Genomic DNA, 56868 nt, shown 5'->3' with positions numbered 1-56868 from the left:
TGAAGCGGCAGAAGAGGCTGTGACCCATCCGCTCAAGATGACCGCATGGACAGCGGATGGCAGTTCGGTTGAGGCGTTGGCCATCAACGAGGTGTCCTTGCTGCGCGAGGGGGCGCAAGCCGCCAAACTGCGTATATCGGTGGATGGGCGCGTGCGTATGGATGAGTTGGTGTGTGACGGCTGTCTTGTTGCCACGCCAGCAGGGTCCACCGCCTACAATTACTCTGCCCACGGGCCAATCCTGCCAATCGGGTCCGACGTTTTGGCCGTGACGGCGATGGCGGCATTTCGGCCCCGGCGTTGGCGCGGGGCGTTGTTGCCGTCACGCGCGGTGGTGCGGTTCGACGTGCTGCAACACGAAAAGCGGCCTGTGCGGGCGGACACCGACTCCCGCTCCGTCAGCGGTGTCGTGCGGGTGAATATCTACTCCGAGACCGCAATCGCGCATCGGTTGCTGTTTGATCCCGGTCACGGGCTAGAAGAACGGCTGCTGCGGGAGCAGTTTACCTAAGCCGTTTGTTGTGCGGCGGGGTGCCGCGTGCAGCGCTACAATTTCCAGTGGTGACCCGGTTTCGTTTCCGATAGGAAATAAATAGTTTAATGGTGAACCATTTCTGAAGGGGAGGGAATATGGCCGAGGAATTCAAAGAAAGTCTTCGCACAGCCGCGCTGCGGTATCACGCTGAAGGCAAGCCGGGCAAGCTAGAGATCCGGGCCACCAAGCCCTTGGCGAACGGACGTGATCTTGCGCGGGCCTACAGCCCCGGGGTCGCCGACGCCTGTACCGAAATTGTGGCCGACAAGGCCAATGCCAACCTCTATACCGCGCGCGGGAACCTGGTGGCCGTGGTCACCAATGGCTCGGCTGTTCTGGGGCTTGGCAATATCGGTGCACTGGCCTCCAAGCCGGTGATGGAGGGCAAGGCCGTTCTCTTCAAGAAGTTCGCCGACATTGATTGCTTTGACATTGAGCTGAACGAATCTGACCCAGAGCGGTTGGCCGACATTGTCTGCGCGCTTGAGCCGACGTTCGGCGCCATCAACCTGGAAGACATCAAAGCCCCCGATTGCTTTATCGTTGAGAAGATCTGCCGCGAGCGGATGAACATCCCCGTATTCCACGATGACCAGCACGGCACGGCGATTGTTGTGGGGGCTGCCGCGCTTAACGCGCTGAAGGTGGTCGGCAAAGATTGGGCCGACATCAAGGTCGTCTCGACGGGTGGCGGTGCGGCTGGCATCGCGTGCCTGAACATGCTGCTTAGCCTTGGTGTCAAGCGTGAGAACGTCTATCTGTGCGATATCGCGGGCCTCGTTTACGAGGGCCGGGTCGAGGAAATGACACCTCAAAAGGCGGCCTATGCGCAGGGCACCACACCCGCGAGCCTTGGTGACGTGATCGAAGGGGCCGATCTCTTCTTGGGCCTGTCCGGTCCCGGCGTTTTAAAGCCTGAGATGGTCGCCAAAATGGCCAAGCGCCCGATTGTCTTCGCGCTCGCGAACCCCACGCCAGAAATCCTGCCCGAAGAGGTGCGCAGTGTTGCCCCCGATGCGCTGATCGCCACGGGTCGCAGCGATATTCCCAACCAAGTCAACAACGTGCTGTGTTTCCCGTTTATCTTCCGCGGGGCGCTGGACGTCGGTGCGACCGAGATCAACGAGGCGATGAAAATCGGCTGTGTCGAGGGCATCGCTGCCCTTGCGCGCGCCACTACTAGCGCGGAGGCCGCCGCCGCCTACGCTGGTGAGCAGCTGACATTTGGGCCTGACTACCTGATCCCCAAGGCCTTTGATCCGCGCTTGATGGGTGTCGTGGCAAGTGCTGTGGCGAAGGCCGCGATGGAAAGCGGCGTCGCCACCAAGCATGTCGATATCGAGGCCTACAAAGAGCAGCTTGATGGATCGGTATTCAAATCCGCACTCATCATGCGGCCCGTGTTTGCGGCGGCGGCCAACGCCGAACGTCGGATCGTTTTTGCCGAGGGTGAGGATGTCCGCGTATTGCACGCCGCCCAAGCCGTGGTTGAGGAAACCACCGATGTGCCAATCCTGATCGGGCGGCCCGAGGTGATCGAGGCGCGCGCGGAAAAAGCGGGCCTGACCGTAAGGCCCGGCCGCGATTTTGAGATCGTGAACCCGCAAAGCGATGCCCGTTACCGCGAATACTGGGAGACATATCACGGTCTGATGGCACGGCGCGGTGTGGCCCCCGATTTGGCGCGCGCGATCATGCGCACGAACACCACCGCGATTGGCGCGGTTATGGTGCAGCGCGGTGAAGCGGATTCGGTTATTTGCGGTACCTTTGGCCAATTCCTGTGGCACCTGAACTATATTGAGCAAATCCTTGGTCGCGACGGTCTCAGCCCGGTTGGCGCGCTCAGCCTCATGATCCTAGAGGATGGCCCATTGTTCATCGCGGACACACACGTCCACGCGGAACCCACGCCTGAGCAGATTGTGAATTCTGTCATCGGGGCTGCGCGCCACGTGCGGCGGTTTGGGGTACAGCCCAAGGTTGCGCTGTGTTCGGGCTCTCAGTTCGGGAACCTTGATAGCCGATCGGGCCGCGTCATGCGTGAGGCATTGCGCCAGTTGGATGCGCAACAGCTTGATTTCGCTTACGAAGGCGAGATGCATGTCGACAGCGCGCTCGATCCTGAACTCCGGGATCGCTACTTGCCGTGCTCACGGCTGGACGGGGCTGCAAACGTCCTCGTCTTTGCCTCTACGGACGGGGCAGGGGCTGCGCGCAACATCCTCAAAATGCGTGGCGGTGGCCTAGAGGTTGGACCGATCTTGATGGGCATGGGCAACAAGGCGCAGATCGTAACACCATCGATTACGGCGCGTGGGTTGCTGAATATTTCGGCTTTGGCGGGGACACCGGTGAAATCCTACGGGTAGGGCACTGGCATCCGGGCGTGTGGGCGTCTATCACGGGCGCAAACCAAATATGAGGCCTCCATGTCCGCCCACGGCACCCCCATTCCGATGACCTCCCGCCCTTGTGGCCCGCTCAACGGCGAGGCCCACGTGCCCGGCGATAAGTCGATCTCTCACCGCTCGCTCATTTTGGGGGCGATGTCGGTGGGAGAGACCATCGTCACCGGGTTGCTTGAGGGGCAGGATGTTTTGGATACCGCCAAGGCGATGCAGGCCTTTGGTGCTGACATCACGCGGGATGAGGATGGCACATGGCATGTGTACGGCGTCGGTGTTGGTGGTTTTGCCGAGCCTGATCAAGTAATTGACTGCGGCAACTCCGGCACGGGCGTGCGGTTGATCATGGGCTGCATGGCGACCTCTGATATGGCAGTGACGTTCACGGGCGACGCGAGCTTAAACAAACGCCCTATGGCGCGCGTGACCGATCCGCTCGCATTGTTCGGTGCGCAATCTGTGGGCCGCTCTGGCGGGCGCTTGCCTATGACAGTTGTCGGGGCCGCGGACCCTGTGCCTGTGCGCTATGTCGTGCCCGTGCCCTCGGCTCAGGTGAAATCAGCCGTTCTGCTGGCGGGGTTGAATGCGCCGGGTCAAACGGTTGTGATCGAAAAGGAAGCGACCCGCGACCACACAGAGCGGATGCTTGCCGGCTTTGGTGCAGAAATCTCGGTGGTCGACACGCCGGAGGGGCGCGAAATCACCCTAACCGGCCAGCCAGAACTGAGTGCTCAAACAATTGTCGTGCCTCGCGATCCTTCCAGCGCGGCATTCCCGGTCTGTGCGGCACTGATCGTGCCGGGCTCGGATGTGCTGGTGCCCAACATTGGCCTGAACCCAACACGCGCGGGCCTGTTTGAAACGCTGCGCGATATGGGTGCTGATCTGACGTACGAAAACCTCCGTGAGGAGGGGGGCGAACCTGTTGCCGACCTGCGCGCGCGGTATTCCACCAATATGCGTGGCATTGAGGTGCCGCCCGCTCGTGCTGCCAGCATGATTGATGAATATCCAGTGCTGTCGGTTGTCGCGGCACACGCCACGGGGCGGACCGTGATGCGCGGCGTCAAGGAGCTGCGCGTCAAGGAATGTGACCGCATCGACGCTATGGCCAAAGGTCTGCGCGCCTGCGGTGTCACCGTGGACGAAGGCCCCGACTGGTGGGAGGTTGAGGGCATGGGCCCCGGCGCAATGCCCGGCGGCGCCACCGTCGAGGTTTTCCTTGATCACCGCATTGCGATGTCTTTTCTTGTGGCTGGTATGGCTGCAAAAACCGCTATCACCGTCGAAGACGGCGGGCCAATCGCCACATCTTTCCCGATCTTTGAGGGGTTGATGGCGGATTTGGGTGCGGATTTGGTGAAAGCCTGAAAACATTTAGGGGCGGGTTCCCGTGTGGGGCCTCGCGGTTCAGGAAAGGAACGCGCAGTGCAACGGGGCGGATGTTTGTGTGGGGCGATCACATACGAGGTAACGGGCGCATTGGGGCCAGTGACCGCGTGCCATTGCACCCAATGCCGCAAACAAACCGGCCACTACGCCGCTGCTGTGCCCGCACCTTGGGGCGATGTGACCCTGTCCGGCACGCCGAAATGGTACAACAGTACACCCGGTGCTCGGCGCGGATTTTGCGGAACCTGCGGCAGTTATTTGTTTTGGGAAGAATACGATGGATTGGTCTATCTGATGGCGGGCGCGTTTGATGCACCAACGGGGCTGCGCATGGATGGCCACATCTACTATGCCGATAAGGGCGACTACTATACCGCAGGCGAGGATTTGCCCTGTTTCGCGGCGGGCCGATCAGGACCGGAGGTCCCTTCATGAGATTTACGGTCGCGATTGATGGCCCGGCTGCGGCGGGCAAGGGCACTATTTCCAAGGCGGTGGCCGCGTATTTTGACCTCGGGCATTTGGACACGGGTCTGCTGTACCGCGCGGTCGGGCGTAAGGTGCTGGATGCGGGCATGGACCCGGTTCAGGCCGCGAAGACACTGATGGCCGAGGACCTGAATGCAGAGGGCCTGCGCACCGCTGCCGTGGCACAGGCCGCAAGCAAGGTCGCAGTGATCGCCGATGTACGCGCTGCCCTCGTGGATTTTCAGCGGGCTTTTGCCACGCGCTCAGGGGGCGCGGTGCTGGACGGGCGCGACATCGGCACCGTGATTTGCCCACGTGCGGAGGCCAAGCTTTATGTCACTGCGCGCGCCGAAGTTCGGGCGCATCGTCGTTGGCTGGAACTTTCAGAAAAGGACCCGAGCCTTACGCTGGAACAGGTCCTTGCCGATGTAGAGGCCCGCGATGCCCGCGACCGCGACCGGATTGAGGCGCCCTTGGTTGCAGCGGATGATGCGCTCGTGATTGATACCTCTGATCTCGCAATTTCAGAGGCTGTGGCTAAGGCGGTTGCGCATGTTCAGTCATGTAAAGAATTTATTATCAATAATTTATGATCTTAACTTCATGTAATCGATCATGCCACGCACGAAGTTGTGGTTTGTCTGATGGCTTGGGTGCGTTCTAGGCTTCTCCTGACCTACAGGAGATTTCATATGCGCTTTCCGCCCAGCCTGATTATCGCGGTTACCCTTGGGGCCTTTGTGTTCGCCGCGCCCGCTTATGCGCAAGAACGTGCCATGACGCTGGAGCGGATGGGCGCGATTGTCCAAACCATCGACCCAGAGGCGCAGGTATTTGCCACCGGTTTTCAACTGACGATTGAGGATATCCCGGTCATCATTGTCTCGGACCCCGCGGCTGATCGTATGCGGGCGATGGTCCCGATCCGCAGTGCCGAAGGTTTGGAGCCGGGCGAATTGATGCGGCTCATGCAGGCCAATTTCGACACAGCGCTTGATGCCCGATACGCCGTTGCCAACGGGCGGTTGTGGGGCACATTTATTCATCCGCTCAGCCCGCTGGAGCGGGAGCAATTCATTTCCGCGTTGATCCAAACCGTCAATCTGGCCCGCACATATGGCACACTTTATTCCGGTGGGGCGCAGACCTTTGGCGGTGGCGACAGCAACGGCCTTTACCAAGAGCTTTTCAGCGAATTGCTGCGCAAAGGAGAGGACATTTAAGTGGCCACAGGCCTGTCTTTGGGGTAGGTTAAAAGGATAAGCCCAAAATGGGCATGAGCAGAACATATTAGACCAAAGCAGGCATCCCATGACGGAAATGGCCCATGGCACGGTGATCGTGCAACCGGGCGAGGCGATCCTCTCGCGCTGGTGGCGCACAGTGGACCGTGTCACCCTGACATGTATTTTCATCCTTTTTGCGATTGGCCTTTTGCTGGGCTTTGCGGCGTCGCCGCCTTTGGCTGAACGCAATGGCCTGATGCCCTTTCACTACGTGCTGCGGCAGGGTGTGTTTGGCATGATGGCGCTGTCGGTGATGTTGGTCGTGTCGATGCTGTCGCCGACCCAATTGCGCAGGCTTGGTGTGTTGGGCTTTTTCGCGGCGTTTCTGGCGGTTGCGATGTTGCCGGTTTTTGGGACCGACTTTGGCAAAGGTGCCACGCGGTGGTTCTCATTGGGGTTCGTGTCGGTGCAGCCCTCGGAATTTCTCAAACCTGTCTTCGTCATTTTGTGCGCGTGGTTGATGGCCGCGAGCCAAGAGTTGAACGGGCCTCCGGGCAAGACGTTCTCCTTCATTGTCGCCGTTTGCACCGTTGGTTTTTTGGCGACACAGCCGGACTTTGGTCAATCCGCACTGATCATCGCGGCGTGGTCGACGCTGTATTTCGTGGCCGGAGCGCCAATGATTTTGCTGACCGGCTGTATCGGGTTGGTCGTGGCAGGGGGCGTTGTCGCCTATTCCTCGTCTGAACACTTTGCGCGCCGCATCGACGGTTTTCTCAACCCAGAGGTCGATCCGACCACCCAGATGGGGTTCGCCACGAATGCCATCCGCGAGGGCGGATTTTTCGGCGCAGGCGTGAATGAGGGACAGGTCAAATGGTCCTTGCCGGATGCTCACACCGACTTCATCATCGCCGTTGCAGCCGAAGAATACGGCTTGATCCTCGTGTGGATCATTATCGGATTGTTTGCGCTGATCACGGTGCGCTCGCTCTTTCGGCTGATGCGAGAACGGGATCCGTTTATCCGCCTCGCTGGGACCGGGTTGATCACATTGTTTGGGCTTCAGGCGTTCATCAATTTGGGCGTCGCGGTGCGGGTTTTACCCGCCAAAGGCATGACCCTGCCGTTCGTCAGCTACGGGGGCTCGTCGCTGATTGCGATGGGGATTCTCGTGGGGATGCTGCTGTGCTTTACCCGCACGCGGCCCCAAGGCGAAATTGGTGACATGCTGAGGCGCCGTTGATGGGCCCGTTGTTGGTCATCGCTGCGGGCGGCACGGGCGGGCATATGTTTCCTGCGCAGGCCTTGGCTGAGGATATGTTGGCGCGCGGCTGGCGGGTGGTCTTGTCCACTGATGCCCGTGGCGCGCGCTATGCGGGCGGTTTTCCGGATGCTGTCGAAAGACGCGTGGTATCCTCGGCAACCTTTGCGCGCGGTGGGGTGCTGGCCAAGGCGCTGGTGCCATTTCGTATCTTGCGCGGGGTATTGGCCGCGCGCGCCGATTTCAAACGTGACCGGCCTGCGGTGGTTGTGGGCTTTGGCGGTTATCCTTCGATCCCGGCACTTGGTGCGGCGGTTCTTATGAAACTGCCCACGATTATTCACGAACAAAACGGGGTGCTGGGCCGCGTGAACACGCTGCTGGCAGCGCGCGTGTCTGTTGTCGCTGCAGGAACGTGGCCCGTGGCTGTGCCCGAGGGCGTCGAGCCCGTGCACGTCGGCAATCCGGTTCGTGCAGCCATCGCAGAACGTGCGGGTGCGGGCTACATCCCACCGGGGGATTATCCGCTGCGCATCGTCGTCGTTGGCGGTTCGCAGGGGGCGCGCATCCTGTCGGATGTGGTGCCGGCAGCCATTGGCCAATTGCCCGCCGCGCTGCGGGGCCAGATCAAGGTCGAACAACAGGCCCGCGCTGAGGATATCGCCCGCGTCACCCAAGCCTATGCGGACATTGATGTCCGGGCCGAGGTCGCGCCGTTCTTTGACGATATCCCCAAACGCTTCACTGAGGCGCAATTGGTCATCTCCCGCTCGGGCGCCTCGACCGTTGCGGATATCAGCGCGATTGGGCGGCCCTCAATTCTTGTGCCATTCGCCGCGGCCACAGGGGATCACCAAACCGCCAACGCGCGCGGCCTTGTGGATGCGAACGCCGCGATCATGATGCCCGAAAGCAGATTTACCCCCGCAGCCTTGGCCGAGCAGATCGCCACGGTCTTGAGCAGCCCCGAGGGGGCACAGAAAATGGCCATTGCGGCGCGGGGGCAGGGGCGTATGGATGCCGCCCAAGCGCTTGGCGCCTTGGTCCAAGAGCTTGCACACACAGGAGCGCGCCAATGAACACTGCAACCAAACTGCCCCAGGCGCTGGGGCCCATTCACTTTGTGGGCATCGGTGGCATCGGCATGTCGGGCATTGCAGAGGTGTTGGTTGAGCACGGCTATACCGTTCAAGGCTCTGACCTAAAGGCGAGCAAGATCACCAAGCGCCTTGAGGCCTTGGGGGCCACGGTTTTCGTTGGTCAACGCGCCAAAAACCTTGAGGGCGCGGAGGTTGTCGTGATCTCAAGCGCGATCAAACCGGGCAACCCCGAGCTGGACGCCGCGCGCCTGAACGGGCTGCCCGTCGTGCGCCGTGCCGAAATGTTGGCCGAACTGATGCGGTTGAAGTCCAACATTGCGGTCGCCGGGACCCACGGCAAAACGACGACAACGACGATGGTCGCAGCTCTCTTGGACGAGGGCGGGATCGACCCAACCGTGATCAACGGCGGGATCATTCACGCCTATGACAGCAATGCGCGCATGGGGTCGGGTGAATGGATGGTGGTCGAAGCAGATGAGAGCGACGGGACGTTCAACCGCTTGCCCGCAACAATCGCGATCGTCACCAATATCGACCCCGAACACATGGAACATTGGGGCACCATCGAAAACCTGCGGGCGGGTTTTGACGATTTTGTCTCTAACATTCCGTTCTATGGGCTGGCCGTGTGCTGCACCGACCACCCCGAGGTGCAGGCGCTGGTTGGTCGGATTACGGACCGTCGCGTCATGACGTTTGGTTTCAACGCGCAGGCGGATGTGCGGGCGATGAACCTAACGTTTGAGGCGGGTGTGGCGCATTTTGACATCCATCTTCAGGCCGAGGAAGAGGTGATCAAGGATTGCACATTGCCGATGCCGGGCGATCACAACGTGTCAAACGCGCTCGCCGGGGTTGCGGTGGGGCGGCACCTTGGCATGACACTGGAGCAGATTAAACAAGGTCTTGCGGCCTTCAAGGGTGTTAACCGCCGCTTTACCAAAGTCGGTGAGTGGAAGGGCATTCCGATCATTGACGACTACGGTCATCACCCTGTTGAGATCGCAGCGGTGCTGCGTGCCGCTCGTCAAAGCGTGGGCGACGGGGGCAGGGTGATTGCGGTTCACCAGCCGCACCGGTTCTCGCGGCTCCATACGCTGTTTGATGATTTTTGCAGCTGCTTCAATGATGCGGATGTTGTCGGCATCGGTGAGGTTTTTGCCGCTGGTGAGGACCCGATCGAGGGCGCGGGCCGCGATGATCTTGTGGCAGGGTTGATCCGCCATGGCCATCGTCACGCGCGGGCCGTCACCTCCGAGGATGATCTGGAGCGTTTGGTGCGGGAACAGGCGCGCGAGGGCGATATTATCATCTGCCTCGGGGCGGGTACGATTTCGGCTTGGGCCAACGGTCTGCCAGCGCGCCTCGCGGCCAGCTAACTGCTGCTATTGCGCCGCGTCGAGCAAGGCTTGTGCGGCGGCGCGTGCGGCTTCCGTGATGGTGTCACCCGCCAACATTCGGGCGATTTCATCAAGGCGTGCGTCATCACCAAGGGGCGTGACGCTGGATAATGTAGCCTCATCCACGACGCGCTTGGCGACCTGCCAGTGGTGCGCGCCTAGGGCGGCAACTTGCGGTGAGTGGGTCACAACCAACACTTGCCCACCATCCGCTAGCGCCTTGAGCCTGCGGCCCACGGCATCCGCCGTCGCGCCGCCGACACCGCGGTCGATTTCATCAAAGATCATCGTGGTCGACAGATCATCGCCAGCCAAACACACCTTTAGCGCCAGCAAAAACCGCGACAATTCCCCGCCCGAGGCGATCTTGTTCAAGGGTCCTGCGGGGGCGCCGGGGTTGGTGGCGACCTCAAAGGCAATGGCATCTATGCCCTCGGGGCCTTTGGGGGCCTCTGTCAGGCGGGTGACGAACACGGCGCGCTCCATTTTGAGCGGGGCGAGTTCGGCAGCCATGGCAGCGTCCAGCCGTTTGGCGGCTTTGGCGCGCAGGTCCGATAGGGTCATGGCGGCGGCGTCATAATCCGCACCGGTATCCGTCACGGCGCGACGTAGGGTGGCGATATCGCCCTCAGACGCGTCCAGCGCATCCAGTTTGGCGCGTAAATTCGCCGCCAATGCGGGCAATTCCTCGGGGGATACATCGTGTTTGCGTGCAAGCGCCCGAAGGGCAAAGAGCCGCTCCTCAACCGTTTCCAACTCAAACGGATCAAAGGACAATTGATCGAGGCAGGCCTCAACCCCGGCCTGTGCCTCACCCAATTCGACCTGCGCGCGGCCTAAGGCATCCAATGCGGCGTCTAGCGCACCCTCCGCTTTATCACGCGCCCCATCCAGCCAGCGCACAGCGTCGCTCATCCGGCCCTCAGCCCCGTTGACGCCAATAGCCTCAAGGCCTTTGGTGACATCCTCCCGGATACGTTCTGCGCCCTGCATCATCCGGCGGCGGGTATCGAGTGTGTCGTCTTCACCCGGTTGTGGGTCTAGCGCCTCTAGCTCGGCGGCTGCGTGGCGCAGGTATTCCTCTTCGGCGCTGGTTTCGGCCAACAGCGCCTCGGCCTTGTTCAACGCCGTTTCAGCCGCCGCGTGAGCCCGCCAAGCGGTTCGGACATCCGCCAGCAGTGCAGCAGAGCCCGCGAAACTGTCCAACAATGTACGGTGGCCGCGAGTATTCAAAAGGCCGCGATCGTCGTGTTGCCCGTGCAATTCCACCAGTGTTTCCGACAAAGCGCGCAGCACCTCACCCGAACACCGACGATCATTGACCCAAGCCGTCTTGCGCCCGTCACGCGTGTTGACGCGGCGTAGGATCAGCGTGTCGTCTTCATCCGGCAGGCCGGCTTCTTGCAAAATCGCATGAGCCGCATGATTGGGACCAAGCGCAAATTCGGCAACGACCTCACCCTGATCGGCGCCCGCGCGCACCAATTCCGCCCGCCCGCGCCAGCCAAGTACAAACCCCAACGAGTCGAGCAAAATGGATTTGCCCGCACCGGTTTCACCGGTCAGCACATTCAGACCCGGCTGAAACGCCAGTTCCAAGTGGTCGATAATGAGCATATTTCGGATATCGAGCGCGCGCAGCATCTAATCGAGCCTCGTGTTAGGTGGGGTCAGGCCCACCCCCCGGTTACAACCACGCGCCACGGATTGTGCGGCGATAAATGTCGACCAACCAGCCGGTGCCGCGCGGGGCTGCATCCAGCCCCTGACCGGTCAACTGCTTGAAGGCATCGTCATAGAAAGGCGAGCTTTGGAAGTTATAGCCGAGGATCGCACCGGCGGTCTGTGCCTCATCCCGCAGGCCAAGGCTGAGGTAGGCTTCAACCAAGCGCATCAATGCTTCGGGTGTGTGGCTTGTGGTCTCAAAGTCTTGGACAACGGCGCGGAAGCGGTTGATGGCGGCGGGGTAGTGCCCGCGCTTGAGATAATAGCGCCCGATTTCCATCTCTTTGGCCGCAAGGTGGTCAAACGCGAGGTCGAATTTTAGGATCGAAGAGCGCGCGTATTCCGAGCCGGGGTAGCGCTCAATCACAGTGCGCAAAGCTTGGAGCGCTTGGAACGTGAGACCTTGGTCGCGGCCCACTTGGTCGATCTGATCATAGTAGGACAGCGCCAGCAGGTACTGCGCATAGGCTGCGTCTTCGTCCGCGGGGTAGAAGTCGATGAACCGCTGGGCGGCGGCGCGAGAATTCTCGTAGTCGCCATCGGTGTGATAAGAAAACGCCGCCATGATCAGGGCGCGTTTGGCCCAATCGGAATAGGGATAGAGCCGCTCAACCTCATTGAACAGGCGCGCGGCTTCTTCTGGATCATCGCTGGCCAATTGCACTTCGGCGCGCTGAAAGATTTCTTGAGGACCAAGGCTTTGCAGCACTTCGGCATCTGTTGGGCCTTGCGAACACGCCGACAAAAGCGCCACGAGGGCCGCACTCAGCAGTATGGATTTCCCGCCTATCATTCGATCTTGGCCTCTTGCCCTGTCAGGTGCCGTTCCCTTGGTCGAGAACTTGTACAAGGTCTAGCATAGGACGTGTAGGGACAAAAGTGGGATTGGACGTCTGGTCCGTGATCAAACGGCAGCCAAATCCGACATGTGCAGGCCTGCGCCGGGCAGATTGTCGAGCTGTGTTTGCGTGCACGTCACAATGCGGTAGGCCAGTGGATCGGCGAACAGCGCGTGCAGCAGTTTGTTTGTCAGAGTGTGGCCCGCACGAACGCCAGTGTAACGCCCCAAAAGCGGGGCCCCAGCCAGTGCCAGATCGCCAAGTGCGTCGAGCATTTTATGACGTACGGCTTCGTCCGCGTGGCGCAAACCGCCGGGTGACAGCACTTGGTCGCCATCGACGACGACGGCGTTGTCATAGGTCCCACCAAGGGCAAGGCCATTTTCGCGCATCATCTCCACATCGGCTTGGCGGCAGAATGTCCGGCTGTTTGCGAGCTCGCGCACGAACGTCCCGTTCGCCAGTACCAACCGCTTTTCTTGGTGGCCGATAGCGGCGTCCGTGAAGTCGATGGAAAAATCCATCTCAGTCGTTTTGGCAGGAGAGAGGGTCGCGGTGCTATCACCTTGTGTCACACTGACTTGGCGCAGAACTTCAATCGCGTGTACGGGTGCATCCAACACCTGAAGGCCGCGTTTCATGATCGCTTCAACGAAAAGAGCAGCGGAGCCATCCAAGATCGGGACCTCTGGACCATCAATTTCGAGCAGGGCGTTGTGCACGCCGCAGCCAGCAAGTGCAGCCATCACATGCTCGACCGTCGAAACCTCGATGCCATCAGCATTTACCAAGCGGGTACACAGCGGGGATTGTACCGCCGAATTGTAGCGCGCAGGGATCATCGCATCCCTGTCCGCAACGTCCGTCCGGCGGAACCATATCCCGTAGGACGCCGAGGCCGGATGTATCGTCATGCGTACCGGAGCGCCCGAGTGAAGGCCAACGCCAGTAAAGCGGATCAGAGATTTGAGAGTTGTTTGCACGCGGTGCCCCAATAAACGCGAGGTTTGCCCCGCTGACATTTGACCAGTGTGCTATCTGCTGCTGGATTATGCCGCAATTAACGGTTTGTGACGCCCTGCAACATTGCTAAAACCCATCGGCGGAAAATTGCCGCTCTGCGGCGTAACCATATTTAAGTCGCTGATATGAAAAGAAAGAAGCGGCTGTTATCCACAGCCGCTTCTTCAGAAGTCGTGACGGGTTAACCCGGCGTTAATTCGCCTGACGGCGGAGGAATGCGGGGATTTCGATCCGGTCATCCTCGGCATTATCGGTGGATGTTTCACCACGATGAGCCGTTCCGCCAGCCTGTTGGCTGGGGCGGTGTGCGGTCATGGGGGGCTCTTCGGTGTGACCTGTCATGCGACCGATCAGACCACCGATCCCACCAAACCGTGCCTTTTCAGGCTCAGATGTGGGTGCAGGTGCGCCTCTGCGCTCACCGCGGACGACCGCTGCGCGCAGCTGCGCCATTTGCTCGGGCGATGGGCCGGGTGCTGCGGCACGAGGCTCTGCCACATAGGCTTCGGACTCGGGCTCTGCGAATGCGGCCGAACGAGCCGGTTCTGGCGCGGGCTGGTAGGCCGGGGGCGGCAGGTCGTCCGAGCTGAGAATGTTCTCAGGGTTGTCCTGGTGATCATTCATTTCCATCGAGTCGAAAAAGCTTGGCTCTTGTGGAGCTGCTTGCGGTGCGGGCGCTGCCTCAACCGGTGCGGCTTGTGCGGCCACAGGCTCGGTCACAGCTTCGACTGCGGCCTCAGCGCTCGCGGCTGAGATTGGCTCCGCCATGCGGCGACGGGGCAGGGGCATTTCCGAGCGGTTTTCAAGCGCATCAATGCCAGTAGCCACAACGCTTACGCGCATCACGTTTTCCATCGACGGGTCCATTGTGGAACCCACGATGATGTTCGCGTCTGGGTCGACCTCTTCGCGGATGCGGTTGGCGGCTTCGTCCAGTTCGAACAGGGTCAGGTCATAGCCGCCTGTGATGTTGATCAGGACGCCCTTGGCGCCACGCAGCGAAATTTCGTCCAGCAGTGGGTTGGCGATGGCCTTCTCAGCGGCCTGCACGGCGCGATCTTCGCCCGTGGCTTCGCCGGTGCCCATCATGGCTTTGCCCATTTCATCCATGACAGCGCGCACATCGGCGAAGTCGAGGTTGATCAGGCCTGGGCGTACCATCAGGTCAGTCACGCCTTTGACGCCTTGGTAAAGCACGTCATCCGCAAGGCTAAAGGCCTCGGTGAAGGTGGTTTTTTCGTTGGCCAGGCGGAACAGGTTCTGGTTGGGAATGATGATCAGCGTATCAACGACCTTTTGCAGGGCTTCGACACCCTCTTCGGCCTGACGCATCCGCTTGCCGCCCTCAAACTGGAACGGTTTGGTCACAACACCAACAGTCAGCACGCCCAATTCGCGGGCCGCCTGAGCGATGATCGGGGCCGCACCCGTACCGGTGCCGCCACCCATACCGGCGGTGATAAAGCACATGTGCGCGCCTGCCAGCTGGTCAACGATTTCTTCGATCGTTTCTTCAGCGGCGGATGCACCCACGGCGGGGCGTGCGCCAGCACCCAAACCTTCGGTCACTTTCACACCCATCTGGATGCGTGCCGAGGACTTGGAGTTTTGCAGAGCTTGCGCGTCCGTGTTCGCCACGACGAATTCAACGCCCTCCAGTTCCTTTTCGATCATGTTGTTGACCGCGTTGCCACCGGCTCCGCCAACACCAAAAACGGTGATGCGGGGTTTCAGCTCGGCCTCAGCGCCGGGCATGGAGAGGTTTAATGTCATTTGCTCTGTCCACCTGTTAATGCGATCGCCCTCGCTGCCTCGCCGGCGATCAACCTGTATTGCTGGCCTCAAAACTACCGAAACACACCGCCATAGTCACCCAAAAAGTGCAAAATTGCCACAAAATGTAGGTAATTTTGCGGGGGCGTCGGCGGAGTCTTGCGGATCGGTCTATATCTGGGGGCTACCAGTTTTCCTTGAACCACCGCAGTGCCACCCGCAGGGATCGGGTGTGGGCGCGCTCGGCGATCACGTCGAAATCCCACCACTCATCTTGGGGGTGCGCGGCTGTTACGCTTAGGCCCACGCAGGCTGAAAAAGCGGGTCCTGTGGCGGCCTGCGGGAGGCCTTGAATACGTAAAGGACGCCCCAGACGGATTTGATTGCCAAGGTATTTTGCTGCCAGCCCATCCAGCCCGGGGATCTGGCTGCCGCCGCCCGTCAGGACAATGCGCTGACCGGGCAAATGGCGGAACCCTGCGTCGTCCAAGACGGCGCGGACCTCTTCCAAGATCTCTTCGACGCGAGGGCGCATCACGCCGATTAGCTCGGCGCGGGTGATTGTGCGGCGGTCATGTTCCCAATCGCCGGTGTTGCCCTCAAGCTCGATGATGTCGCGATCATCCATTCCCGTGGCGACCAACCCGCCAAATCGTGTTTTGATTCGCTCCGCTGTTTGGCAGGGGATTTGCAGCCCGCGTGAGATGTCGGATGAGATATGCTCACCCCCCATGCGCACGGTGTCACTATATATCATGTGCTTGCGCATGAAGATTGAGACAGAGGTTGAACCCGCGCCCATGTCGATACAGGCCGCACCCAGTTCTTGTTCGTCTTCGACCAACGAAGACGTGCCCGCCATATAGGAGGCCGACGCAAGGCCCGCGACCTCTAGGTCGCAACGGTGGATGCAATGGATCAGGTTGTTCACGGTATGGGCATCAACGGTCAGCATGTGCATATCGACGTGCAGAGTGTTGCCAATTTGACCGCGAGGGTCTGATAGGCCAGAGCGATGATCGAGCGCAAAGTTCACGGGCTGCGCGTGCAGCACCATCCGATCGTCGCCGATAGGGGGTGTTTCGCAGGCCGACAAAACGCGGCTGACATCACGGTCCTCTACGGCGCCGCCTTCAACCGATACTTTGCCAGCCAACCCATAGCTGCGCGGACGGCCACCAGCAAAACAAGCAATCACATGATCAACGCGCACATTGGCCATTTTCTGGGCGGCCTGGACGGCGGTCCGAATGGCGCGCTCGGTCTCGGGCAGGGTGTCGACCTCACCAAAGCGCACGCCGCGCGATTGGGTCGTGGCCGCGCCAATCACGCGGAACCGGGCTTGGCCTGCCAGCGCGTTCGAGGTTTCGTCCGTTGAGGAAAGCGCCTCATCAAACCGCAGCACGAGGCAGGCGGTCTTGAACGTTCCGACATCCAGAATTGCGATGACACCCCGTTGCATCGCGGCTTGGCGCCCTTTGCGCATCGCCCGCTGTGCTTGGTAGAAATCGTTCATCTGTTGCCCCCCTCATTTGCCATTAGTTCAATATCTTTAATGCGACGCCATTCGGTCCGGGCTGCGGGACGCATCCGCAGGGTGGGCCGTTCAGCGTTGCGGTAATCAATTGCGACGATGTCGCGGTTAAAGACGTCCTGCGACGCATGCAGCGCCATCGCGCGGTCAAGCGCGCGTTTTGGTTGTTCTGTTGGCAGCATGATGCGGATGTCGTCCTCTAGAACCACGTCCCACCGTCGCGCGCCGATCCGTTGCAGCCCTACAAGTCGATCCGCCAGGGGGCTTGCTGCGCGCAACAGGCGTAGCGCCTCGGGGATGTGATCCTCTGCTCCAAGTCCCGCGACTTGCGGCAGGTCTGGACGGGCAGATGCGCTTGCCACGGCTTTGACCCGGTGCCCGTCATTGGCCAACAATTCAACCGCCTCGCGGGAGCGCCAAACAACCGCTGGGCTGCGCTCAATCACGTCGATTGTCAGCAGGCCACCGGGCTTGATCCGAACATCTGCGGATTGGATCGGGCCCAATTCCTCAAGCAATTGTTTAAGTTCATTGAGGTCGAGCGCGAACTGGCTGACGGGTAGATCAATTGGCAAAACCTCTTGGATGTCGAGGCTCAGCTCATCAGAGGCACCGTCAATTGACACGAGCGTGATCATGAACTCGGGGCGTTCCTCAACCGCGCGGCGGACTTCGGTCGCCTTATCAATCAGGCCCTCAAGGCGGGCTGTGTCGGCGACGTACCAAAGCACGCTGCCCCCCAAAAAGCAGATAGGAAGTCCGGTGCGCACCATCGCGCGAAACAGTGGGGTGAGCCAAAGACGTTGCACGCGGTAACGCCAGCGCGACGGCGCGGGATCCGGCATAGCAGCCATCGCCGTGCGGCGGAGGAATTTTAGCGCGCGCATGAGGCATCCTCCACGATCCAGCGGCACAGCTCACCAAACGAGATGCCTGCGGTTTGAGCCTGCTCAGGCGTCAGCGATGTAGGGGTCATGCCGGGCTGTGTGTTCGTTTCCAACAGGATCAAACCGTCTAGGCCCTTGGTGTCGTCCCAGCGGAAATCGGTCCGGGTCACGCCGCGACAGCCCAAAGCAGCGTGGGCGCGTAGGGCGTAGGCTTCGCAGGCGGCTGCGATTTCGGGGGGGATGTTGGCGGGTACCACGTGTGACGAGCCACCGGCCTCGTATTTCGCGGCGTAGTCGTACCAACCGTTGGTCACAATCTCGGTTACGCCAAGCGCGCGGTCCCCCATGACGGATGTCGTCAATTCGCGGCCGGGCACATAGGCCTCAACCATGACGAACTCCGGCATGTCGGCGTCCCACTCCGGGGCGGGGCTGTTTGCCTCCATCACGAGGTAAATGCCAACGCTCGACCCGTCGCGGTTGGGTTTGACCACATAGGGCACGTCCATCACGTGACCGGCGCGCACCGCGTCAGACCGGGCAATCATGCTGCGCACAACCGGAAGGCCCGCAGCGCGGTAGACATCTTTGGTGCGGGTTTTGTCCATCGCCAGCGCCGAGGCCAAAACCCCAGAATGGGTGTAGGGCAGGCGGAGCCATTCCAGCACACCCTGCACACAGCCGTCCTCGCCCCACTGACCATGCAGCGCGTTGAACACCACGTCGGGGGCGGCGGCTTTAAGGTCGTCCACAAGGGTCGGGCCCGCATCAATCTGGTGAACAGTGAACCCTTCCGCGCGCAAAGCTTCTGTGCATCCTTGACCTGAGGACAAAGACACCTCCCGTTCGGAGGATTGGCCCCCCTGTAGGAGAGCGATCACTTGGGGTGCCCTGCTCGACATACCCAATCCTGTGTAAGGTGGCTCGACTGTTTTCAGACTGAGCCAATGTACTGCCATTTGGTCCGCTTATTCGAACCTTAGTCTTGTTTTATCTCCGGGGCGGGCGTGCCGATCCGGATCACTTCCCAGTGTAGCTGAATTCCGCTGTTTTCGTAAACAGTTTTCCGGACCAATTCGCCAAGATTTTCAAGGTCGGCGGCGGTTGCGGTGCCTGTGTTGATCAAAAAGTTCGGATGTTTTTCCGACATTTGCGCCCCGCCGAGGCGAGCGCCTCGCAGGCCGGCGTCTTCGATGACCTTCCAGGCCTTTTTCTCGTGGGTGTCATCTGCCTGACCGGTAGAGCTATAGCCCGCCGGATTTCGAAATGTGCTGCCCGCGCTGCGGTCCTTGGTGGGCTGGGTCGCGTCGCGCTTGGCGAGTTGGTCGGTCATGCGAGCCTCTAGGGCTTCGGGGTCACCTGCTGCGGCGCGCAACCGGGCCGAGATGATCACACAATCGGCGGGCAGGTCGCTGGTGCGGTATCCAAGGCCAAGCGCATCTGCGGGAATGACCCGCAACGCGCCGGTGCGTTCTACCACTGTGATGTCGATCAAGTGGTCGGCCATGTAGCTGCCATAACACCCTGCATTCATACGTACGGCGCCGCCGATGGCCCCCGGGATTGTCCGCAAAAATGTGAGGTCCCGACCTGCGGCAGCGGCCTTGCGGGCGACATGGGCGTCAAGGGCTGCGGCACCCGCCGTGACGATATCGCCTTCAATCTCGATGCTGTTAAAGCCGCGCCCCATTCGGATCACAACGGCATCCAATCCACCATCGCGGACGATCAGGTTTGACCCGACCCCCATGGGAAAGATCGGAACCTCGGGAGTGAGGGCAGCCAGAACAGCCTGCAAATCCGCAACGTCCGCAGGTTGAAACACAACGCGGGCCGGTCCCCCGACGCGCAGCCATGTTAGGTCCGCTAGGGGCTTTTGCGGTGTCACCTGTCCGCGTGTGGGGGGGAAATCAATCACGCCGTAGCCTCCGTCTGATCCAGTGGCCTGCGTAGATCACAGGCCAGCGTAGGACAAGGCATCCAACGATGAAACCCACCGCAGCCGCGCCCCAGCCCGCACTCAGCCCCAACCAGATGAGGATGGGGACACCGGCGGCGATTAAGGCGTAGGCAGCAGGCCAGCTTTGCTTGGCGCTTAGGATCACGCTCAAAAGCCACGCGGCAATGACCCAAAGACAGGCTGCGATAAAGGCCGCCACGCGCGCGGCCTCAGTTCTGGCGCACAAGCTTGCCGGGGTTCATCAGTCCGTCAGGGTCCAGCCCGCGCTTGAGCGTGCTCATGACATCCCACGCGGCCCCGTGTTCGCGGGCCATATAATCCAACTTGCCCATGCCGACGCCATGCTCACCTGTCGCGGTGCCGCCCATGTTGAGCGCGCGCTCAACCATACGGCCCGATAGCGCCTTGGCGGCTTGTAGTTCGGCCGCGTTATCCGGCTCGACCAACAGGATTGCATGGAAATTCCCGTCGCCCGCGTGCCCAAGGATCGGACCGGGGATGGAGCTATCGGCGATGTCGGCCACGGTTTCCTCAACCGCCTGCGCAAGCCGAGAGATCGGGACGCACACATCCGTCACCAGCGCAGTCGCACCGGGGCGGGAGGCGAGGATGGCGTAATAGGCGTTATGGCGCATATCCCACAGGCGGCGGCGTTCCTCTGGTTGTGTGGACCACGCGTAGCCTTGCGCCCCGAACTCCTCGGCAATCTCACCAAAGCGGGCGGCATCCTCGGCCACGGCACGCTCCGAGCCATGAAATTCGATCATCAGGTGTGGCATCACCGGCATCTCGGCCCCGTCGCGGGCATTGCATGCGGCGACCGAGGCTGCGTCCAGAAACTCAATCCGGGCCATCGGGATGCCCATCTGGATCGTGGCAATCACGGCATCCACGGCGCCGGAAATCGTGTCAAAGGCGCATACGGCGGCTGACGTCGCCTCGGGTATGCCGTGCACGCGAAGGGTCAATTCAGTGATGAGGCCGAGGGTCCCCTCGGACCCAACAAAAAGCGAAGTCAGGTCGTAGCCTGCGGATGATTTGCGCGCGCGGGTGCCTGTCCGAATAATGCGCCCATCGGCAAGGACGACTTCGAGCCCGCGCACGTTGTCACGCATAGTGCCGTAGCGCACGGCGGTGGTGCCCGATGCGCGCGTGCTGGCCATGCCGCCAAGCGAGGCATTCGCGCCGGGATCAACGGGAAAGAACAACCCTGTTGCACGCAACTCTTCATTTAACTGCTCGCGCGTCACGCCGGGCTGGATGACAACATCCATATCCTCGGAGTGGATATCGAGCACTTTGTTCATGCGGCTAAAATCGACACTAACGCCACCGCGTACCGCACTTGTGTGCCCTTCAAGCCCGGTGCCCGTGCCCCAGCCGATGACGGGCACGCCGTGCGCCGAACAGGTGCGCATGATGGCCGAAACCTCCTCTGCGGTTTCGGGGTATGCGACCGCATCTGGGGGTAAAGTGGGGAAATGTGTCTCAGAGCGGCCATGAAGGGCCAGATCGGACTTGGACAGGCTTAAACGATCGCCTAGGGTTTGGGAAAGTTGCGTGCGGGCCGCTTCTGATAACATCTTCGCCTCCTCGGTTTGGCGGACTATAGGCCAGCCGCTGCAAGGACAAAAGAGTGGGACTGCCGGTTTGGCGAACCCTGAACATACCCCGAAACGGCCTTTGTGGAAGGCGCAGCTAACGCAGGTTGGTACGTCATGTGCGCGCGCATGGGGGGTTGTGCGGACACGTGGCCCAAGCCAAGTGCAGTTTTGGTTCATCGCGCTGATCGTGGGGGTCGCAGCGGGCTACGCGGCCGTGGGCTTCATGCTCGGGATCGAGCGTTTGCAAGCTGCTCTCTATGGTACCGAGGACGTACGCCACCTTCATTCCTTTGCCGAAACCCTGCCTTGGTTTTGGATTTTGCTGCTTCCAGCGGCAGGTGGGTTGATCGTTGGGCTGATCTTGCACTTTTTCACCCCCGATGGCCGGGTCCGGTCGGTTGCGGATGTGATCGAAGGGGCCGCGATGAATGATGGCCGCGTGGAAAAACGCGCGGGTCTTGCGTCAGCGGTGGCCTCGATGATCACGCTGTCGTCGGGCGGATCCTCTGGCCGAGAGGGGCCTGTGGTCCACCTTGCGTCTGTGATTTCAAGCTGGGTATCGAACCGCATTTTGGCCGATGGGATCACGGCACGCGACCTGTTGGGATGTGCGGTTGCAGCAGCCGTTTCGGCCAGTTTCAACGCGCCAATCGCGGGCGCGCTCTTTGCGCTTGAGGTCGTGTTGCGCCACTTTGCGGTGCATGCCTTTGCCCCGATTGTGATCGCTTCGGTTGCGGGCACGGTCATTAGTCGGACCCATTTCGGCAACGTGACCGAATTCACACTGCCCGGAGACGTGAATGCGCTGGGCTTTTACGTGGAATTGCCCGCCTTCATGATCCTTGGCCTGTTGGCGGGATTGGTGGCGGTTGTCCTGATGCGTGCGATCTTTTGGTGCGAAGATTTAGGCACATCGATCCAAACCAACCTGAGAATGCCGCGTTACCTGCGGCCCGCTGTGGCGGGGCTGATGCTGGGGGCCATTGCGATCTTTTATCCTCACATTATTGGTGTCGGGTATGAAACCACGTCAGAGGCACTGACCGGCTCGCTTTTGCTGCATGAAGCGATTGTGTTTTGCATGATCAAGGTCGCGGCCGTCGCCATCACGATTGCTGGGCGCATGGGGGGCGGCGTGTTTTCCCCGTCGCTGATGGTTGGGGCGCTGCTTGGGTTGGCGTTCGGCTATATCGCCACGCCGATTTTCCCCGAGGTGTCTGGATCCGAAACGCTTTACGCCTTGGCGGGGATGGGGGCCGTTGCCGCGGCGGTTTTGGGCGCGCCGATCTCAACTACATTGATTGTGTTTGAACTAACGGGTGACTGGCAGACCGGCTTGGCCGTGATGGTCGCGGTGTCACTCTCCACGGCGCTGGCGTCTCGCTTGGTCGATCGCAGCTTTTTCCTGTCACAGCTAGAACGGCGCAATATCCACCTCGCTGCGGGGCCACAGGCCTATCTGCTAGCGTTGTTCCGGGTGTCATCCGTGATGCGTTATCCCAACCACCCCCGCGCCGCAGACCCCGTTCGTGCGCGCGAAGTCTTGAACGAAGGCTTTTTCGTCACGCCAGAGGCGACGTTAGAGGCTGCGATGCCGATGTTCGAACGCGCGCCCGTTGATTATATTCCCGTCGCGCGCTTTGGGGCCGATGATGCCGCCCCTGAAATCATCGGGGCTTTGTTCCATGTGGATGCGCTCAAAGCCTATAACCGCGCGCTTGCGGCAACGGCAGCAGAGGAGCATTCGTGACAAACGGGTCGTGATTTTCTGTAGAAAATATTAAGTTTGCGGCATGACAGAAATGTTGCTCACCTCCGGTGCAGGCGGCGCACCGGGGGTGGAAACACGGTGGCATTTTGCGGCGATGCCACGGGTCGATACGGGTGGTGCCGCCCCGCGGTTTGATGAAGACATACGCATGTGGCAGCTAGAGCGGCGCCGCGCCCGCATGGCGCCGCCCGCTGCGTGGTCTGTGCGGGCGCAGGTTGAGGCCGCATGTATGAGTCCATTAATCACGCGCCCGGCCTCACTATCGGGGGCTGCCTGATTTTCAGGTGCCGCGCGGTATTGGCTATATCGGCTTGTAACTTGGAGTGGCTTTCGGAATGGTGGCTAAAAAGGATATCCGGATGCGCAAAATTCCTCTGGGGCAAAGTGATACGCTGTTGCCTGAAATCACACTTGGCTCAATGACTTGGGGCTCCCAGACCTCCGAGTCGGACGCCTATCTCCAGCTCGATTATGCCACCGATCGTGGCATTGACTGGGTAGATGCCGCTGAAATGTATCCGGTGAACCCGATACTTGCCGAAACTGTGGGCGACACAGAGGCGATCATTGGTCGGTGGCGGGCCAAAACTGGTGGCCGTGACATGAAGATCGCGACCAAAGTATCTGGTGCGGGCATGAAGGCGGTGCGGGACGGCGCACCGATCTCTGCGGCGACGATTGAGGCGGCGGTGGATGCGTCTTTGCGGCGACTTCAGGTTGAATGCATCGACCTTTATCAGTTTCATTGGCCCAACCGTGGCAGCTATCATTTCCGTCAAAATTGGACCTATGCGCCGCCTGTCAACAAAACTGAGATTTTGCGCGATATGGAGGCCTGTTTGCAGGCCGTGGATCAGTTGGTTGCGGCGGGCAAGATTGCGCACTTTGGTCTGTCAAATGAGACGGCTTGGGGGCTTTCGCAATGGCTCCGGCTTGCGGATGCGGGGGCGGGTCCACGTGTGGCCGCGATCCAGAACGAATACTCTCTCATGGCGCGTTTGTTCGACACCGACCTAGCGGAGGCTTGCGCGCTAGAACAGGTCACGTTGCTGGCGTTTTCGCCGCTGGCCACCGGATTGTTAACGGGCAAGTATCAGGGGGATGCAATCCCCGCAGCATCGCGCAAGACGTTAAACCCAACTTTGGGTGGCCGCCATCAGCCGCGCGCCTATGAAGCGGTGAACGCCTATCTGGCGGTGGCCGCGAAACATGGGCTTGATCCCGTGCACATGACGGTCGCGTGGCTGCAAACGCGGCCCTTTCCGGTCACGGCCCTTTTGGGGGCTACAACCCAAGATCAGCTAGAGCACGGCTTGGACGCGATCGGCCTGGAACTGACCGCGGATGTGGTCGCGGATTTGGACGCAGCTCACCGCGCCCATCCCATGCCATTCTGAGGAGCTAGATGTCCAAATCGACCCAAACAGGCACGTGGTCCGAGGGTTTCTCGCGGCCACGGACCTCCGCCTCAATCCAGCAGTCCCGGAGCAGGTCGGCACAGTCGGGGCTCAGCAGGAAGTGGTCAATGCGGATGCCGTCGTTACGGTTCCACGCGCCAGCCTGGTAGTCCCAGAATGAATAATGCCCGGGCCCGTTTTTGCGGGTGCGGAAGGCCTCCGTCAGGCCAAGGTTTAACAGTCGGCGGAACGCAGCGCGGCTTTCGGGGCGGGCCAGCGCGTCCTCGCGCCACGCGTCCGGGCGCGCGGCGTCCTCATCTTGGGGGATGATGTTGTAGTCGCCGGCCATTAGGAACGGCGTTTCTTCTGCCAAAAGGGCCGCTGCACGCGCTTCTAACCGCTCCATCCACGCCAACTTGTAGTCGTATTTGGGGCCGGGGCAGGGGTTCCCGTTGGGCAGGTACAGCCCGCACAAGCGCACCGCTTGTTTGCCCACAACGGTGGCCTCGATCCAACGGGCTTGTTCATCCTCGGCGTCGCCGGGCAGACCCATGGTGATGTCTTCTAGGGGCAGTTTCGACATGATCGCCACGCCGTTGAAGCCCTTTTGCCCGTGGGTGTGAACCGAATATCCCAAGTCTTCGAAGTGGGCGCGGGGAAAAGCCTCATCCACCGACTTGATCTCTTGCAACAGGGCGATGTCTGGCGCGCTTTGCGTCAGCCAGTCCGTCAGCGCGCCCATGCGCGCCTTGATGCCGTTGATGTTGAACGTCGCGATTTTCATGGCCACCCTTCCGCTGTTGCCCCGTGTCTTAAGCAGGGCAAACTGGAATGTCACGGGGCAAGCGGCCCTAGTGGGGCGCTACATCGAAAAGCTGACGCCGCAACCGCAGCTAGAGGACGCGTTCGGATTATCGATCACAAAGCGCGCGCCGATCAATTCTTCGCTAAAGTCGATGGTGGCCGCGGCCAGAAACGGCAACGACACCTCATCGAAGACTACGCGTTCCCCCTCACTCTCGAGGATGAGATCATCGTCTTTGGGCGCGTCGAGCGTGATTTCATACTGAAATCCCGAGCAGCCGCCGCCATCCACGGCGATCCGCAGGGCTTTTCCCTCTTTTGCGGCACCAATCTCAGCAAGGCGTGCAAAGGCGCGGGGCGTAACTTTGGGAGGAATTTGCAGGTCCATCGGGAGCCTCTTTTTACTTGCGGTGGTCAACGACCGTTGCACCCAATATAGAAGCCTGACGTTAGCGCCACAAGAGAGGGCCCATGCCCGTATCCTTTGCCTGCGACCCCGCCCAAAGCCGGGGCCGGCTTTTCCCTGAACGGGAAAGCACCTTTCGGTCCTGTTTTCAGCGGGATCGTGACAGAATTATCCATGCCTCGGCCTTTCGGCGGCTCAAACATAAAACCCAAGTTTTTATCGAGCATGAGGGCGATTATTTCCGTACGCGCCTGACCCATTCAATTGAGGTCGCACAAGTTGCGCGAACGATTTCGGGGGTTTTAGGCTTGAACGCTGAGCTGACCGAAGCTGTTGCACTGGCCCATGACCTTGGCCACACGCCCTTTGGTCACACGGGGGAGGACGCGTTGGATGCGCTGATGAAACCCTACGGCGGGTTCGACCACAACGCACAGGCCATTCGGATCGTCACCAGCCTAGAGCGGCATTATGCACTTTGGGATGGCTTGAACCTCACGTGGGAAACTCTTGAAGGTATTGCAAAACACAATGGTCCAGTGGTGGATGATATCCCTTATGCGCTGGCCGACTATAACGCGCAGCACGATTTGGAATTGCACACTCACGCCAGCGCCGAGGCGCAGGTGGCGGCCCTTGCTGATGACATCGCCTACAACAATCATGACCTGATGGATGGGCTGCGCGCGGGATTGTTCACGGTTGAAGATATCTTGCACCTGCCGCTGGTGGGGGCATGCTTTGCCGAAGTGGACAAATTGCACCCCGGCATCGACGACCGCCGCCGCCAACACGAAGCGCTGCGGCGGTTTTTTGGCCTGTTGGTTGAGGACGTGATCGCGGTCTCGCGCGCGAACCTTGAGGCCATCACTCCCCAAACCGCCAGTGATATCCGTCACGCGGGCCGCATGGTTGTGCAGTTTTCGCCCGCGATGTGGCGCGATCTGCGCGAGGTGCGCAGTTTTCTCTTTGCCCATATGTACCGGGCACCCAATGTTGTGGCCAAGCGGGCCGAGGTCACTGAGGTCGTCACGGACCTATTCCGCGTTTTCATGAATGACCCCAGTCTTTTGCCCACCGAGTGGGAGGCCGAGGTTGCTCAAGCAGATGAGCTGGCGTTGGCCCGTTTGGTGGCTGATTACATCGCTGGCATGACCGATCGCTTCGCTTTGCAGGCCCATGCGCGCCTTGTGGGTGCTTGAACTCCGCCGCTGCGCTGCTAAACGATGCGACAAACCTGAAGGACGCCCCCATATGAACCTGTTCGCTGATATTCGCGCCGCCGTTATCACCTCGCTCACTGCTATGACCCAGGATGGGACGCTGCCGGAGGGGTTGGATTTTGCCAACGTCGCGGTTGAGCCACCACGCGATGCGGGTCACGGAGATATGGCGACGAACGCGGCGATGGTTTTGGCCAAACCCGCCAAGAAAAAGCCCCGCGATATCGCGGAGGCGTTGGCCACCAAATTGGCCCAAGATCCACGGATCGACAGTGCCGAGGTCGCAGGCCCCGGCTTTTTGAACCTCCGGCTCGCGCCCGTGGTCTGGCAGCAGGTCGTAGCGGGCGTTTTGGCGCAGGGCACAGGCTTTGGTCGGTCCGACATGGGGCAGGGGCGTAAGGTCAATGTGGAATACGTCTCCGCCAACCCGACGGGGCCGCTGCACGTGGGCCACACCCGTGGCGCAGTCTTTGGCGACGCGCTGGCGGCTTTGCTGGAATACGCGGGCCACGTGGTAACGCGTGAATATTATATCAACGATGGCGGCGGGCAGGTCGACGTGCTCGCGCGGTCTGTTTACCTGCGCTACCTTGAGGCACACGGCCAAGAGGTCGCGTTTGAGGATGGCACATACCCCGGTGACTATCTGATTGGCGCGGGCCAAGCCCTGAAGGACAAAGTTGGCGACGCCTATGTCGATCAACCCGAAGACGTGTGGCTGGCTGAGGTGCGCGGTTTTGCGACCGACGCGATGATGGACATGGTGCGGGCGGATTTGGCCGACTTGGGCATCAAAATGGATGTCTTTTTCTCTGAAAAATCCCTGTACGGCACGGGTCGTATTGAGGCCGCGATTGAGGATCTCAAGGGCAAGGGCCTGATCTATTGGGGCACACTCCCACCCCCCAAGGGCAAAATCCCTGACGATTGGCAGGCGCGGGAACAATGGCTGTTCCGCTCTACTCAATACGGTGACGATGAGGACCGCCCGGTCCAAAAATCTGACGGCGCTTGGGCGTATTTTGCGCCCGACATCGCCTATCACTATGACAAAGTGCAGCGCGGCTTTGATGCCTTGATCGACGTCTTTGGCGCCGATCACGGGGGTTATGTCAAACGGATGAAAGCGGCTGTCGCGGCCCTGTCCGAGGAACGCGTCCCGCTGGAGATCAAGCTCGCGCAGATCGTGCGGCTGTTCAAAGACGGCGAAGAATTCAAAATGTCCAAGCGTGCGGGCACTTTTATCACCGTACAAGACTTGCTGCGTGAAGTCGGCAAAGACGTGACGCGCTTCATCATGCTGACGCGCAAAAATGATGCACCGTTGGATTTTGACTTCAGCAAGGTCACTGAGCAGTCCAAGGACAACCCTGTGTTCTACGTGCAATATGCGCACGCACGGGTGATGTCAGTGCTGCGTAAGGCCCAAGCCGCAGGGTTGCCCTGCACAGACGCGGACCTGACGACGGCGGATCTGAGCCTGCTAGACCACCCGGCCGAACACGCATTGGCCGCCAAGTTGGCCGAATGGCCCCGTCTTGTCGAAATCGCGGCCCGCACGCATGAGCCGCATCGCGTGGCGTTCTACCTGTATGACCTCGCGTCTGAATTCCACGGGTTGTGGAACCGCGGCAATGATGTCCCGACATTGCGCTTCCTCCAAGAGGATAACCCGGCCGCATCGGGTGCAAAAATCGCCCTCGCACGGTCCGTTTCTGTTGTTATTTCAGCAGGATTGGGTATTTTGGGCGTAGAACCGGCGCAAGAAATGCGGTGAAGACCCGATAATCGGGCACCCGCAACGTCGGCGAGCAGAGCAGTTTAATAGCCCCTATCTACCCAAGTTCGGCTTGGGTGGACCTCCCTCGGGGCGAAAAAGGATACAGGCATGACGGACGTCAGGTATTTCGCGCAGGCGACCCCCAAGGCACGTGAAGCTTCAGCCACGGGGGCTGCCTCATTTGGGGTGGTTAACTGGGTTGGGGCAGGGTGCTCATTGGCGCTTGTGGCGGGCCTGATCACCTGGAGCGTGCAATTGACGCTGCGCGATGTGGCTGAGGTGCCGGTGATTGCAGCGTTGCAGGAACCGATGCGCGTGGCCCCCGAAGATCCCGGTGGGATGCAGGCGGCCTATCAGGGGCTGTCCGTCAATGAGATCAAGGCTGGTGGTGCTGCGGCGCCCGTAGCTGACCGTGTTGTGCTGGCCCCGGCACCCGTCAACCTAGAACCCGTGGTCCGGGAACAAACTGCACCAGAGCCAGTGGCGACTATCGTACAAACCTCAGCCTCCGCGCCGACGGATGCAGCTGTTGAAGCCCCGCAAGAATACGCATCCCTCAATGTGGCCAACCTGGCCTCGGAGCTGAGCGCGTCGCAGACTGGGGCGAACACGGACGTCATTCCCGCCTCCGTGCCGGGTATTGCACAATCGGTCCGCCCCGCGCCTCGGCCTGCGAATGTGCGGCGCGCGGCTGCCCCGGTTGAAGTGCAGCGCGCTTCGGTTGATGCCGACGCCAGCACTGTAGCGCCCGGCGCGCGGCTGGTGCAGCTGGGGGCGTTCGACACGCCCGAACAGGCGATGGCCGCATGGGAACGGCTGGAAAGCCGGTTCGGCGACTACATGGTGGGCAAGAAGCGATTGGTTCAAAGTGCAGTGTCTGGCGGTCGGAACTTTTACCGTCTGCGCGTCGTGGGCTTTGATGACGCGACCGCCGCACGGCAGTTCTGTTCCGCGTTTTTGTCACGCAATGCAGCCTGCATCCCGGTCACAGCTAAATGATCCCCAAGACGACTGGCGCCTATATCTTTGGGTGTGAGGGGCCGGTTCTGACGCAGGATGAAGCCGCGTTTTTAAAAGAAACGCAGCCCCTTGGGTTTATCCTGTTTGCACGCAACATCGAAAACCCCGATCAAGTACGTCGGCTGACGGCATCGCTACGGGCGGCGGTCGGGTGGCAAGCTCCGATCCTGATCGATCAAGAAGGTGGGCGGGTCCAGCGATTGCGCGCGCCGCATTGGCGGGAATGGCTGCCGCCTCTCGATCATATGCAAACGGCACGGGATGCTGTCCGGTCCATGGAGCTGCGCGCGCGGATCATCGCGCATGAGCTTTTTGAGGTCGGGATCGATGTGAACTGCACCCCGACTGCTGATCTGACAACTGCTGACACCCACCCCTTTTTGCGCAACCGCACTCTTGGCACTGAGACGGAGCAGGTCATCGCCGCCGCACGCGCGGTCGTGGCGGGCCAGTTGGCAGGTGGCGTTTTGTCGGTGGTCAAACACATTCCCGGCCATGGCCGCGGAACCAGCGACAGCCACCATGACCTGCCCACAGTGACCACGGATCGTGCGACGCTTGAGGGCACGGATTTCGCGGTGTTCAAAGCGTTACAAGACGTGCCCCTTGGGATGACCGCGCATGTTGTATATTCCGCGATTGACCCCGACGCCCCTGCTACGACCAGTCCGATCCTGCACCGCGTAATCCGAGACGACATCGGCTTTGACGGTCTGTTGATGACCGACGATCTGTCGATGAATGCCCTCCCGGGAGATATCCCGACCCGAGCACGCGATAGCATTCGCGCGGGCTGCGACGTGGTCCTGCATTGCAATGGTGACCGGGCTGAGATGGCAGCCGTGGTGGATGCCGCAGGTACCTTGTTGCCCAAGGCGTATGATAGGGCACAGGCGGCCTTGGCGCTGCGCCAGCCGCCAGCCGCCCTTGACATCAGCGCTGTTGAGGCCGACCTTGAGGCGCTCCTCAACGGATAGGGCCAACGGACCGGCATGTCGCCCCGCACACCTTTGCTTTCTGGGACCGAATGGCCCGCAGACCGTCGCACGGAAACCGATGCGGCGCCTCAGGCACGGGGTATCTCGGTCGAGGATCGGCTTGCGGCCGAAGCGCTGATCATTGATGTGGATGGGTTTGAGGGGCCGTTGGATCTGTTGCTGATGCTGTCACGCACGCAAAAGGTCGATCTGCGCAAAATATCGGTCCTGCAATTGGCTCGGCAATACCTTGTGTTCGTTGAAAAAGCGGCTGAACTGCGGATTGAGCTGGCGGCGGACTACCTTGTGATGGCGGCGTGGTTGGCCTTTCTCAAATCGCGCTTGCTTTTGCCGCCCGATCCCACCGCAGAGGGCCCTTCGGGTGAAGATCTCGCGGCGCACCTCGCGTTTCAGCTAGAGCGTTTGGAGGCCATGCGCGATGTGGCCGCGCGACTGATGGCGCGTGACCAATTGGGCAAGGACCGTTTTGCGCGCGGCATCACCGAGGATGTCACCCGCGCCCGGCGCATCACCTATACCGCCACACTTTTGGACCTGATGCAGGGGTACGCGCGTATTCGGACCCGCGATGATTTCCGCCCGTTTATCCTAGATCGCGATAGCGTCTACACGATGGAAGAGGCCTTGGAACGGCTGCGCGGCATGATGGGCTATGTCGGCGAATGGACGGATATTATGTCCTATCTCCCAGCGGGTTGGACCTCTGACCCGGTCAAGCGCCGGTCGGCCACAGCCGCGACATTCGCGGCAACGCTTGAGTTGGCAAAGGGAGGCGCGATTGAGTTGCGCCAAGGCGAGGTCTTTGCCCCCATTCAAATTCGCAGCAAGGCAGAGCAATGACAGACAGCGACCTACACGACCCGGCGGAACCCACAGACAGCCCCCAATCCGAGAGCCTGTTTGCCGCGCCCCCGCTGGCTGAGCAGGAGCGTATGGTAGAGGCAATCTTATTCGCCAGCGCCGAGCCAGTGGGCATCCCTGAGTTGCACGCGCGCATGCCCCATGGTTGTGACGCCCCCGCCGCGCTGAGCCTTCTACGCCGCCGGTACGAGGGGCGGGGGGTGCAATTGCTTCGGGTCGGGGATGCGTGGGCGTTTCGCACAGCCGCTGATCTGGGGTTCTTGATGACCCGTGAAATCATTGAGACCCGCAAGCTAAGCCGGGCCGCGATCGAGACACTGGCGATCATCGCCTACCATCAACCTGTGACCCGCGCTGAGATTGAAGAAATTAGAGGGGTCTCTGTGTCCAAAGGCACAGTGGATCAGCTGATTGAGTTGGAATGGGTCAAGCTGGGCAAACGGCGTATGACGCCAGGACGGCCCGTGACCTTTATCGTGACCCAAGAGTTCCTCGATCACTTTGGTCTCGAAAATGCGCGGGATCTTCCGGGGCTTAAAGAGTTGCGCGCTGCTGGCCTGCTGGAAAACCGGCCGCCGCCCGGCACCGAAATGGTGGATGAAGCCGCGCAAGATGATGGGCAAGAAGGGCTTTTTGAGCCTGACGCGTTGGGTGATAGCGACCCGCTGATCGAAGATCCATAGCCGCGCGGTCACTTTCGCCGACCCAAAATTACTTACGAATAACGCAAAAGGGCGCCCCAAGAGGCGCCCTTCTTTATCAGACTAATCAGACAATTAGCAGGAGTAGTACATGCCGTACTCAACGGGGTGCGGCGTGTGCTCGTAGTTGTACACTTCTTCCCACTTCAGCTCCATGTAGCCTTGGATCTGGTCTTTGGTGAACACGTCACCGGCCAGAAGGAAGTCGTGGTCTTTTTCCAGCTCGTCGAGCGCTTCACGCAAGGAGGCGCAGACCGTTGGGATCTCAGCCAGCTCTTCTGGTGGCAGATCGTAGAGGTCTTTGTCAGAGGCTTCACCGGGGTGGATCTTGTTGGTGATACCGTCAAGACCAGCCATCAGCAGAGCTGCGAAGCACAGGTAGGGGTTCGCTGCTGGGTCGGGGAAACGAGCCTCAACGCGCTTGGCTTTGGGCGACTCGGACCATGGAATACGGACACAACCGGACCGGTTACGTGCCGAGTAGGCGCGCAGAACGGGGGCTTCAAAGCCGGGGATCAGACGCTTGTAGGAGTTCGTCGAGGGGTTCGTGAAGGCGTTCAACGCTTTTGCGTGCTTCAGGATACCACCGATGAAGTACAGAGCTTCGTCCGACAGATCGGCGTATTTGTCGCCTGCGAACAGGGGCTTGCCGTCTTTCCAGATCGACATGTTCACGTGCATGCCTGTGCCGTTGTCGCCTGCGATAGGCTTGGGCATGAATGTCGCGGACTTGCCGTAGGCGTGGGCCACGTTGTGGATCACGTATTTGTACTTTTGCAGCTCATCAGCTTGGTGCGTGAGCGAGCCAAAAATCAGACCCAGCTCGTGCTGGCACGACGCCACCTCGTGGTGGTGTTTGTCGACCTTCATGCCCATGCGCTTCATCGTGGAGAGCATTTCGGACCGCAGGTCTTGGGCTGCGTCGGTGGGGTTCACTGGGAAGTAGCCGCCTTTTACGCCGGGACGGTGACCCATGTTGCCCATGTCGTACTCAGCGTCGGTGTTCCAGGATGCGTCCTGAGCGTCGACTTCGAACGACACTTTGTTCATCGTGTTCGAGAAACGTACGTCGTCAAACAGGAAGAATTCAGCTTCGGGGCCAAAGTAGGATACGTCACCGATACCTGAGGACTTGAGGTAAGCCTCGGCTTTTTCAGCGGTGCCGCGGGGGTCACGGGGGTAGGGTTCGCCGGTGTCGGGCTCAACCACGGAGCAGTGAATGCAGATGGTTTTTTCCGCGTAGAACGGGTCAACATAGACGCTGTTCGTGTCGGGCATCAGTTTCATGTCCGACTCTTCGATGGATTTCCAGCCAGCGATGGACGAACCGTCGAACATGAAGCCTTCGTCCAAGAAGTCTTCGTCTACGAGGTCAGCAACGATCGTAACGTGCTGCAGTTTGCCGCGTGGATCAGTGAAGCGGATGTCGACGTATTCGACGTCCTCGTCTTTGATCATCTTAAGAACAGCGTCTTTGCTCATGGAGCTTCCCCTTTGTGCTCTGTGTTTTGTGTGAACTGATTAGACAGCATCGTCGCCGGTTTCGCCGGTCCGAATGCGGATGGCTTGCGCGATGTCTGAAACGAAAATTTTACCGTCCCCGATTTTGTCGGTTTTGGCAGCGCCAACAATGGCGTCGATGGCTCCGTCTAGCATGTCATCGGCGATGACAAGCTCGATTTTGACCTTTGGCAGGAAGTCGACGACGTATTCGGCGCCGCGATAAAGCTCGGTATGGCCTTTTTGGCGGCCAAAGCCTTTCACTTCCGTAACCGACAAACCCTGGATGCCAATTTCTTGCAGGGCTTCTTTTACTTCGTCGAGTTTGAACGGCTTAATGATGGCTTCTATTTTTTTCATTCCCAGCTCCTCCTACGCAGTTGGAAACGGGCAGATCACTTCTCAGGAGGGGGTGCAATTGGGTAAGGTGCTGGCGTGGGGGTGCGTTTGGGGATTCTGGAGGTGCCGCTTAAAATTTGGGCATATAGTATAATAATTATGCAGTTTTTGAATGGACCGGTGGCGTGATGACCGAATTGCTGACTTCGGCCCAGATGCGGGCGGTGGAAATGGCCGCGATAGAGGCGGGATCGGTGACGGGGCTGGCGCTGATGGAGAAAGCGGGCCAAGGCGTCGTGGGGGCGGTGTTTAAGCGGTATCCCCATCTCGCAGAAGGTGACCATGTCTGCCAAGTTTTATGTGGCCCCGGCAACAATGGCGGCGACGGATATGTTATCGCACGGCTGCTGGCGGCACGCGGTTGGGCGGTGCATGTTTTTGCTTTGGCCCCGGCAAAAACACCCGATGCAAAGCATAACGCCGAGCGTTGGGCGCAAGGGTCCGCGCCTTTGACCGTTGCGGGATTGACCGCAGCACCTGCGCCGGATTTGACGGTTGATGCGGTTTTTGGCACGGGGTTAACGCGCGGCCCGGGCGAGGATTTGGTTACGGCGCTGCGCTGTGCCTATGATCGCTCTGCCTTGATCGTTGCGGTGGATGCGCCCTCGGGTTTTTGCCTCGACAGCGGTCGCTGGCTCGGCGGCGCAGATGGGTGTGTCGCGGCTGATATGACAGTCACGTTTGAGAGCCCAAAGGTTGGGCATTATTTGGCGCAGGGACCTGAGGCTTGTGGTCAATTAGAAACTGTCGATTTGGGCCTGTCCGCTTGGCGTGCTGCGCGATCCGCATCTGCGGCTGCGAGTGAAAATGTGCGCTTGCTGGATCCCGACCGGGATGCAGCGCGTTTGCGTGCGCATTTCACAAAGGGTCAGGGGCATAAATATAGTCATGGTCACGTTCTCGTTTTGGCCGGTGGCATGGGGCGCACGGGGGCTGCACGGTTGGCGGCACGTGCTGCATTGCGAGTTGGTGCGGGCGCGGTGACACTGGCCGCACCTGGCAGTGCTATGATGGAATGTGCCAATCAGGTGACGGCCGTGATGCTACGTCGTTGTGACAGCGGTGCGGATCTGGAGGCGCTTGTCGGCGCGGGCAAAATCTCAACGCTGGTGATCGGCCCGGGCCTTGGGCTGGAGGATCGCCACGCCGGTTTAGTGCGAGCTGCCTTGGCCACTGGGCTGCGTTGTGTCCTTGACGCGGATGCCCTCACGCTAATCGCGCGGCATCCAGAGTTGCGCGCGGCACTGCACGCCGACTGTATTTTGACACCCCATATGGGCGAGTTCGCGCGGCTTTGGCCCGATTTGGCGCAAAGACTAACGGATGGGGGCGAGGCGCTGACAGGCCCTGCGTTTTCGAAAATAGACGCAACTCGGGCTGCTGCGGCATCCGCTGGCTGTACTGTTTTACTCAAGGGACCTGATACTGTGATCGCTGAGCCAAACGGTCATGCTAATGTGCATGCGGCGCTCTATGATCATACAGCGCCGTGGCTGGCCACGGCAGGGGCGGGCGATGTTCTGGCTGGGTTCATTGCTGGCGGTATGGCCCAGTCAACGCGAGATGCCGCGTGGTGCGCAGCGGCAGCGGCTTGGTTACATGTAGAGGCCGCGCGGGCCTTTGGTCCCGGCCTCATTGCGGAAGATTTGCCAGAGATCGTCCCCAATGTCTTGCGCAAGCTGTTCGGCGTCTCGTCCAGTTAGTCGGGGCGATTGGGAATGGGGTCAAGGCACATGCCCGCGCTGAGCAGCTCCAAGCCGTTTGCATAGATGACGGACGGAGTTGTGAAATGCAGAGCCACCATCTTTTCGGCATCGCGAACGCAGTCCCGCACGATTGTCCCGTCAATCAAGCGCGAGGCTGCCACCCGCGCTTGCTTGCGCCCATAAAGCATCATGGCGCGCCAATCGCGCACGACAATCGGTTGATCCGGCAGAACTTGCATGTCGCAAACAGGCCGTCCAACGCCGAACGCATTGGCGGGAATATGCACCATCTGCTGGTGCATATTGGGCGTGCGCGTGATTGTCGCCACAAGCGGTAGCACACCATTGTCGCGGGTAATGATCCGGTCACTGGTTTTGAGGCGCGCTGCGGGTTTTTCACCACTGCACGTCAATATTTTCGTATCTGCCGTGACCCCGTGTACAAGGGACATGTGCGTCATGATGCGCGATCCAGCGCGCGGGGAAGGGGGGCTGTCATGTTTCATGTTGCTGCCCGGTGTGCCCCGCAATCCGTAAACAGCACCCTAATACTAGCGCTCGATGCGCATCAGGTTTTCATCAAATTGCGGGTAGTTTTGGGCCGAGGGGGCGCGCCATTGAGCGAGCAAAGCCAAGGACGCGCCGGAAAGGCGCTCTCAGGCTGCAAAATTTCAAGAGAATTTTCCATAGTCCGGGCATTTCGCGCATGTTGCCTCTTTTCTCCCCGCTCCGGCTTTGCTAACCAGCCCACACTGCGGCTGTGGTGAAATTGGTAGACACGCTGGTTTTAGGTACCAGTGCTTTTAGCGTGGGGGTTCAAGTCCCTCCAGCCGCACCAACCACATAGACATTTGATTACGAATGCACTGCCTAGGGTCTGCAAAGCATTCCCACTGTTTTGGCATCTGTATTCAAGGTGACGCTGCCGCGACGACTTTGATAACCTTCCACCCTTGAGATTGTGTTGTTCGATCTCTACCCGTTGAGGCGGAACCTCGGGGGGAAGTGGATGCGAGATCACGTTCGAGCGATTTTTGAAGCAGGTGTCGCAGCGGCGGACCCGTTTGAGGCGGTGACTGCGGCGCTGAGGGGGCTGTCGCGCCCAACCCATCTGATTGCACTGGGAAAAGCCGCGCCACGCATGGCGGCAGCGGTGCATGCGCAGTTCCCTGGCATCCCGAGCCTGATTGTCACGACGGACCAACCTGTGCCTGACCTTGAAAATACACAGGTCATGATCGGGGATCATCCGGTGCCATCTGAACGCTCAGCGGCGGCGGGGGAGGCGGCGCTAGAGTGGCTTGCAGCCATCGCACGCGAACACGGACCAAAGGCTCATGTGCTCGCGCTTATCTCTGGCGGCGGCTCGGCGTTGTGCGTGGCCCCAGTGGCGGGCGTCACGCTTGCGCAGAAGGCAGCGGTGAACGCCAGCTTGTTGGGCGCGGGCCTAGATATCGTACGCATGAACATCGTGCGCCAAGCGCTAAGCCGCACCAAGGGCGGTGGGCTTTTGCGTGCGGCGTTGCCCGCGCAGATGACCAGCTTAGTGCTCTCGGATGTGGTGGGCGACGATCCGAGGGCGGTGGCCTCTGGTCCCACGGCTGGGCCGATCTCTGACATTGCTGAGGCTCGGCAGATCGTGCGGGATGCGGGGCTATGGGCGGACATGCCGGTGTCGGTACAAGCCGCGCTGAGCCGAGAGGACCGCGCCAACGCAATGCCCCGCGCTGAGGTGCGCATGATTGGCTCCAACGCATTGTCGGTGCGTGCGATGAGCAAAGCGGTGCCCGAGGCGCGGGTGATCGATGCAGCCCTTGAGGGCGACGTCGCGGAAGCAGCGGCGCAGATCGTGACGCTCGCACGCTTGGGCAGTGGGATGTGGCTCATGGGCGGAGAAACTACGGTTCTTTTGCGCGGTACGGGGCGTGGGGGGCGCAATCAAGAACTGGCTCTTCGGGTCGCACGGGCGCTGCGCGACCTAGATCACCCTTTCGTCTTTTTGTCTGGTGGCACAGATGGGCGGGACGGCCCCACGGATGCCGCCGGTGGTATCGTCGACAACGGCACATGGGCGCGGATTGGTCCCGAGGCCCAGGCACTGTTGGAGAATAACGACAGCTATGCCGCGCTGTCGCGCGCGGGCGATTTGCTGCAAATGCCAGCCACTGGCACCAACGTGGCCGACCTGCAAATTCTATGGGTGGACGCGGGCTAATGCCGAGCGCGGATGGGTCAGGCGGCCTTTTGCAGCGACGGTCTTGTCCCTAAACGTCCATCTCTAACGCGCAAGACAGATAGTAATTGCGCGCAATCGCGTTTTGCTCGCTTTCGCCCAGAATACGCAGGCAAGCGTGTTTGAGGCCGCGCGCCTCCGCCACATGGTGGCCGGTGGCGATAAGTCGATCACATAGTTCCATCGACCACTGTGGATCATCGGCCTCTTCTGCGGCCAAAAGGACAGCGTTTGGCCCACCTGCAAGCGCGATCATCCGCGTCGCCTCATCCTTGGGCGATAGGCGGGCAAGATTGGTTGGATTTCCATCAAACCAACCCAGCGCGCTTTGCGCATAGGCGCGGACGGCCCAATCGACACGGCCGTAGACCTCTTGCAGGTGCGGCTTAGACGCAAGCGCTTGGGGCAGGGCAATGGATTGCGCCAAATCATCTACCGAGCGGCCGGAATTCAACCCTTCAACCGTGGCAAGGATGATGTGCCGGATGGCGTCGCGGTAGTCACCCAGCACCCCTTGGATGGTGTCGGCCCCGACGACGGGCTTGGTGTGCCCGGGGGCCAGAACCTCAGCTTCAAACGCGATCAAGCGATCGAGGGACCGCGCCCAGACTTCAAAATCTCGCGCGCCAGAGCCGCGTATCGCAGCAAGGTTGGGAAAGGCCGCGTAATAGCTGCCGCCACAAAACAGCGTGCGGGCCTGAGGGTGCCAGACAACGATGTGGTCCGCGCTCTTGCCTGGCGCGCTGTGCAATTCCAATCGCAGCCCGTCGTCTTCAAGAAAGGCGCCATCGGCGTCAACGGTCCGTGTGGGCGGTAAGTACCCCGTGCCGCGCGCCCCACGAGAAGACTTTGCATAGCCTGAACCGGCAAAGATTTGATCCTCTTTGGGCAGGTCCGCGCCCACGATGCGCCGCGTGCGCCGTGCCCTTGCCGCAGAAGCTGTCGGTTGGTTCGTGGCGGAGTTTTGCGCGGCAATCTCTGGCTGAAAGCCAGTGGCGGCAATGATCTGAGTGCTTTCGTCGGCGAACACGCTGGCCCCGCCGATATAATCGCGGTGTCCATGGGTATAGATAAGCGTGCGAACGGGTTTTTGCGTGACCTTGCGGACCTGCGCCAAAACCGCTTGAGCGGCGTTAATACTGTCGGTGCTATCGATCACGACAAGGCCGGTTTGGCCTTCGATGATATGGACATTGGCCTTGGCAAACCCCACGGCAGACCACACCCCTGGGGCGAGTTCCGTAAACGATTGCGAAAAGTGAGCCGCATAAGTGGCAAGCAGCGGGTGGGCGCGATTTGGCATGGTCGGTCTCGGTGGTGTCAGGAAGTTCTGACGATCTGTGCGTCTAGTTTAGTCGATCCCTTGTCCTTCGTCTACCCAGTGTTACCTATGTAACGCGCAGATATCGAAAGCGAAAATCGTTGCAAATTGCACAAGGGGCGAGTGGAATGTTGAAAAATGCACTGATCGGGGTTGGGCTGATTGCGGCCTTTGGTGTGGCCTACGTGCGCTATGCGCCGCTGTATCCAAACCAATGGCATGTTGATCCCGCAACGGTTGAGCGGACGGGCAAGCCCAATGATTTTCTCATGGCAGAAGGGGGCGATCAGCCCCCGGCGGTATTTGCTGCCGATGTGGTCACCGTGGCGGCTGCACTGGACGCAGTTGTTGCATCGGAACCAGCGACGTTTGTGATGGCCGGGGCCGCATCTGATGGGTTTGTGACATATGTTCAGCGGTCCAAACTGATGGGCTTTCCCGACATGATCTCGATCACCCTACAACCCGTGGAGGGCGGCACGATGATGCACGCCTATGCCCGCGCGCGGGATGGGCATTCAGACCTAGGCGTGAATGCCGCGCGGATGACCCGCTGGGTCGCGGCCCTAGAGGCGCGGCTGGGGTAGGTGGCTAGCTCGATACGCAGCCTTCATATTGTTCGCGCCATGTCATCGTGTTCAGGCTCATGTCGCACAGGGCAGTGAAACTGCGCCCGCCGACCGTGAGGCAGCGCAATTCGCCAAGCGCTACGGGCTGGCCCTGACCATCGCGGCAGTAACACGACGGCTCTTTCGCGATAACAGGTGTGGCGCTCAGGGCAAAGACAAGGCAGAGAAGCGGGGTAAACGTTCGTTGCATTTAGATCTCCCATCGGTCTGAGTATCCAAAGATAGCGCGCGCGGCCCTCTTGACCAAACTGGCGCAATCGCCGAAGTGACCAAAATGATACCCATGGACACCTTGGCCCAGATCACGGGCCGGTATGAATACATCGAAGCGCAGCTGAACGCGGGGCCCAAGGCCAGCGAGATTGCCGCGCTGACCCGAGAGTATTCCGAGCTGACACCCGTTGCAGAGCAAATCGCGGCCTACCGGCAGATGTTGGACGACATCGCGGAAGCTGAGACCATGCTGGGCGATCCGGAAATGAAGGAATTGGCTGAGGAAGAGTTGCCCGCGCTCAAGGCTTCTTTGCCTGAGTTGGAGCATTCCCTGCGGCTTGCGCTTTTGCCCAAGGATTCGGCCGATGCCAAACCTGCGATCCTCGAAATCCGTCCGGGGACCGGCGGGGATGAGGCAGCCTTGTTCGCAGCAGACCTGTTCGGAATGTACCAACGCTATGCTGAGGCACGCGGTTGGAAGGTCGAAATCATCGAACAACAGATGACCGAACTGGGCGGGCTCAAGGAATTGACCGCGCGGATTGTGGGTGAAAACGTGTTTGCCCGGCTCAAGTACGAAAGCGGTGTGCACCGGGTGCAGCGTGTACCGTCCACCGAAAGCGGAGGGCGGATTCACACTTCTGCAGCGACAGTTGCGGTCCTGCCGGAGGCTGAGGATGTGGATATCGACATCCCCGCTACGGACATTCGGATCGACACAATGCGGGCCAGCGGCTCGGGTGGGCAGCACGTCAACACGACCGACTCCGCGGTTCGGATCACTCACCTTCCCACGGGGCTGATCGTCACCTCGTCCGAGAAATCACAGCACCGTAACCGCGAAATCGCGATGTCTGTCTTGCGCGCCCGGCTGTATGAGGCAGAGCGTGCCCGGATCGACGGCGAACGCTCTGCGGACCGCAAGGCGCAGGTCGGCTCGGGGGACCGTTCAGAGCGGATTCGCACGTATAACTTTCCGCAAGGACGCATGTCTGATCACCGCATCAACCTGACGCTCTACAAGCTGGACGCCATTCTTGGCGGCGATTTGGATGAGACCATTGACGCGTTGACCGCCGACGCGCAGGCCCATCAGCTTGCCGAAATGGAGGCATGAGCGGGACCACCCTTCGCGCGCTGTGGCTATCGGCGCGGGCGCAGTTGGCGGCTCTGCCCAAGGATGAGGCGGAGCGCGACGCCCGCCTTTTGATACAGGCGGCATTCCGCCTAACACCCGCTGGGTTTACCGCTAATTTGGGTCGGATTGTCCCCGAAGGCGATCCTTGCAAGGATCATCTGGATTGGATGCTCAGCAAACGCGCGCAACGGATGCCCGTCAGCCACATCCTGCGAGAAGCGGTGTTTTGGGGCCGCACGTTTGAGGTCACATCGGCGACCCTAGCGCCTCGGGGTGATACCGAAAGCCTATTGGCTGAGGCGCTCTCTGTCCCGTTCGACACCATGCTTGATTTGGGGACGGGCACGGGGTGCCTAGGGATCTCACTCCTCGCGGAGCGTAAGGCCGCGCAGGGAATTGCCACTGATATCTCTGTTGAGGCGCTGGCTGTGGCGGGGCGCAATGCCATTCGGCATGGGGTTGAGGCGCGGCTCAGTTGCATCCAAAGCGATTGGTTGGCGCAGGTCACGGGCACCTTCGATCTGATCGTGAGTAACCCGCCCTATATCACTGAGGCCGCCTTTGCGACTTTGGCCCCAGAGGTGCGTGAATATGAACCCAAAACCGCGCTTACCCCAGGGGGCGACGGGCTTGAACCGTATCGGATTTTGTGTGCGCAGACGCCTGCGTACCTGGTGCCGGGCGGATGGTTGATGGTTGAGATCGGCTATGACCAAGGTCCCGCTGTCGCCGCCTTGATGGAGGGGGCGGGGTTGCAACGTGTCACTGTGGTGGCGGACCTCTCGGGACATGACCGTGTTGTGCGCGGGCAGCGCGCGCCGCTTGCATTGTGATTGTCAGTCACGCGGGTGCCCAGATGGCCCTTAAGGTCCGCGCAAACCTCACTATCTTAAGGGGGTATCGCATTTTGCACTTGCCCCGTTCGGCCGCACATGTTTATTGGAGGGGTGTCGCAAGTCTGGCAGAACACGCCAGCGCCTCACTGAACCACTTACATCGCGGGGACAACGCAGCCATCTATCGGCGCACCCTGCTTCCCAGCCGCCCTGTGCGGCCATAGCTTATAAAGCCAAAAACCGATATCCTCATGAGATCTTCCAAGTCCCGCTCGCGGAATAAGAACAATCGCAATCGCTCTGTTGGTAATGTCGTCAACCGGGTTTTTGACAGCTCAGGTCCCGAGGGCAAGGTGCGTGGCACCCCTCAGCAGATCATCGAAAAGTACAACCAACTTGCGCGTGATGCGCAACTGTCTGGCGACCGCGTTGCGTTGGAAAATTTCCAACAACACGCGGAGCATTACACCCGGCTTTTGGCCACCGCTCAGCGGGAACAAGATGCGCGCCGTGAGGCCCAAGAGGCCCAGCAGCAACAACAGCAGAACCGCTCTGATCGCAACCAAGACCGCAATCAGGACAGGGACCGCCAGCAGGATCGTGGCAACCACCGCCATCAGCAGCAACCCGAGGCAGCACCTCAGGTTGAGGATCCAGCCACAGCCGCTCAGCCCGAAGTGATGGAAGCAGACGCGCCCGTCACCTTGGTTGAAACGCCAGAGACCAAGGTTGACGCGCCGCCCAAAGCGGCTCGCAAACCTCGGCCGCGCGCGCGGGCCAAAGCCCCCAAAGAGGGTGCTGAGACTGCATCTGAGCCAAAGACCGACAGCCCCGAGACGCCCGCCGCTGAATAGGCGTGGGCTGTTAAGGCTGACGGATGATTGCTGCGATACCGTGGCGCTCAATCTCTCGTGACATTTGACAATGCGCCTGCGCGTAAAGCGCGCGGGCGTTATTTGCGGTTTCCTGTGTCCAGTCAATGAGGGTCGTGGGCAGTGAGCGCGGGGCAGGGCAATCGCGGGCCATACGTGGCCCCTTTGCGACCCATTCAGCCAACCCTTCCTCCCGCCACAGCACGCGGCGCGCCCAAATCGGCGCAAGGCGGCTGCGCGCGGCATGGGTCAGCTCATGGCGCAAAACGATGGGATCAATTCCAAATGGTGTGATCAAAACGGCTCGGTGCCCGTAGGCAGCCCCTAACGCGTCGGGTGCCTGAAGTCGCGCAGTACAGGTCTGTGTCGTGCAGACCAAAATAGTTACATCCGCAGAGCCGAGACCAAAAATGCGGTCTACATCGGCCCGCGCAAAGCCTGTCATCTGTGTCAGACCCAGCAGGGCAGCACGATCCGGGTCATCCACCCACAGCTGATTGTCGATCCGGTGCAACCCAAAGCAGGCCGGGCAATATGCCGCCAGAACCGGCGGGGCCTTGAACCATAGAAAACCAAAGGCTCCGACAACAGCGAGCGTGCTCAGTATGGCAAAGCGGCGCAGCAGCCGCAGGATCAACCTAGGTGGCAGGATCACCCGCCGCTCATGCTGCAGCGACCGCGCGGGCGAGGGCGCAGAACCCTTCGAGCGGAACCTGTTCGGCCCGGTCCGTGGGTTTGAGGCCTGCGGCGATCAAGCGATCCTCAATGTCTGGTGCGATGCCCTTGAGCGCGGATCGCAGCATTTTACGGCGCTGGTTAAAGCCTGCCGCGACCACGCGGTTCAGCACGGCGGCATCCGCCTCAAAGCGCGCTTTGGGGAGCGCCGTAAGGTGCACCACCGCCGAAGATACTTTGGGCGGTGGGGTGAAGGCCTCAGGCGGCAGGTGCAGCGCGATATGCGCATCGGCCCGCCACTGCGCAAGAAGCGCGAGGCGGCCATAGGCCTTGGACCCCGGTGCGGCCACAATCCGCTCTGCGACTTCCTTTTGGAACATCAGCGTCATAGAGCTCCAGACAGGGGGCCATTCTTTGGGGGTTAACCACCGCACCAGCAATTCCGTGCCCACGTTATAGGGCAGGTTGGCGGCAATCCGGATGGGTGGCGTCAGATGCGCCAATGCGTCCACGTCGAGCGCGTCACCCTCGATCACCTCGAGCTGTCCGGGGTAGGCGGCGGCAATCTCGGCCAAAGCGGGCAGGCAGCGGGGGTCTTTTTCTACGGCCAGAACGCGGCGTGCGCCTTCCGCCAAAAGCCCACGGGTCAATCCGCCGGGGCCAGGGCCGACCTCCAGAATGTCAGAGCCGCTCAGATCACCTGCCACACGGGCAATCCGCGCGGTTAGGTTGAGGTCCAGTAGAAAGTTTTGCCCAAGCGATTTGCGTGCGCTTAACCCATGGGTTGCGATGACGTCGCGCAGCGGTGGAAGGGGATCGATTTGTGCCATTACGCGACCTTTGCTGCGGCGCGACGGGCCACCATTTGTGCGGCCATGTCGATTGCAGCGGCCATGGATGTTGGGTTGGCGATGCCTTTGCCGGCGATATCAAAGGCGGTGCCGTGATCGGGTGACGTGCGGATGAACGGCAGGCCCAGCGTGACATTCACGCCCCGGTCAAAATCAAGCGTCTTTATCGGGATCAGGGCTTGGTCGTGGTACATACACACGGCGGCGTCGTATCCCTGTCGGGCGCGTGCATGGAACATTGTATCGGCGGAGCTAGGCCCCGTTAGGTCCAGCCCGTCTGCGCGCAAACGCTCAATTAGTGGCGTGATCCAGTCTAGCTCTTCGTGACCCATCGCCCCGCCTTCGCCCGCGTGGGGGTTGAGGCCCGCAATCGCGATGCGTGGGGCAGTGATGCCAAAGTCCGATGTCAGGCCTTTGGCGGTGGTGCGGATCACCTGTTCCAAAAGGTCCGCCGTTAACGCGGTGGGGACCTCAGACAGAGCGATGTGGATCGTTGCGGGCACCACCCGCAGCGCGTCGGAGGCCAGCATCATTACCACATCAACGTTTCCGCCAAGTGCGGCCAAGTATTCCGTGTGGCCGGGATAGGCAAAGCCTGCGCCGTCTTGCAGCGCCTTTTTGTGGATGGGGGCCGTGACCACCGCACTTGCGGCACCGCTTTGCGTGAGCTCCACTGCCCGTGCGATGGCCGAGACCACGCCGGGGGCTTGGGCCGCTTGCGGGGTGCCGGGCGTGGCGGGACCGGGTATGTCGTGCACCAGTACGGGCAGACCTTTGGTCATGGCTGCGCGCGCCTCGGCCGGAGTGTCGATTGGCACAACGGATACACCGAAGCCTTCAAAATGCGTCGGGTTTCCGATGGCAAACCGAGGGGTGCCGTCGGCCGAGTAGCTGCGGGCAATAATCTCGGGGCCTATCCCTGCGGTTTCACCGCAGCTGACCGCGAGAGGAAGCATTGTCATGCTCATCCCTGTGGCCGAGCAATCACCGCATCCGCGCGCAACTCATCCAAAAACCCATCGGCATAGGACACGAGCCGCTGTTGACGCAGTTGTCCTCTGATCTGGTCACGGGCGCCTTCGGCGATCTCGGAGGATCGACCGCAAAGCATGATGAACCGCAGATCTGTGTCTGTGCTCAGCATGGTCGAAACCTCATGTGTGTCCAGCTTCGCGAGCTCTAACGCCAGTTCTTGCGACAGCTCGCTTTGCAGGACTGATTGCCGCGTGACAGGGCTTAGACCGGATAGGTCTTGACCATAGAGGTCTTCGCAAGTGTCCACGCTGTCACGGAGATCTTGGGCTGCTAACAGGGCGGTTTCGGTCCGGCCACCGGGGATCAGGACTTCGGCGTATTCGACTGCTAGCGTTTCGGGTGGTGTTGCGCTTAGCTCCTCTAGATCGCGCAGCAAGAAAAGCGCAATGAAGGGACCAAGGTTGATCGGCGCGCTGATTTCGCCGGGTGCAAGCGTCAGGACTTGGCCCACAACCTGTGGCGGCAGGTTGCCCAATGGAACCCAATCAAGGCGACCGCCGCGCGGGGCCGTGGAGGCCGCGGAATACCGCTGGGCCGCGGCTGCAAAGGCGGCGGGGCTGTTGATCGTATCGGACAGGCGGTTCGCCAGCGCTTCGTTTTCTTCTGATAGCTCGGGCGTCAGGGGCAGAGCGATCTCAGAGAGTAAAATCCGCGCCGATCCGCGCTCACTTGCCAGCGCGAGGGCACGGTCGACCTCAGCTTCGCTGATCTGTGCCCGGGGGCCAAAGCGTTGCTGGACCAAGCTGCGCCACAGGGCACCGTTGCGCACGAAATCGCGCAGTGTTTCGGCGGCGACACCCTCTTGGCCAAGGGCCGCGATCAGGGCGTCAGGCTCTAGGTTCGTGCGGGTGGCGAACTCCGCAATTCCGGCCTCTAGCTCCTCGGGAGACAGCGTAACCCCGGCAGAGCGGGCGGCCTGCAATTGCAGCGCCTCATCGATGAGTGCGTCGGTGATCGCCTCCTGGCTTACCCCGGGCGAACGCAAGAGCGTCAGGAACAAAACGCGCTGCTGCACCTGAAAGTTGGTCACGACAGTGCCGTTTACGGTGGCGGCCGCGGCGAAGGGGTTCGCGCTCTGGGCGATTGCAGTCGATGTGGTGAGGCTCAGCGCGCCGACAGTCAGCCCACCTGCCAAAAGAGCACCGCGCGCCCCGGTCCAAAGCCGCCGTTGAACGTGACGCATAAATCCTGCCAGCGATGATGTCATTGCTTTCGTCCTCATCAGAATGCGCAGCTGCGGCGTTGCTCGCGACTGCCCTCATTGCCTGCGCCAAATCCCGTCAGTTCAAACGTCAAACCGACGGTCGTTGCGGGGCGCAGGGTCGTTGTAGCTGTAAAGCGTCTTGAGACGTTGAAGTCCACCCGGACGCAATCGGAATGGTAGCTCAGCCCGACACCTGCGGTACTGGCATCGTTGGTTTCAAAGTCATACCGCCAGTCGACTTGTCCCGTCCAGTCGCGCGCCAAAGCAACGGTCGCATCCAGTGACCATTCGGATGTGTCCAAGAGCCGTCCCGCCGCCGCATCTGCCTCAAGCCATGTAAAACCTGATAACACCGAGTACCGGGGATCGGTGTAGCGGAGTAGGGTTTCAGAACGTGCAAACGACAGTTGATCGTCGAACAATGCACGATGGGCCAACTGCAGGCGGTCCTGCACATCTAGCGATACTGCGGCCAACCAGTCCGAGGATGACCCATCCAGACCGGTGCCTGCGTTGAATTGGTTTTGGTCCGCATCCCGCACCACGCGACCAAGCGTGAGCCCAAGGTCCCAGCCTACGGGATCGACCCGGGTGTAATTTACGCCAATATTCAACCGATTGCCGGTTTCTCGGACATCGCGGCCCGCAAATCGAGACGTTGAAAACAAATTGCCCTCGTCGAAATCGACGGTTTGGCTGTCTTCGTTTGGCGCATCGTTCAGGGTGTCGCGGGTAAAGACGGCCTGAACGATTGGCTCCAGAAGGTGCTGCACGCCTCCGGTCGTTGCCTTAGCCATTGGTATGCGGGCCTCAAACGTCAGGATGGGTGTCACGCGTGTGACGGTTTCATCTGCAAAGTTTAGTGGGTCTTGGAGGATTTGATAATGATCAAGGTGACCCTCTGCGTGCAGCCGCGTCACGAGGCCGGTGTTCCACAGCCAAGACCGTTCCCACTGCGCGCTGAGACCAACGCGTGCCACATCTCGTGATAAGCCCGTCGCAGCGTCGTCGCCCCGGCGGTAATGACCGTGAACCTCTGCGTCCACCGTTGCTATCCCACCGATCATGTCGGGCGCAAAGCGTCGCGTCGTGCTGACCGAGGTCAAAATTGTGGGCAGGAAGCGGTTGTCCTCGCTTTCGCGTAAGGATTGAAAGGCGATGATCTCTGCTTGGTTGATATGCTTTCGATCCACCCGGGCAAGGGCGAGGCGGCGGGTCAATCGGTCCAAGTCCGAGACACCGTAGGTTACGAGGTAGTCGGGGTCGGAGGTTGTCTCGACATCAAATGTGAGGGTGTAGTCGTGCGCGACATCGAACGTTCCTTCGGCGAACACATATCCGCGATAGGCATCCGGGGTGAGGCCATCGAATGTCAGCGCCCCATTTACTTCTATCGCGCCGTTCACAAAGGCTTGGCGGTAGCGGGCTTCTAGCGTCTCGGTCCCGCCGCTCGTCACATAGGGCGTCAGCGTCAGATCACGGCTCTCATCAATAACGTGAAAGTACGGGATTTTGATCCCGGTGCCGAGTTGATCGTCCGAGCTGAGTTCGGGCGCGAGAAATCCGCTGGAGCGTTCAAGCGTTGGGTCGGGCAACCGGATTTGTGGTAGGTAAATCACGGGCACGCCCATCACGCGCAGTTGGGCTTGTTCGAAATACAATTGCCGTTCCTGCGTGTCGTGGATCACCCGCTTGGAGCGTATTTGCCAAAGCGGTACCGGGTTCTCAGCGCAGATGGTGCAAGAGGACGCGACCGTTTGGTAGGCCTGCACAAATCGCCCATCGCTGGAGCGTGAAATCTCGGTCGCGGCGATTTGCAACTGCTCGTCGAGCACCAAACGCGCTCCGCGCAGCAGACCGCTTTGTAAGTCAGATGATAATTCTGCGAAGTCGGCGAAGATGACGGTCGTTTCGTCGTCACGCAGAGTGATGGGTCCGTTGATAGACAGGCTGTCGTCTGTTTGATCATAGCGGATCTCGCCTGCCTTCAGCTGAACGCCGTCGTAAAATACCTCCACGTTGCCTTTGGCCGTGAGGGTGCCCGTTTCGCCCGAAAAATCGATCGCATCCGCAATCAAAAGCGCGGGGGGCGGTGTTTCCTGCGCTATGGAGGGGCCAAGGCCTAGGACGAGGACAAGAGCGGTTGCCGCAAGTGGGGATATCAGGGGGGACATAGGCCGGGGCATTACCCTTCCTCTCTGTGCAAAAGGACGCCGAGGCCGACGCAAATGGCGGCTAACGGGGGCGCCCATGCTGCAATTTGAACAGATAGTTGACCGTTCTCACCCAAGACTTGCGCAAAGGACCGTAGGAAGAAAATGCCAAAGCCGACGATCAGAGCAATCAACACCATTTTGCCCACGCCGCCTGCGCGGGCATGGCCCATAGAAAAGCCCGCCCCAATCAAGACCATGGCCATGAGCATGACCGGCGAGGTCAGTTCCATCGCCAGCCAAACCCTGTGTTGCAGGCCTGAAAAACCTGCGGCGTTGAGTTGGTTGATAAAGCTGGGCAATTCATAGATCGGGATCGCGGAAGGCACGCCAAAACTGTCGCGGATTTGTGCCTGGGTCAGGGTTGATGGCAGTTTGAGCGTTGGATGTAATGATGCATCACGTTCGGGGTTGCGGCTGCTGCCCAAAGGCCAGCTTTTGGCGTTCTGGAGGCGCCATTCGGAGCCCTCTGGTGCGACCGGCGCAAGCCGCGCGCGGGACGCATCGATCCGTGCGATCATCGATCCTTCGGCGTCGAACTGTAGAAACGTTGCATCGAACAAAACCGTCCCGTCCAAGGATGACCGCGCCGCGCGAATGACGGTTTGCCCCGCTCCGTCACCTTGCCGCAGCCACACGCCTTCGGGCGATAGGGACAGGACTGAGGAAACGCCGCTGCGCAAAGTATCCGAGACACGCTCATATTCTGATTGGGTGGCAGCAACGATGGGGTTCAACACGCCTAGCCCAAACAGGCCCAGTAGGAATGCCCCACCAATGGGCGCGACAAGTGCCGACATCCCAGATCGTCCCGAGGCCCGGATGGCCACCAATTCGGAGGACCGTGCGAGGCTCACCAATAGGGCCAGCGTTGAAAGGATCACGATCAATGGCAGGATTTGGTACAGGGCGGCTGGCAGGTTCAGCGACGCGAGGCGAAAGCCGTCGCGCAACCCGCCGCTGTCTTGGTCCAACCGGCGGACCTGTTCCATCAGGTCAATGGGAAACAGCAGCGCGATAAACACCAGTGTCACAAGGCCAACCGTCGCGAAAAAACGACGCAAGAGATACAGATTGAGGGTCATGCAGGCACCCCTCGGACCAGTTTGCGCGGGGCATATGCGTTCCAGCTGAGCGCGAGTGTTGCCATGCCCATCGTGATCAATGCGGGCAGATACGTGAGCGGCCAAAGACCCGCGTTACCACGCACCGCGTTCTCAACCACGTTGGAGGTGAGTTTGAGCAAAATCGCCAAAAACACTGCCGCGAGGATTTGACGCCACAGGCCCAGCCGCGAAAAGCTGCCCAGCATCAGAAGCGCAATGGCCAAGACGGGTAGGGCGGCGGCGAATATCGGCTCGGCAAAGCGGTTGTGTCCCTCAAACAAATAGACCCCGCGTTTGACCCCGTCCCGGGCCAAGTCCGTTGCGTCTGCACGCAGCAGCGTGGCCGTATCAAGCGACCTTGGGTCCTTGCGCGGGCTCGCTGGTCCGCCGACAAGGCCCGCAAGGTCATAGGTGAAATCTGCAAACGATACGACCGTTAGGCTGCGCGTGTCCGTGTGCAGGGTTTGGGCCGCGCCTTCGAACATGACCAACCGGGGGCTGTCGCCTGCGCGCAGCAAAACGGCACGTTCTGCCGTGTAGGTCGTGCGCGCCGCGGCGTCCCGGCGATCTTGAAGAAATACGCCCCGCAGTTCGCCTTGCTCCGTGATCTCACGAACGTAGACGGTGATACCGGTGCCGGGGTGCAAAAACTCACCGTCCTTAAGGAACCGGCCGGTGATGTCGCGCGATAGCTCTTGGTTTTGCTCAACCAACATCGTGCGGGACACGGGCACCAGCAGATGTGCCAAAAGTGACAATAGCACCGCGACACACAGGCCGAAATACAGGACCGGGCGCGCCATGGTCCACGGGCTTAGCCCTGTGGTTTGGGCCACGACCAACTCGCTCTCGCCGCTCAGCCGGTTCACGCCATAGAGCGTCGCCACAAGTGCCGAGATGGGCAGCACTGTCAGAATCACGGATGGCAAGGTCAGCAGTGTCAGTTCCAGAAACAACGAAACGTTCGATCCACCCGCAATCAGCCGATCAAACAGGCTGACCGCGCGATTGACCCAATAGACCGCCACGAGGATCAGGCTAAAGAAGCCAAAAACCATCAGGAGATGCGACAGGATGTATCTGTCGAAAGTACGCATACTGTCCCTAGTGCCCCGCCGTGCATCGTGCTTGGCTCTTTTTAGTCCCTTTGGCCGCCCGGTGCGAGTGTAAACTGGTCATTGCCCATGTGGAGGGCTAGGTTGCCGCACAACGCCCACGTAATGGGTTGAGAACAGGGAAGACATACCATGACCGCGCCGATGCAAATTCATTTCAAACACCCCGATCTGGAAGGCCTTGCAGCCGTTGAGGGCAAGATCGCGATCTTTGTTCCCGAGGAAGGCACATTGTCGCCAGAAGCGCGGCGTTTGAATCGGGTGACCAAAGGGGCTGTCGCGCGGGCAGTTGAGAGCAAGGCGTTTGAAAAAGCCAAAGCAGGCAAAGGCATTGAGATTGGCTACCCCGCAGGTATCGCCGCAGAGGCGATTATGGTGATGAAGCTGGCCCGCCGCCCCGAAGCGGCAGAAGCCCGCGATGCGGGCGCCGCCTTGGCTAAGTTCAAGGGCCGGGGCGCGTTGTTGGTGCTGGGAAGCAGTCAGCGCCGTGCGGCGGATGTCTCGCTTGGGTTGGCGCTGCGGGCCTATGAATTTGATGCGCACTTGGTCGACAAGGCCGATGATACGCCCCGCCAAGATACCGTTTTCATGCACAACAAGCCCGAGGAACTTGCCGCTGAAGCCAACCCCCTTGCGGCCATCGCTGAGGGCGTGTTTTTCACGCGCGATCTGGTCAATGAGCCCGCCAACGTGCTGACGACCGACGATTTCGCCGCCCGTCTTGCCGCAATGCAGGAGCTGGGGCTTGAGGTCGAAATCCTCGAAGAAGCAGACCTGGAAAAGCTGGGTATGCGCGCGCTTTTGGGCGTGGGGCAGGGCTCGCGCAGCGCATCCAAAGTGGTTGTGATGCATTGGAACGGCGCGCGTGGCACGGATAGGGCGGATGAGCCTCCCTTTGCGCTGATCGGCAAAGGCGTCGTGTTCGACACCGGCGGTATTTCGCTCAAACCTGCGGGCGGCATGGAAGACATGACCATGGATATGGGCGGCGCGGGCGTCGTGGCCGGCGTGATGCGTACTTTGGCGCTGCGCAAAGCCAAGGCCAATGTTGTGGGTATCGTGGGGCTGGTCGAAAACATGCCCGACGGTAACGCACAACGCCCGGGCGATGTTGTCCGCTCCATGAAGGGGGACACGATCGAGGTCATCAACACCGATGCCGAGGGTCGGCTCGTGCTGTGCGACGTGATGTGGTACGCGCAGGAGCGGTTCAAGCCCTCGGGTATGATTGATCTGGCGACGCTGACGGGGGCTATCATTATCGGTCTTGGTCATGAAAACGCGGGCGTGTTTTCCAACAGCGACACGCTGTCGAACGACTTTCTTGCGGCGGCTAAGGAAACAGGCGAAGGCGCGTGGCGCCTGCCGCTATCGCCCGCCTATGACAAGCTGCTCAAATCCCGCGTGGCGGACATGAAAAATGTTGGTGGTCGCGCGGCAGGGTCGATCACTGCGGCGCAGTTCCTCAAGCGCTTCGTCAAAGATGAGACGCCTTGGATCCACCTCGACATCGCCGGTGTAGCCTCTGTGTCCTCTGAGACCTCTTTGGCCCCTGCGGGTGCGACAGGCTGGGGCGTGCGCGCCCTCGATCAGCTGATCGCCGACAAATACGAGGCCAAATAGCGCACGACCGATGGGAGAGGCCTACTTCTACCACCTGACGCGGCAACCTCTTGAGGTCACCGCCGCCACTCTGCTCGGCAAAGCGCTTGGGGCAGGGTGGCGCGTGGCGTTACGGGGCCGCGATGCGGAGCGTCTAAAGGCGCTTGATGCCAAGTTGTGGCATGGCGCGCGGGATAGCTTTCTGCCCCACGGGCTTGCGGGCGGGGACCACGATGCCCGCCAACCCATTCTTTTGACGGCTGATATGACGGCTGCCAATGATCCGCAGTGTGTCATGGCGGTGGATGGGGCTGAGGTCACACCGGAAGAGGTGGGGACGCTCTCGCGGGTGATGATCTTGTTCGATGGCACCGATGGCGAGGCTGTGGCCCACGCCCGGACGCAGTGGAAATCGCTGACAGATGCGGGCGCTGCGGCGCGCTATTGGTCCGAGGAAAGTGGGCGTTGGGAAGAAAAAGCGTCCAAAAACACAGGGTAGACCGCCCCGTAGTTAGGGCGGCCTTTGTCGATTATTGCTCCCAGCAACTGACCAAGACGGTCATATCAGCCGCTCGCGTGGTCAGGTCCTGTGGTGCGAGGGCCTCTGTCGCGGAAGAGATCGCGGGTGACACCCCCTGAGATAAAAGCGTCACGGTGATGTCACCTGCTTTGCGCGCAAAAGCCACGTCTTGGGGCAGGGTACGGGTGGCAGACGTGTCAGCCAGCAGAACACCTGTGACAGCGCCGGTTTCGTCAAACACTGGCCCGCCAGTGTCACCGGGTTGGGCCACCATGCTCAGCCGCAACAGCGCCTCATCACCGGTCAAACCGCGCAGGTCCTCAAGCGTGCCGAAGGTTAAGCTCGCGGCACCAAGGATGCCCTCATAGGGAAAGCCCGCAACCGAAACGCTGCTGCGCAACCGGCCGGGCGTGCGCGCAAAGGCTGCGACAGCGACGGGGGCCAAACGCTCTTGCGGGGCGAGCAGTGCGATGGTGTCATCTGCAAAAATCACCTCCGCTGGGTGCTGTTGGTTGATCGTAAGCCGACCACACCCGTTCGCCATCTCGGCTGAGGTTAACACGCGGCCCGCAGCGTCCACAAAAAAGCCCGAGCGAGATTTGAGGGGGCGGCGCACATCAAGGCCAGACACCAGATCGACGTCTTGGCGCGTGGCGTCGTAGCCTTGAGCGGGGTCCATCGCGGGCCCGATCGAGCGCAGGCTTGCCTCCATCTTGGGTAGGACACGGGCGATGGTTTCTGCCTGCTCTGGGGGCCAGATCAGCATAAAGCCATGCACGTGGCCGTTCCGCAGCCGGACATGTGTTTCGGATGTCAGCGCAGGACCTTCGCCGCGTAGAATAAACCCATCGCGGCCCTTGGAGCGGGGGCCGTTTGGCGGCACCACATCAAGGGTTTGCAGAATGTCATAAAGCCCGCTGACGGTGCCGCGATCACCTGCCTGACTGATCAAGATCATGCGCACGCCACTGTCATCCCGGGCCTCATAATGGGCAAAGGGGGCCTCGTAGCGGTCAAATTGCACCAGCCCAAGGGGGGCCTCAATCTGCACACCCGCGATGTCGTCGCGCAAAACTTCAAGCCCAAGGGTCGCCAGAGCGGCCGCGTATTGTTCTAGCAATTGGCTGCGTTGCGCAGTGGTCAAAATGCCGGTGGGCTCTTGGCCCTGATCATCCTGCCACAACTGCATGGAGCGGCGCGTGCCGGGACCAAAAGCACCATCAATTGCAGCCGTATAGAAGCCGAACCACTGGAGCGCGGTTTGCAGGTCTTCGCGCTGCGGGCGGGTCAATAACCGTTCGGATGCGCGGGCCTCAGCCACTGTTTCGTCCGATGGGGACGGTGATCCGGGGGGCGCGATGGCCGGCGCCGTGGGGCTTGGCGTCGCGACCTGTGCTTGTTGGCTGTCATTGCGGCCGCCTTCGGGCCAGAATTGAGCCCCAAACCCACGCCCATCGGCAATGAAACTGTCGCGAGGAATTAACCCGTTGGCGCGCAACTGGCGCAATGTTGTCTGGGCGGTGGCCGCGTCGAAGGGTCCCAGCGCGAGCGAATACCATCCGGAGGGGGCGGCGAAACCGTTCAGGTCGGGGACAAGTGTTTCGTAGGCGCGGGCGCGATCTTGCGCCTCGGCCAGGGTAGGGTGGCTTTCTATCTGCACCCAAGTGCTTTGCTGCGCGAGGGCCGCAGGGGCGAAAAAGCCCATGAAAATCACAAAAAATACGTTCAAAAGGCGGCGTGTCATACTGTCTCCGTCGCGGGTGTGCCTTGGCGCGTGTCGCGGTTGGCAGGGCGCGTGTTGGCGTGGTTGGGGCTTTGTGCCAAAGCGGGGGACGCAGTGCAATGCTTAGGCACCCCGACCAAACGGTATCGCGGGGCGGCTGCGTCTTTCGGGTCGCATCCCCGCGTTGATTGACCCCCCTCACGGAACCGCCTATGCAAGCGCCGAACGCCGGTGCCCCCGCACCGAACGCCACGGAGCACCGCTATGTCCGCATCCCCCACGCCCACGACCCCACGCTCGTTCCAGGAGATCATCCTGCGCCTGCAAGAGTATTGGGCGTCCAAAGGCTGCGCTGTCCTGCAACCCTACGATATGGAGGTTGGTGCGGGCACATTTCACCCCGCCACGACCCTGCGCGCCCTCGGGAGCAAGCCTTGGGCCGCCGCCTATGTGCAGCCCTCGCGCCGCCCGACTGATGGCCGCTACGGCGACAGCCCCAACCGGTTGCAGCACTATTATCAATATCAAGTGATCATCAAACCCTCACCGCCCGATTTGCAGGAGCTGTACCTTGGCTCGCTCCGGGCGATTGGGATTGATATGGACCTGCACGACATCCGCTTTGTTGAGGATGACTGGGAAAGCCCGACACTTGGCGCTTGGGGCCTTGGGTGGGAAGTCTGGTGCGACGGAATGGAAGTCTCGCAGTTCACGTACTTTCAACAGGTTGGCGGGCATGATTGCCAGCCTGTCTCGGGCGAGCTGACCTACGGTCTCGAGCGTCTTGCCATGTATGTTCTGGGCGTGGACCATGTGATGGACATGCCGTTCAATGCACCGGACGCGCTGATCCCGCTGAGCTATGGGGATGTGTTCCGCGAAGCAGAGGCGCAATACGCGCGCTGGAACTTTGACGTGGCCAACACCGAGGCGCTGTTGCAGCATTTTGTCGATGCGGAGGCCGAGTGTGCAGCGATCCTCGCGCTGCCCGCAGAAGACCCCAAAACAGGGCGTCGGATCGTCATGGCACAGCCCGCGTATGATCAATGCATCAAGGCCAGCCATATCTTTAACCTGCTGGACGCGCGCGGTGTAATCTCGGTCACGGAGCGTCAAGCGTATATCGGGCGTGTGCGGGCTCTTGCCAAAGCCTGTGCAGACGCTTTCGTGCAGACGCAAGCAGGCGGCTGGCAGCCGCAGGAGGCCTGAGGTTTTGGGAAAATTTGTCGTGATGCTGCTGCTCGGAACCGCATTGGCCGCCGGCGTGGGGATTTGGTACACCAATCACTCCGCCTATTGGGCGCCTATGGAAAACGTCACATTGCAGGCCACACCTGTGGGCGGGGCCGCGCCAGAGCCTTTTGGCGTGTCTGATGTGACCGCGATCCGCTCTGCCTCATCCCCGTTGGGATTTCGCGCCTGTTTTACAACCACGTCATCCCCCGCCTTCATGAGCGAACGCTTCGAAGTGCTTGAGAATGTAGCGCCCACAGTGCCACCATCGTGGTTCGATTGCTTTGATGCACCCGCAATTGGTGAGGCATTGGCCTCCGGCGGGGCGCTTGCGTTTCTGGGCCAAGAAAACATCGCCTACGGCGTAAACCGCGTGATTGCTGTGCTGCCCGATGGGCGCGGCTTTGCGTGGCATGAATTGAACAATTGCGGGAAGAAAGCCTATGACGGCTCTCCCGTTGGTGACGCGTGCCCTGATCGCGCAACCTTTAAGGGAGACTTCTGATGCCCGATCTGTTGCTGGAGCTGTTCTCCGAAGAAATTCCTGCCCGGATGCAGGCCCGTGCCGCCGCGGATCTGCAAAAGCGCGTGACCGATGGTCTGGTTGAGGCCGGGCTGACATATTCGGGTGCCGTGGCGCAC

At 60.6% G+C, this 56868-nt stretch carries 54 protein-coding genes and 1 tRNA gene (2 of these 55 only partly in view); 30 read left to right on the top strand and 25 right to left on the bottom strand.

What is annotated here, in order from left to right; translation table 11 throughout:
* The 9 genes from THS5294_RS12050 to murC all read left to right on the top strand — a co-directional run.
* On the top strand, window positions 1-511 hold the 3' portion of the coding sequence (locus tag THS5294_RS12050; protein WP_058123958.1) for an NAD kinase. 257 nt of this gene lie to the left of the window's left edge; 511 of the gene's 768 nt are visible here — the last part of the coding sequence; the start codon falls outside the window, past its left edge; the stop codon is at window positions 509-511.
* A 119-nt stretch (window positions 512-630) separates the two neighbouring features.
* On the top strand, window positions 631-2907 hold the full coding sequence (locus THS5294_RS12045; RefSeq protein ID WP_058123957.1) for an NADP-dependent malic enzyme: 2277 nt from the start codon (window positions 631-633) through the stop codon (window positions 2905-2907).
* A gap of 60 nt (window positions 2908-2967) precedes the next feature.
* The gene (gene aroA / locus THS5294_RS12040) at window positions 2968-4314 is read left to right on the top strand and encodes a 3-phosphoshikimate 1-carboxyvinyltransferase (RefSeq protein WP_058123956.1); all 1347 of its coding nucleotides are present in this window, start codon (window positions 2968-2970) and stop codon (window positions 4312-4314) included.
* Between the two features lie 57 nt (window positions 4315-4371).
* The gene (locus THS5294_RS12035) at window positions 4372-4770 is read left to right on the top strand and encodes a GFA family protein (RefSeq protein WP_058123955.1); all 399 of its coding nucleotides are present in this window, start codon (window positions 4372-4374) and stop codon (window positions 4768-4770) included.
* Window positions 4767-5396: a (d)CMP kinase gene (locus THS5294_RS12030; RefSeq protein WP_058123954.1), complete on the top strand. Its 630-nt coding sequence runs from the start codon at window positions 4767-4769 to the stop codon at window positions 5394-5396. Before THS5294_RS12035 ends, THS5294_RS12030 begins: the two co-directional genes overlap by 4 nt.
* Before the next feature lie 99 nt (window positions 5397-5495).
* Window positions 5496-6026 carry a hypothetical protein gene (locus THS5294_RS12025; protein ID WP_058123953.1) on the top strand — a complete coding sequence of 177 codons (531 nt, stop codon included), beginning with the start codon at window positions 5496-5498 and terminating at the stop codon, window positions 6024-6026.
* A gap of 88 nt (window positions 6027-6114) precedes the next feature.
* Entirely contained in the window at window positions 6115-7275 is a 1161-nt protein-coding gene (locus tag THS5294_RS12020) for a peptidoglycan glycosyltransferase FtsW (protein WP_038003626.1), read from the top strand.
* Window positions 7275-8372 (top strand): UDP-N-acetylglucosamine--N-acetylmuramyl-(pentapeptide) pyrophosphoryl-undecaprenol N-acetylglucosamine transferase, encoded by a 1098-nt coding sequence (locus THS5294_RS12015; RefSeq protein ID WP_058123952.1) that lies wholly within the window; start codon window positions 7275-7277, stop codon window positions 8370-8372. The genes THS5294_RS12020 and THS5294_RS12015 overlap by 1 nt, the downstream gene beginning before the upstream one ends.
* Window positions 8369-9775 (top strand): UDP-N-acetylmuramate--L-alanine ligase, encoded by a 1407-nt coding sequence (gene murC / locus THS5294_RS12010; protein ID WP_058123951.1) that lies wholly within the window; start codon window positions 8369-8371, stop codon window positions 9773-9775. Before THS5294_RS12015 ends, murC begins: the two co-directional genes overlap by 4 nt.
* 6 nt (window positions 9776-9781) lie before the next feature.
* Here the strand turns inward: murC and recN are convergent, their stop codons facing one another.
* The 10 genes from recN to THS5294_RS11960 form a co-directional block, all read right to left on the bottom strand.
* On the bottom strand, window positions 9782-11440 hold the full coding sequence (gene recN / locus THS5294_RS12005) for a DNA repair protein RecN (protein ID WP_058123950.1): 1659 nt from the start codon (window positions 11438-11440) through the stop codon (window positions 9782-9784).
* 43 nt (window positions 11441-11483) lie between these two features.
* Window positions 11484-12314 (bottom strand): outer membrane protein assembly factor BamD, encoded by an 831-nt coding sequence (locus THS5294_RS12000; RefSeq protein WP_038003617.1) that lies wholly within the window; start codon window positions 12312-12314, stop codon window positions 11484-11486.
* 111 nt (window positions 12315-12425) lie between these two features.
* On the bottom strand, window positions 12426-13343 hold the full coding sequence (gene lpxC / locus THS5294_RS11995; RefSeq protein ID WP_058124189.1) for a UDP-3-O-acyl-N-acetylglucosamine deacetylase: 918 nt from the start codon (window positions 13341-13343) through the stop codon (window positions 12426-12428).
* Window positions 13344-13575: 232 nt separating this feature from the next.
* Complete coding sequence (gene ftsZ, locus THS5294_RS11990) at window positions 13576-15156, bottom strand: cell division protein FtsZ (protein WP_058123949.1); 1581 nt, start codon at window positions 15154-15156, stop codon at window positions 13576-13578.
* Between the two features lie 184 nt (window positions 15157-15340).
* Window positions 15341-16672, bottom strand: a complete 1332-nt coding sequence (gene ftsA, locus THS5294_RS11985; RefSeq protein WP_038003610.1) for a cell division protein FtsA — start codon at window positions 16670-16672, stop codon at window positions 15341-15343.
* The gene (locus THS5294_RS11980) at window positions 16669-17577 is read right to left on the bottom strand and encodes a cell division protein FtsQ/DivIB (protein WP_058123948.1); all 909 of its coding nucleotides are present in this window, start codon (window positions 17575-17577) and stop codon (window positions 16669-16671) included. Before THS5294_RS11980 ends, ftsA begins: the two co-directional genes overlap by 4 nt.
* Window positions 17565-18479 (bottom strand): D-alanine--D-alanine ligase, encoded by a 915-nt coding sequence (locus THS5294_RS11975; protein ID WP_170863221.1) that lies wholly within the window; start codon window positions 18477-18479, stop codon window positions 17565-17567. The genes THS5294_RS11980 and THS5294_RS11975 overlap by 13 nt, the downstream gene beginning before the upstream one ends.
* 77 nt (window positions 18480-18556) lie before the next feature.
* Complete coding sequence (gene murB, locus THS5294_RS11970; RefSeq protein ID WP_058123947.1) at window positions 18557-19495, bottom strand: UDP-N-acetylmuramate dehydrogenase; 939 nt, start codon at window positions 19493-19495, stop codon at window positions 18557-18559.
* Window positions 19488-19736: a DUF2484 family protein gene (locus tag THS5294_RS11965; RefSeq protein WP_058123946.1), complete on the bottom strand. Its 249-nt coding sequence runs from the start codon at window positions 19734-19736 to the stop codon at window positions 19488-19490. The genes murB and THS5294_RS11965 overlap by 8 nt, the downstream gene beginning before the upstream one ends.
* Before the next feature lie 10 nt (window positions 19737-19746).
* Window positions 19747-21120 (bottom strand): FAD-binding oxidoreductase, encoded by a 1374-nt coding sequence (locus THS5294_RS11960; protein ID WP_058123945.1) that lies wholly within the window; start codon window positions 21118-21120, stop codon window positions 19747-19749.
* 100 nt (window positions 21121-21220) lie between these two features.
* Between THS5294_RS11960 and THS5294_RS11955 the strand changes: the two genes are divergently transcribed.
* The 3 genes from THS5294_RS11955 (at window position 21221) to THS5294_RS11945 (ending at window position 24309) form a co-directional block, all read left to right on the top strand.
* On the top strand, window positions 21221-22891 hold the full coding sequence (locus tag THS5294_RS11955; RefSeq protein WP_058124187.1) for a chloride channel protein: 1671 nt from the start codon (window positions 21221-21223) through the stop codon (window positions 22889-22891).
* A 43-nt stretch (window positions 22892-22934) separates the two neighbouring features.
* Complete coding sequence (locus THS5294_RS11950) at window positions 22935-23189, top strand: hypothetical protein (RefSeq protein WP_058123944.1); 255 nt, start codon at window positions 22935-22937, stop codon at window positions 23187-23189.
* A gap of 82 nt (window positions 23190-23271) precedes the next feature.
* Window positions 23272-24309 carry an aldo/keto reductase gene (locus THS5294_RS11945; RefSeq protein WP_058123943.1) on the top strand — a complete coding sequence of 346 codons (1038 nt, stop codon included), beginning with the start codon at window positions 23272-23274 and terminating at the stop codon, window positions 24307-24309.
* 4 nt (window positions 24310-24313) lie between these two features.
* On the opposite strand, the gene xth is transcribed toward THS5294_RS11945, so the two are convergent.
* Both xth and THS5294_RS11935 read right to left on the bottom strand, forming a co-directional pair.
* Window positions 24314-25093, bottom strand: coding sequence for an exodeoxyribonuclease III (xth, locus tag THS5294_RS11940; protein WP_058123942.1), 780 nt, complete (start codon window positions 25091-25093; stop codon window positions 24314-24316).
* A 78-nt stretch (window positions 25094-25171) separates the two neighbouring features.
* Window positions 25172-25495, bottom strand: coding sequence for a HesB/IscA family protein (locus THS5294_RS11935; RefSeq protein ID WP_038003902.1), 324 nt, complete (start codon window positions 25493-25495; stop codon window positions 25172-25174).
* A gap of 89 nt (window positions 25496-25584) precedes the next feature.
* Here THS5294_RS11935 and THS5294_RS11930 point away from each other — a divergent pair, with 89 nt between their 5' ends.
* From THS5294_RS11930 to scpB, 6 genes are all read left to right on the top strand, one after another.
* Complete coding sequence (locus THS5294_RS11930; RefSeq protein WP_058123941.1) at window positions 25585-26721, top strand: deoxyguanosinetriphosphate triphosphohydrolase; 1137 nt, start codon at window positions 25585-25587, stop codon at window positions 26719-26721.
* 52 nt (window positions 26722-26773) lie between these two features.
* On the top strand, window positions 26774-28519 hold the full coding sequence (gene argS, locus THS5294_RS11925) for an arginine--tRNA ligase (RefSeq protein ID WP_058123940.1): 1746 nt from the start codon (window positions 26774-26776) through the stop codon (window positions 28517-28519).
* A gap of 111 nt (window positions 28520-28630) precedes the next feature.
* A complete protein-coding gene (locus THS5294_RS11920; protein WP_058123939.1) occupies window positions 28631-29521 on the top strand; it encodes an SPOR domain-containing protein in 891 nt (296 codons plus the stop codon).
* Complete coding sequence (gene nagZ, locus THS5294_RS11915; protein ID WP_058123938.1) at window positions 29518-30519, top strand: beta-N-acetylhexosaminidase; 1002 nt, start codon at window positions 29518-29520, stop codon at window positions 30517-30519. The genes THS5294_RS11920 and nagZ overlap by 4 nt, the downstream gene beginning before the upstream one ends.
* A 15-nt stretch (window positions 30520-30534) precedes the next feature.
* On the top strand, window positions 30535-31380 hold the full coding sequence (locus THS5294_RS11910; RefSeq protein WP_082645013.1) for a segregation and condensation protein A: 846 nt from the start codon (window positions 30535-30537) through the stop codon (window positions 31378-31380).
* Window positions 31377-32084: an SMC-Scp complex subunit ScpB gene (gene scpB, locus THS5294_RS11905; RefSeq protein ID WP_058123937.1), complete on the top strand. Its 708-nt coding sequence runs from the start codon at window positions 31377-31379 to the stop codon at window positions 32082-32084. Before THS5294_RS11910 ends, scpB begins: the two co-directional genes overlap by 4 nt.
* A 93-nt stretch (window positions 32085-32177) precedes the next feature.
* On the opposite strand, the gene glnA is transcribed toward scpB, so the two are convergent.
* Complete coding sequence (gene glnA / locus THS5294_RS11900; RefSeq protein ID WP_038003590.1) at window positions 32178-33584, bottom strand: type I glutamate--ammonia ligase; 1407 nt, start codon at window positions 33582-33584, stop codon at window positions 32178-32180.
* A 39-nt stretch (window positions 33585-33623) separates the two neighbouring features.
* Complete coding sequence (locus tag THS5294_RS11895; protein ID WP_038003588.1) at window positions 33624-33962, bottom strand: P-II family nitrogen regulator; 339 nt, start codon at window positions 33960-33962, stop codon at window positions 33624-33626.
* Between the two features lie 167 nt (window positions 33963-34129).
* On the opposite strand from THS5294_RS11895, the gene THS5294_RS11890 reads away from it, so the two are divergent.
* Window positions 34130-35704, top strand: coding sequence for a bifunctional ADP-dependent NAD(P)H-hydrate dehydratase/NAD(P)H-hydrate epimerase (locus tag THS5294_RS11890; RefSeq protein ID WP_058123936.1), 1575 nt, complete (start codon window positions 34130-34132; stop codon window positions 35702-35704).
* Here THS5294_RS11890 and THS5294_RS11885 read toward each other — a convergent pair.
* Window positions 35701-36168, bottom strand: a complete 468-nt coding sequence (locus THS5294_RS11885; RefSeq protein ID WP_072936646.1) for a Hint domain-containing protein — start codon at window positions 36166-36168, stop codon at window positions 35701-35703. The genes THS5294_RS11890 and THS5294_RS11885 overlap by 4 nt on opposite strands.
* A 293-nt stretch (window positions 36169-36461) precedes the next feature.
* On the opposite strand from THS5294_RS11885, the gene THS5294_RS11880 reads away from it, so the two are divergent.
* A tRNA-Leu gene (locus THS5294_RS11880) sits at window positions 36462-36545 on the top strand.
* Window positions 36546-36716: 171 nt separating this feature from the next.
* On the top strand, window positions 36717-37922 hold the full coding sequence (locus tag THS5294_RS11875; protein ID WP_058123934.1) for a glycerate kinase type-2 family protein: 1206 nt from the start codon (window positions 36717-36719) through the stop codon (window positions 37920-37922).
* 49 nt (window positions 37923-37971) lie between these two features.
* Here the strand turns inward: THS5294_RS11875 and THS5294_RS11870 are convergent, their stop codons facing one another.
* Window positions 37972-39243 carry an alkyl/aryl-sulfatase gene (locus THS5294_RS11870; RefSeq protein WP_058123933.1) on the bottom strand — a complete coding sequence of 424 codons (1272 nt, stop codon included), beginning with the start codon at window positions 39241-39243 and terminating at the stop codon, window positions 37972-37974.
* Window positions 39244-39389: 146 nt separating this feature from the next.
* Between THS5294_RS11870 and THS5294_RS11865 the strand changes: the two genes are divergently transcribed.
* The gene (locus THS5294_RS11865) at window positions 39390-39848 is read left to right on the top strand and encodes a DUF1499 domain-containing protein (protein WP_058123932.1); all 459 of its coding nucleotides are present in this window, start codon (window positions 39390-39392) and stop codon (window positions 39846-39848) included.
* A gap of 4 nt (window positions 39849-39852) precedes the next feature.
* On the opposite strand, the gene THS5294_RS18270 is transcribed toward THS5294_RS11865, so the two are convergent.
* Window positions 39853-40080: a hypothetical protein gene (locus tag THS5294_RS18270; RefSeq protein ID WP_052068416.1), complete on the bottom strand. Its 228-nt coding sequence runs from the start codon at window positions 40078-40080 to the stop codon at window positions 39853-39855.
* Between the two features lie 84 nt (window positions 40081-40164).
* Between THS5294_RS18270 and prfA the strand changes: the two genes are divergently transcribed.
* The 3 genes from prfA (at window position 40165) to THS5294_RS11850 (ending at window position 42931) form a co-directional block, all read left to right on the top strand.
* Window positions 40165-41220: a peptide chain release factor 1 gene (gene prfA, locus THS5294_RS11860; RefSeq protein WP_058123931.1), complete on the top strand. Its 1056-nt coding sequence runs from the start codon at window positions 40165-40167 to the stop codon at window positions 41218-41220.
* Entirely contained in the window at window positions 41217-42074 is an 858-nt protein-coding gene (prmC, locus tag THS5294_RS11855) for a peptide chain release factor N(5)-glutamine methyltransferase (protein WP_058123930.1), read from the top strand. Before prfA ends, prmC begins: the two co-directional genes overlap by 4 nt.
* Window positions 42075-42328: 254 nt before the next feature.
* Complete coding sequence (locus THS5294_RS11850) at window positions 42329-42931, top strand: DUF4167 domain-containing protein (RefSeq protein WP_038003578.1); 603 nt, start codon at window positions 42329-42331, stop codon at window positions 42929-42931.
* Window positions 42932-42941: 10 nt separating this feature from the next.
* Here the strand turns inward: THS5294_RS11850 and THS5294_RS11845 are convergent, their stop codons facing one another.
* The 7 genes from THS5294_RS11845 to lptF are packed head-to-tail and all read right to left on the bottom strand — an operon-like array spanning window position 42942 to window position 51130.
* Window positions 42942-43604 (bottom strand): hypothetical protein, encoded by a 663-nt coding sequence (locus tag THS5294_RS11845; protein ID WP_058123929.1) that lies wholly within the window; start codon window positions 43602-43604, stop codon window positions 42942-42944.
* Between the two features lie 7 nt (window positions 43605-43611).
* A complete protein-coding gene (rsmA, locus tag THS5294_RS11840) occupies window positions 43612-44454 on the bottom strand; it encodes a 16S rRNA (adenine(1518)-N(6)/adenine(1519)-N(6))-dimethyltransferase RsmA (RefSeq protein ID WP_058123928.1) in 843 nt (280 codons plus the stop codon).
* The gene (gene pdxA / locus THS5294_RS11835; RefSeq protein WP_058123927.1) at window positions 44454-45437 is read right to left on the bottom strand and encodes a 4-hydroxythreonine-4-phosphate dehydrogenase PdxA; all 984 of its coding nucleotides are present in this window, start codon (window positions 45435-45437) and stop codon (window positions 44454-44456) included. Before pdxA ends, rsmA begins: the two co-directional genes overlap by 1 nt.
* A gap of 2 nt (window positions 45438-45439) precedes the next feature.
* Window positions 45440-46717 carry a peptidylprolyl isomerase gene (locus tag THS5294_RS11830; protein WP_058123926.1) on the bottom strand — a complete coding sequence of 426 codons (1278 nt, stop codon included), beginning with the start codon at window positions 46715-46717 and terminating at the stop codon, window positions 45440-45442.
* A gap of 14 nt (window positions 46718-46731) precedes the next feature.
* On the bottom strand, window positions 46732-48888 hold the full coding sequence (locus tag THS5294_RS11825) for an LPS-assembly protein LptD (protein ID WP_072936644.1): 2157 nt from the start codon (window positions 48886-48888) through the stop codon (window positions 46732-46734).
* Between the two features lie 11 nt (window positions 48889-48899).
* A complete protein-coding gene (gene lptG, locus THS5294_RS11820; RefSeq protein WP_058123924.1) occupies window positions 48900-50012 on the bottom strand; it encodes an LPS export ABC transporter permease LptG in 1113 nt (370 codons plus the stop codon).
* Window positions 50009-51130 (bottom strand): LPS export ABC transporter permease LptF, encoded by a 1122-nt coding sequence (lptF, locus tag THS5294_RS11815; protein ID WP_058123923.1) that lies wholly within the window; start codon window positions 51128-51130, stop codon window positions 50009-50011. The genes lptG and lptF overlap by 4 nt, the downstream gene beginning before the upstream one ends.
* 150 nt (window positions 51131-51280) lie before the next feature.
* Here lptF and THS5294_RS11810 point away from each other — a divergent pair, with 150 nt between their 5' ends.
* Entirely contained in the window at window positions 51281-52771 is a 1491-nt protein-coding gene (locus THS5294_RS11810) for a leucyl aminopeptidase (RefSeq protein WP_058123922.1), read from the top strand.
* 10 nt (window positions 52772-52781) lie between these two features.
* On the top strand, window positions 52782-53249 hold the full coding sequence (locus THS5294_RS11805; RefSeq protein WP_058123921.1) for a DNA polymerase III subunit chi: 468 nt from the start codon (window positions 52782-52784) through the stop codon (window positions 53247-53249).
* 31 nt (window positions 53250-53280) lie between these two features.
* Here the strand turns inward: THS5294_RS11805 and THS5294_RS11800 are convergent, their stop codons facing one another.
* Window positions 53281-55014, bottom strand: coding sequence for a serine protease (locus tag THS5294_RS11800; protein WP_058123920.1), 1734 nt, complete (start codon window positions 55012-55014; stop codon window positions 53281-53283).
* A gap of 243 nt (window positions 55015-55257) precedes the next feature.
* On the opposite strand from THS5294_RS11800, the gene THS5294_RS11795 reads away from it, so the two are divergent.
* The 3 genes in view from THS5294_RS11795 to glyS are tightly spaced (at most 4 nt apart) and all read left to right on the top strand, a layout consistent with a single transcriptional unit that may run on beyond the window.
* Window positions 55258-56202 (top strand): glycine--tRNA ligase subunit alpha, encoded by a 945-nt coding sequence (locus tag THS5294_RS11795; RefSeq protein WP_058123919.1) that lies wholly within the window; start codon window positions 55258-55260, stop codon window positions 56200-56202.
* Between the two features lie 4 nt (window positions 56203-56206).
* The gene (locus THS5294_RS11790; protein WP_058123918.1) at window positions 56207-56731 is read left to right on the top strand and encodes a DUF6446 family protein; all 525 of its coding nucleotides are present in this window, start codon (window positions 56207-56209) and stop codon (window positions 56729-56731) included.
* Window positions 56731-56868 carry the 5' end (the start) of a glycine--tRNA ligase subunit beta gene (gene glyS / locus THS5294_RS11785; protein WP_058123917.1) on the top strand. 1920 nt of this gene lie beyond the right edge of the window, so 138 of the gene's 2058 nt are visible here — the first part of the coding sequence; it begins with the start codon at window positions 56731-56733; its stop codon lies beyond the right edge, outside the window. The genes THS5294_RS11790 and glyS overlap by 1 nt, the downstream gene beginning before the upstream one ends.

Origin of the sequence: Thalassobacter stenotrophicus (genome assembly GCF_001458315.1) — a bacterium.
GTDB lineage: Bacteria > Pseudomonadota > Alphaproteobacteria > Rhodobacterales > Rhodobacteraceae > Thalassobacter > Thalassobacter stenotrophicus.
This window is presented reverse-complemented; position numbering and strand designations above follow the sequence as displayed.

Bases quoted from the DNA above. Each gene is read 5' to 3' on its own strand.
- THS5294_RS12045 (WP_058123957.1), top strand. From the start codon at position 631: ATGGCCGAGGAATTCAAAGAAAGTCTTCGCACAGCCGCGCTGCGGTAT.
- aroA (WP_058123956.1), top strand. From the start codon at position 2,968: ATGTCCGCCCACGGCACCCCCATTCCGATGACCTCCCGCCCTTGTGGC.
- THS5294_RS12030 (WP_058123954.1), top strand. From the start codon at position 4,767: ATGAGATTTACGGTCGCGATTGATGGCCCGGCTGCGGCGGGCAAGGGC.
- THS5294_RS12025 (WP_058123953.1), top strand. From the start codon at position 5,496: ATGCGCTTTCCGCCCAGCCTGATTATCGCGGTTACCCTTGGGGCCTTT.
- THS5294_RS12020 (WP_038003626.1), top strand. From the start codon at position 6,115: ATGACGGAAATGGCCCATGGCACGGTGATCGTGCAACCGGGCGAGGCG.
- THS5294_RS12015 (WP_058123952.1), top strand. From the start codon at position 7,275: ATGGGCCCGTTGTTGGTCATCGCTGCGGGCGGCACGGGCGGGCATATG.
- murC (WP_058123951.1), top strand. From the start codon at position 8,369: ATGAACACTGCAACCAAACTGCCCCAGGCGCTGGGGCCCATTCACTTT.
- recN (WP_058123950.1), bottom strand. From the start codon at position 11,440: ATGCTGCGCGCGCTCGATATCCGAAATATGCTCATTATCGACCACTTG.
- THS5294_RS12000 (WP_038003617.1), bottom strand. From the start codon at position 12,314: ATGATAGGCGGGAAATCCATACTGCTGAGTGCGGCCCTCGTGGCGCTT.
- ftsZ (WP_058123949.1), bottom strand. From the start codon at position 15,156: ATGACATTAAACCTCTCCATGCCCGGCGCTGAGGCCGAGCTGAAACCC.
- ftsA (WP_038003610.1), bottom strand. From the start codon at position 16,672: ATGAACGATTTCTACCAAGCACAGCGGGCGATGCGCAAAGGGCGCCAA.
- THS5294_RS11980 (WP_058123948.1), bottom strand. From the start codon at position 17,577: ATGCGCGCGCTAAAATTCCTCCGCCGCACGGCGATGGCTGCTATGCCG.
- THS5294_RS11975 (WP_170863221.1), bottom strand. From the start codon at position 18,479: ATGTCGAGCAGGGCACCCCAAGTGATCGCTCTCCTACAGGGGGGCCAA.
- THS5294_RS11960 (WP_058123945.1), bottom strand. From the start codon at position 21,120: ATGTTATCAGAAGCGGCCCGCACGCAACTTTCCCAAACCCTAGGCGAT.
- THS5294_RS11950 (WP_058123944.1), top strand. From the start codon at position 22,935: ATGACAGAAATGTTGCTCACCTCCGGTGCAGGCGGCGCACCGGGGGTG.
- THS5294_RS11945 (WP_058123943.1), top strand. From the start codon at position 23,272: ATGCGCAAAATTCCTCTGGGGCAAAGTGATACGCTGTTGCCTGAAATC.
- xth (WP_058123942.1), bottom strand. From the start codon at position 25,093: ATGAAAATCGCGACGTTCAACATCAACGGCATCAAGGCGCGCATGGGC.
- THS5294_RS11930 (WP_058123941.1), top strand. From the start codon at position 25,585: ATGCCCGTATCCTTTGCCTGCGACCCCGCCCAAAGCCGGGGCCGGCTT.
- argS (WP_058123940.1), top strand. From the start codon at position 26,774: ATGAACCTGTTCGCTGATATTCGCGCCGCCGTTATCACCTCGCTCACT.
- THS5294_RS11920 (WP_058123939.1), top strand. From the start codon at position 28,631: ATGACGGACGTCAGGTATTTCGCGCAGGCGACCCCCAAGGCACGTGAA.
- nagZ (WP_058123938.1), top strand. From the start codon at position 29,518: ATGATCCCCAAGACGACTGGCGCCTATATCTTTGGGTGTGAGGGGCCG.
- THS5294_RS11910 (WP_082645013.1), top strand. From the start codon at position 30,535: ATGTCGCCCCGCACACCTTTGCTTTCTGGGACCGAATGGCCCGCAGAC.
- scpB (WP_058123937.1), top strand. From the start codon at position 31,377: ATGACAGACAGCGACCTACACGACCCGGCGGAACCCACAGACAGCCCC.
- glnA (WP_038003590.1), bottom strand. From the start codon at position 33,584: ATGAGCAAAGACGCTGTTCTTAAGATGATCAAAGACGAGGACGTCGAA.
- THS5294_RS11895 (WP_038003588.1), bottom strand. From the start codon at position 33,962: ATGAAAAAAATAGAAGCCATCATTAAGCCGTTCAAACTCGACGAAGTA.
- THS5294_RS11890 (WP_058123936.1), top strand. From the start codon at position 34,130: ATGACCGAATTGCTGACTTCGGCCCAGATGCGGGCGGTGGAAATGGCC.
- THS5294_RS11885 (WP_072936646.1), bottom strand. From the start codon at position 36,168: ATGACGCACATGTCCCTTGTACACGGGGTCACGGCAGATACGAAAATA.
- THS5294_RS11875 (WP_058123934.1), top strand. From the start codon at position 36,717: ATGCGAGATCACGTTCGAGCGATTTTTGAAGCAGGTGTCGCAGCGGCG.
- THS5294_RS11870 (WP_058123933.1), bottom strand. From the start codon at position 39,243: ATGCCAAATCGCGCCCACCCGCTGCTTGCCACTTATGCGGCTCACTTT.
- THS5294_RS11865 (WP_058123932.1), top strand. From the start codon at position 39,390: ATGTTGAAAAATGCACTGATCGGGGTTGGGCTGATTGCGGCCTTTGGT.
- THS5294_RS18270 (WP_052068416.1), bottom strand. From the start codon at position 40,080: ATGCAACGAACGTTTACCCCGCTTCTCTGCCTTGTCTTTGCCCTGAGC.
- prfA (WP_058123931.1), top strand. From the start codon at position 40,165: ATGATACCCATGGACACCTTGGCCCAGATCACGGGCCGGTATGAATAC.
- prmC (WP_058123930.1), top strand. From the start codon at position 41,217: ATGAGCGGGACCACCCTTCGCGCGCTGTGGCTATCGGCGCGGGCGCAG.
- THS5294_RS11850 (WP_038003578.1), top strand. From the start codon at position 42,329: ATGAGATCTTCCAAGTCCCGCTCGCGGAATAAGAACAATCGCAATCGC.
- rsmA (WP_058123928.1), bottom strand. From the start codon at position 44,454: ATGGCACAAATCGATCCCCTTCCACCGCTGCGCGACGTCATCGCAACC.
- pdxA (WP_058123927.1), bottom strand. From the start codon at position 45,437: ATGACAATGCTTCCTCTCGCGGTCAGCTGCGGTGAAACCGCAGGGATA.
- THS5294_RS11830 (WP_058123926.1), bottom strand. From the start codon at position 46,717: ATGACATCATCGCTGGCAGGATTTATGCGTCACGTTCAACGGCGGCTT.
- THS5294_RS11825 (WP_072936644.1), bottom strand. From the start codon at position 48,888: ATGTCCCCCCTGATATCCCCACTTGCGGCAACCGCTCTTGTCCTCGTC.
- lptG (WP_058123924.1), bottom strand. From the start codon at position 50,012: ATGACCCTCAATCTGTATCTCTTGCGTCGTTTTTTCGCGACGGTTGGC.
- lptF (WP_058123923.1), bottom strand. From the start codon at position 51,130: ATGCGTACTTTCGACAGATACATCCTGTCGCATCTCCTGATGGTTTTT.
- THS5294_RS11810 (WP_058123922.1), top strand. From the start codon at position 51,281: ATGACCGCGCCGATGCAAATTCATTTCAAACACCCCGATCTGGAAGGC.
- THS5294_RS11805 (WP_058123921.1), top strand. From the start codon at position 52,782: ATGGGAGAGGCCTACTTCTACCACCTGACGCGGCAACCTCTTGAGGTC.
- THS5294_RS11800 (WP_058123920.1), bottom strand. From the start codon at position 55,014: ATGACACGCCGCCTTTTGAACGTATTTTTTGTGATTTTCATGGGCTTT.
- THS5294_RS11795 (WP_058123919.1), top strand. From the start codon at position 55,258: ATGTCCGCATCCCCCACGCCCACGACCCCACGCTCGTTCCAGGAGATC.